Origin of the sequence: Paenibacillus sp. IHB B 3415 (assembly GCF_000802655.2) — a bacterium.
In the GTDB taxonomy this organism is placed as follows: Bacteria; Bacillota; Bacilli; order Paenibacillales; family Paenibacillaceae; genus Paenibacillus_AQ; species Paenibacillus_AQ phytohabitans.
Genome location: NZ_JUEI01000001.1, coordinates 57,672 through 115,342 on the forward strand (window position 1 = coordinate 57,672; position 57,671 = coordinate 115,342).

General features: G+C 51.6%; 48 protein-coding genes and 3 pseudogenes (2 of these 51 cut by a window edge). 45 read left to right on the forward strand and 6 right to left on the reverse strand.

Going from position 1 to position 57,671, the window contains the following annotated elements; all coding sequences use genetic code 11:
- The 5 genes from nirB to QW71_RS00270 all read left to right on the forward strand — a co-directional run.
- Nucleotides 1-1,929, forward strand: the 3' portion of a protein-coding gene (nirB, locus tag QW71_RS00250) for a nitrite reductase large subunit NirB (RefSeq protein WP_152679652.1). It extends 498 nt beyond the left edge of the window; the window shows 1,929 of its 2,427 coding nt (coding positions 499-2,427); its start codon lies off the left edge, out of view; the stop codon is at nt 1,927-1,929.
- Nucleotides 1,930-1,947: 18 nt separating this feature from the next.
- Complete coding sequence (gene nirD / locus QW71_RS00255) at nt 1,948-2,259, forward strand: nitrite reductase small subunit NirD (RefSeq protein ID WP_039291804.1); 312 nt, start codon at nt 1,948-1,950, stop codon at nt 2,257-2,259.
- A 31-nt stretch (nt 2,260-2,290) separates the two neighbouring features.
- The gene (locus QW71_RS00260) at nt 2,291-3,160 is read left to right on the forward strand and encodes a formate/nitrite transporter family protein (RefSeq protein WP_039291596.1); all 870 of its coding nucleotides are present in this window, start codon (nt 2,291-2,293) and stop codon (nt 3,158-3,160) included.
- Nucleotides 3,157-3,924, forward strand: a complete 768-nt coding sequence (gene cobA, locus QW71_RS00265; RefSeq protein WP_039291597.1) for a uroporphyrinogen-III C-methyltransferase — start codon at nt 3,157-3,159, stop codon at nt 3,922-3,924. Before QW71_RS00260 ends, cobA begins: the two co-directional genes overlap by 4 nt.
- A gap of 185 nt (nt 3,925-4,109) precedes the next feature.
- Complete coding sequence (locus QW71_RS00270) at nt 4,110-4,430, forward strand: iron-sulfur cluster biosynthesis family protein (RefSeq protein ID WP_039291599.1); 321 nt, start codon at nt 4,110-4,112, stop codon at nt 4,428-4,430.
- 72 nt (nt 4,431-4,502) lie between these two features.
- Here QW71_RS00270 and QW71_RS00275 read toward each other — a convergent pair whose 3' ends face one another.
- Nucleotides 4,503-5,261 (reverse strand): SDR family oxidoreductase, encoded by a 759-nt coding sequence (locus tag QW71_RS00275; protein WP_039291601.1) that lies wholly within the window; start codon nt 5,259-5,261, stop codon nt 4,503-4,505.
- A gap of 136 nt (nt 5,262-5,397) precedes the next feature.
- Here QW71_RS00275 and QW71_RS00280 point away from each other — a divergent pair, with 136 nt between their 5' ends.
- Nucleotides 5,398-6,783: a sedoheptulokinase gene (locus QW71_RS00280; RefSeq protein WP_047013529.1), complete on the forward strand. Its 1,386-nt coding sequence runs from the start codon at nt 5,398-5,400 to the stop codon at nt 6,781-6,783.
- A 102-nt stretch (nt 6,784-6,885) separates the two neighbouring features.
- Nucleotides 6,886-7,803 carry a class I SAM-dependent methyltransferase gene (locus tag QW71_RS00285; RefSeq protein ID WP_039291603.1) on the forward strand — a complete coding sequence of 306 codons (918 nt, stop codon included), beginning with the start codon at nt 6,886-6,888 and terminating at the stop codon, nt 7,801-7,803.
- A gap of 27 nt (nt 7,804-7,830) precedes the next feature.
- On the opposite strand, the gene QW71_RS00290 is transcribed toward QW71_RS00285, so the two are convergent.
- From QW71_RS00290 to QW71_RS41780, 3 genes and pseudogenes are all read right to left on the reverse strand, one after another.
- The gene (locus tag QW71_RS00290) at nt 7,831-8,472 is read right to left on the reverse strand and encodes an AAA family ATPase (protein WP_047013530.1); all 642 of its coding nucleotides are present in this window, start codon (nt 8,470-8,472) and stop codon (nt 7,831-7,833) included.
- On the reverse strand, nt 8,472-8,708 hold the full coding sequence (locus QW71_RS00295) for a LysR substrate-binding domain-containing protein (RefSeq protein ID WP_083442338.1): 237 nt from the start codon (nt 8,706-8,708) through the stop codon (nt 8,472-8,474). Before QW71_RS00295 ends, QW71_RS00290 begins: the two co-directional genes overlap by 1 nt.
- Nucleotides 8,709-8,716: 8 nt before the next feature.
- A pseudogene (locus QW71_RS41780) lies at nt 8,717-8,869 on the reverse strand (LysR family transcriptional regulator); the annotation flags it as partial.
- Between the two features lie 401 nt (nt 8,870-9,270).
- On the opposite strand from QW71_RS41780, the gene QW71_RS00300 reads away from it, so the two are divergent.
- The 9 genes and pseudogenes from QW71_RS00300 to QW71_RS00340 all read left to right on the forward strand — a co-directional run bounded on the left by QW71_RS00300 (nt 9,271) and on the right by QW71_RS00340 (nt 20,889).
- Nucleotides 9,271-9,750, forward strand: coding sequence for a GNAT family N-acetyltransferase (locus tag QW71_RS00300; RefSeq protein ID WP_306766013.1), 480 nt, complete (start codon nt 9,271-9,273; stop codon nt 9,748-9,750).
- A gap of 159 nt (nt 9,751-9,909) precedes the next feature.
- The gene (locus tag QW71_RS00305; protein ID WP_039291609.1) at nt 9,910-10,365 is read left to right on the forward strand and encodes a MarR family winged helix-turn-helix transcriptional regulator; all 456 of its coding nucleotides are present in this window, start codon (nt 9,910-9,912) and stop codon (nt 10,363-10,365) included.
- Between the two features lie 128 nt (nt 10,366-10,493).
- A complete protein-coding gene (locus QW71_RS00310) occupies nt 10,494-11,387 on the forward strand; it encodes a (Fe-S)-binding protein (RefSeq protein WP_083442340.1) in 894 nt (297 codons plus the stop codon).
- A gap of 422 nt (nt 11,388-11,809) precedes the next feature.
- A complete protein-coding gene (locus QW71_RS00315; RefSeq protein WP_039291610.1) occupies nt 11,810-15,682 on the forward strand; it encodes a CARDB domain-containing protein in 3,873 nt (1,290 codons plus the stop codon).
- Nucleotides 15,683-15,874: 192 nt separating this feature from the next.
- A pseudogene (locus QW71_RS42100) lies at nt 15,875-17,430 on the forward strand (peptide ABC transporter substrate-binding protein).
- A gap of 277 nt (nt 17,431-17,707) precedes the next feature.
- A pseudogene (locus QW71_RS37600) lies at nt 17,708-18,478 on the forward strand (alpha/beta hydrolase fold domain-containing protein).
- Between the two features lie 2 nt (nt 18,479-18,480).
- Nucleotides 18,481-19,392 carry a fumarylacetoacetate hydrolase family protein gene (locus QW71_RS00330; RefSeq protein ID WP_039291614.1) on the forward strand — a complete coding sequence of 304 codons (912 nt, stop codon included), beginning with the start codon at nt 18,481-18,483 and terminating at the stop codon, nt 19,390-19,392.
- Nucleotides 19,393-19,649: 257 nt separating this feature from the next.
- Nucleotides 19,650-20,423, forward strand: a complete 774-nt coding sequence (locus tag QW71_RS00335) for a flavodoxin family protein (RefSeq protein ID WP_039291616.1) — start codon at nt 19,650-19,652, stop codon at nt 20,421-20,423.
- A 46-nt stretch (nt 20,424-20,469) separates the two neighbouring features.
- Nucleotides 20,470-20,889: an FMN-binding protein gene (locus QW71_RS00340; protein ID WP_039291618.1), complete on the forward strand. Its 420-nt coding sequence runs from the start codon at nt 20,470-20,472 to the stop codon at nt 20,887-20,889.
- 59 nt (nt 20,890-20,948) lie between these two features.
- Here the strand turns inward: QW71_RS00340 and QW71_RS00345 are convergent, their stop codons facing one another.
- Together QW71_RS00345 and QW71_RS00350 are read right to left on the reverse strand one after the other, a co-directional pair.
- Complete coding sequence (locus tag QW71_RS00345) at nt 20,949-21,632, reverse strand: YitT family protein (protein WP_235441350.1); 684 nt, start codon at nt 21,630-21,632, stop codon at nt 20,949-20,951.
- Between the two features lie 350 nt (nt 21,633-21,982).
- A complete protein-coding gene (locus QW71_RS00350) occupies nt 21,983-22,966 on the reverse strand; it encodes an SHOCT domain-containing protein (RefSeq protein ID WP_039291621.1) in 984 nt (327 codons plus the stop codon).
- A gap of 225 nt (nt 22,967-23,191) precedes the next feature.
- On the opposite strand from QW71_RS00350, the gene QW71_RS00355 reads away from it, so the two are divergent.
- From QW71_RS00355 to QW71_RS00490, 29 genes are all read left to right on the forward strand, one after another.
- Nucleotides 23,192-25,852 carry a sensor histidine kinase KdpD gene (locus QW71_RS00355; protein WP_047013531.1) on the forward strand — a complete coding sequence of 887 codons (2,661 nt, stop codon included), beginning with the start codon at nt 23,192-23,194 and terminating at the stop codon, nt 25,850-25,852.
- Nucleotides 25,845-26,561, forward strand: coding sequence for a response regulator (locus QW71_RS00360; protein WP_039291624.1), 717 nt, complete (start codon nt 25,845-25,847; stop codon nt 26,559-26,561). The genes QW71_RS00355 and QW71_RS00360 overlap by 8 nt, the downstream gene beginning before the upstream one ends.
- 229 nt (nt 26,562-26,790) lie before the next feature.
- Nucleotides 26,791-27,117, forward strand: coding sequence for a hypothetical protein (locus tag QW71_RS00365; RefSeq protein ID WP_039291817.1), 327 nt, complete (start codon nt 26,791-26,793; stop codon nt 27,115-27,117).
- Nucleotides 27,118-27,342: 225 nt separating this feature from the next.
- Nucleotides 27,343-27,420, forward strand: coding sequence for a K(+)-transporting ATPase subunit F (kdpF, locus tag QW71_RS42105; protein WP_144026137.1), 78 nt, complete (start codon nt 27,343-27,345; stop codon nt 27,418-27,420).
- Nucleotides 27,421-27,704: 284 nt separating this feature from the next.
- Complete coding sequence (kdpA, locus tag QW71_RS00370; RefSeq protein ID WP_039291628.1) at nt 27,705-29,381, forward strand: potassium-transporting ATPase subunit KdpA; 1,677 nt, start codon at nt 27,705-27,707, stop codon at nt 29,379-29,381.
- Nucleotides 29,382-29,399: 18 nt separating this feature from the next.
- The gene (gene kdpB, locus QW71_RS00375; RefSeq protein WP_039291631.1) at nt 29,400-31,433 is read left to right on the forward strand and encodes a potassium-transporting ATPase subunit KdpB; all 2,034 of its coding nucleotides are present in this window, start codon (nt 29,400-29,402) and stop codon (nt 31,431-31,433) included.
- 291 nt (nt 31,434-31,724) lie between these two features.
- Nucleotides 31,725-32,348, forward strand: a complete 624-nt coding sequence (gene kdpC / locus QW71_RS00380) for a potassium-transporting ATPase subunit KdpC (protein WP_039291634.1) — start codon at nt 31,725-31,727, stop codon at nt 32,346-32,348.
- A gap of 77 nt (nt 32,349-32,425) precedes the next feature.
- Nucleotides 32,426-34,747 carry a universal stress protein gene (locus QW71_RS00385; RefSeq protein ID WP_039291637.1) on the forward strand — a complete coding sequence of 774 codons (2,322 nt, stop codon included), beginning with the start codon at nt 32,426-32,428 and terminating at the stop codon, nt 34,745-34,747.
- A 171-nt stretch (nt 34,748-34,918) separates the two neighbouring features.
- Entirely contained in the window at nt 34,919-35,860 is a 942-nt protein-coding gene (locus tag QW71_RS00390) for a ketopantoate reductase family protein (RefSeq protein WP_039291640.1), read from the forward strand.
- A gap of 558 nt (nt 35,861-36,418) precedes the next feature.
- Nucleotides 36,419-36,754 (forward strand): hypothetical protein, encoded by a 336-nt coding sequence (locus QW71_RS36745; protein WP_047013532.1) that lies wholly within the window; start codon nt 36,419-36,421, stop codon nt 36,752-36,754.
- Entirely contained in the window at nt 36,741-37,226 is a 486-nt protein-coding gene (locus tag QW71_RS00400) for a nitroreductase family protein (RefSeq protein ID WP_039291643.1), read from the forward strand. The genes QW71_RS36745 and QW71_RS00400 overlap by 14 nt, the downstream gene beginning before the upstream one ends.
- Nucleotides 37,227-37,257: 31 nt before the next feature.
- Nucleotides 37,258-39,003, forward strand: coding sequence for an ABC transporter ATP-binding protein (locus QW71_RS00405; RefSeq protein ID WP_039291645.1), 1,746 nt, complete (start codon nt 37,258-37,260; stop codon nt 39,001-39,003).
- Complete coding sequence (locus tag QW71_RS00410; RefSeq protein WP_039291648.1) at nt 38,987-40,831, forward strand: ABC transporter ATP-binding protein; 1,845 nt, start codon at nt 38,987-38,989, stop codon at nt 40,829-40,831. The genes QW71_RS00405 and QW71_RS00410 overlap by 17 nt, the downstream gene beginning before the upstream one ends.
- Nucleotides 40,832-40,980: 149 nt before the next feature.
- Nucleotides 40,981-41,661, forward strand: a complete 681-nt coding sequence (locus QW71_RS00415) for a response regulator transcription factor (RefSeq protein WP_039291650.1) — start codon at nt 40,981-40,983, stop codon at nt 41,659-41,661.
- Complete coding sequence (locus tag QW71_RS00420; protein WP_039291653.1) at nt 41,658-43,412, forward strand: cell wall metabolism sensor histidine kinase WalK; 1,755 nt, start codon at nt 41,658-41,660, stop codon at nt 43,410-43,412. The genes QW71_RS00415 and QW71_RS00420 overlap by 4 nt, the downstream gene beginning before the upstream one ends.
- Nucleotides 43,413-43,469: 57 nt before the next feature.
- Complete coding sequence (gene pssA, locus QW71_RS00425) at nt 43,470-43,994, forward strand: CDP-diacylglycerol--serine O-phosphatidyltransferase (RefSeq protein ID WP_039291655.1); 525 nt, start codon at nt 43,470-43,472, stop codon at nt 43,992-43,994.
- A gap of 6 nt (nt 43,995-44,000) precedes the next feature.
- Nucleotides 44,001-44,495, forward strand: coding sequence for a DedA family protein (locus tag QW71_RS00430; RefSeq protein ID WP_039291658.1), 495 nt, complete (start codon nt 44,001-44,003; stop codon nt 44,493-44,495).
- Between the two features lie 191 nt (nt 44,496-44,686).
- Nucleotides 44,687-47,809 carry a GNAT family N-acetyltransferase gene (locus QW71_RS00435; protein ID WP_039291661.1) on the forward strand — a complete coding sequence of 1,041 codons (3,123 nt, stop codon included), beginning with the start codon at nt 44,687-44,689 and terminating at the stop codon, nt 47,807-47,809.
- 20 nt (nt 47,810-47,829) lie between these two features.
- Nucleotides 47,830-48,711, forward strand: a complete 882-nt coding sequence (locus QW71_RS00440; protein ID WP_039291664.1) for an amidohydrolase family protein — start codon at nt 47,830-47,832, stop codon at nt 48,709-48,711.
- A 3-nt stretch (nt 48,712-48,714) separates the two neighbouring features.
- Nucleotides 48,715-49,161, forward strand: a complete 447-nt coding sequence (locus QW71_RS00445) for a cupin domain-containing protein (RefSeq protein ID WP_039291666.1) — start codon at nt 48,715-48,717, stop codon at nt 49,159-49,161.
- Nucleotides 49,162-49,324: 163 nt separating this feature from the next.
- Nucleotides 49,325-50,083, forward strand: coding sequence for an alpha/beta fold hydrolase (locus QW71_RS00450; RefSeq protein WP_083442342.1), 759 nt, complete (start codon nt 49,325-49,327; stop codon nt 50,081-50,083).
- 18 nt (nt 50,084-50,101) lie between these two features.
- The gene (locus QW71_RS00455; RefSeq protein ID WP_039291669.1) at nt 50,102-51,229 is read left to right on the forward strand and encodes an FAD-binding oxidoreductase; all 1,128 of its coding nucleotides are present in this window, start codon (nt 50,102-50,104) and stop codon (nt 51,227-51,229) included.
- 142 nt (nt 51,230-51,371) lie between these two features.
- On the forward strand, nt 51,372-52,991 hold the full coding sequence (locus QW71_RS00460; RefSeq protein WP_039291672.1) for an ABC transporter substrate-binding protein: 1,620 nt from the start codon (nt 51,372-51,374) through the stop codon (nt 52,989-52,991).
- Complete coding sequence (locus tag QW71_RS00465; protein WP_231575381.1) at nt 52,988-53,977, forward strand: ABC transporter permease; 990 nt, start codon at nt 52,988-52,990, stop codon at nt 53,975-53,977. Before QW71_RS00460 ends, QW71_RS00465 begins: the two co-directional genes overlap by 4 nt.
- Nucleotides 53,974-54,840: an ABC transporter permease gene (locus QW71_RS00470; protein ID WP_081956529.1), complete on the forward strand. Its 867-nt coding sequence runs from the start codon at nt 53,974-53,976 to the stop codon at nt 54,838-54,840. Before QW71_RS00465 ends, QW71_RS00470 begins: the two co-directional genes overlap by 4 nt.
- A complete protein-coding gene (locus QW71_RS00475; RefSeq protein WP_039291675.1) occupies nt 54,840-55,601 on the forward strand; it encodes an ABC transporter ATP-binding protein in 762 nt (253 codons plus the stop codon). Before QW71_RS00470 ends, QW71_RS00475 begins: the two co-directional genes overlap by 1 nt.
- Nucleotides 55,601-56,350 carry an ABC transporter ATP-binding protein gene (locus tag QW71_RS00480; RefSeq protein WP_039291678.1) on the forward strand — a complete coding sequence of 250 codons (750 nt, stop codon included), beginning with the start codon at nt 55,601-55,603 and terminating at the stop codon, nt 56,348-56,350. The genes QW71_RS00475 and QW71_RS00480 overlap by 1 nt, the downstream gene beginning before the upstream one ends.
- A 23-nt stretch (nt 56,351-56,373) precedes the next feature.
- Nucleotides 56,374-57,438 carry an alanine--glyoxylate aminotransferase family protein gene (locus QW71_RS00485; RefSeq protein ID WP_039291681.1) on the forward strand — a complete coding sequence of 355 codons (1,065 nt, stop codon included), beginning with the start codon at nt 56,374-56,376 and terminating at the stop codon, nt 57,436-57,438.
- Nucleotides 57,435-57,671, forward strand: the 5' portion of a protein-coding gene (locus QW71_RS00490) for an amidohydrolase family protein (RefSeq protein WP_039291683.1). The gene runs 924 nt beyond the window's last position; only the first 237 of its 1,161 coding nucleotides appear in the window; its start codon is at nt 57,435-57,437; the stop codon falls past the right edge of the window. The genes QW71_RS00485 and QW71_RS00490 overlap by 4 nt, the downstream gene beginning before the upstream one ends.

Here is a 57,671-nt window from a genome sequence, read left to right on the forward strand (position 1 = left end):
CTGCATCTGGGGATGGAAGTATCGGTAGTCCACATCCATGAATATATTATGGAGCGCCAGCTGGACGAGTCCGCCTCCGTAATGCTGCGCAAGGAACTGGAAGCTCAGGGAATGAAGTTCCTGCTGAAGAAGCAGTCCGAAGCGGTTCTTGGCAAAAAGCGGGTCAAAGGCCTTTTGTTCGCAGATGGCAGCATAGAAGACGCGGATCTGATTGTGATGGCTGTCGGCATCAAGCCGAATGTAGAGCTTGCCCGCAGCAGCGGGATTGAAGTCAACCGCGGGATTATTGTGAACGATTATATGGAGAGCAGCCTGCCCGGCATCTATGCCGTCGGGGAGTGCGCGGAACACCGGGGTATTGCCTACGGGCTTGTCGCCCCGCTATATGAACAAGGCGCTGTCCTGGCTAAAAGGCTGGCAGGTGTACCAACAGAAGGCTATGCCGGTTCGGTTACCTCTACCAAGCTGAAAGTATCCGGCGTTGATGTGTTCTCGGCTGGACAATTCACCGAACAGCCCGGCACCAAGGCGCTGCGGTTCCAGGATGAGACCGATGGTGTGTATAAAAAGCTGGTCATTCACGGTGATAAACTGATTGGAGCTGTGCTGTTCGGAGATACAGGTGACGGAGCGCAGCTGTTCTCGATGATTAAGAAGGGCGAGAATATTAAGGGGAGAGAAAAAGAGCTGCTGCTCGGAATATCTGCTGATGCGCTGGCGCCCAAAGGGAACCGGCTTGAAGGAATGGCAGATGATGAGATCATCTGCGGCTGCAATGGAGTCTCGAAAGGGGCGATTGCTGAGGCGATTACCTCCGGCGGCTGTACCAGTGTAGGGCAGATCAAAGCCTGCACCAAAGCCTCGGCTTCCTGCGGCGGCTGCAAGCCGCTGGTGGAAGGACTGCTGCAGCTATATGCCGGCGAGGCTGCCGTAACGGTCAAAGAAGGAATCTGCGGCTGCACCACACTCGGGCGTGATGAGATCGTCGCCGAAATCAAGCGGATGAAGCTGATGACCGTCAAGGAGGTCATGAATGTTCTGGAGTGGGGCAATGAAGAAGGCTGCGCCAAATGCCGGCCTTCCCTGAACTACTATCTGGGGATGCTCTATCCTGAAGAATATATTGATGAGAATGAATCGAGATTCACCAATGAGCGCTACCATGCCAATATCCAGAAGGACGGTACGTACTCCGTGGTGCCGAGAATCTACGGAGGTGTCACCTCTCCGGCAGAACTGATCAAGATTGCACAGGTTGCGGTGAAGTTCGATGTCCCGCTGGTCAAGTTCACCGGCGGACAACGGCTCGATCTGCTTGGGGTGAAGAAGGAGGACCTGCCGAAGATGTGGGAAGAGCTGGATATGCCCTCCGGCCATGCCTACGGCAAGACACTGCGGACAGTGAAAACCTGTGTCGGCTCCACCTATTGCCGGTTCGGCACGCAGGATGCCCTTGGAATGGGTATCCGGCTGGAACAGGCCTTTGAACGGCTGAACACACCGGGCAAAGTGAAGCTGGCGGTATCCGGTTGCCCGCGCAACTGTGCGGAAGCGACGATTAAGGATTTCGGTGTCGTAGCCATTGACGGCGGCTGGGAGCTGCATATCGGCGGCAACGGCGGCGTTCATGTCCGGGCCACGGAGCTGCTCTGCGTGGTGAAGACCGATGATGAGGTGATGGAGTGGGCCAGTGCGTTCCTGCAATATTACCGTGAGAATGCCGGGTGGAATGAACGGACTGCCCAGTGGGTGGAACGTGTCGGCCTTGACAGCATCAAGCAGGCGCTGGAGTCCCGCGAGGCACGATTGGCGCTGCAGGAGAGAATTCAGAAGACGCTTAGTCTCACCACCGATCCATGGAAGCAAATTGTGAATACACCGGAGCTGCGCAAAAATTTCGAACCGATCTCCTTGCCGGAGACAGTCTAAGGGGGCTTACAAATGACAATGACCAAGATGCTCATTGGTAACTTGAACGATATTGACATCAAGGGCTCGCGTAAGTTACGGGTGGGAAATACCGAGATTGCCTTGTTCCGGTTAAGCAGCGGGGAGGTGCTGGCGGTGGAGAATAAATGCCCGCATAAAGGCGGAGTTCTGTCCGAGGGGATGGTCTGTGGTTCGAAGGTGCATTGTCCGCTCCATGACTGGCGGATCGATCTTCATAGCGGTGACGTGCAGGCACCCGATACAGGGCATGTGACAACCTATGAGGTGGAGGTTGATCACACCAGCGGCAGCTTGTACCTAACGATATAATTCATCCGAGCATATAAAAGGGGGATTCCTAATGGACTATGTCAAACCAAGTGAAGTATTGACCTCAATGATTGAAGCCGGCAAGACCAAAGCGGAACTGGGCATTATGCAGCTGATTGTCCGCGGCAGTCTCGGTGGCGCCATTCTGGCCTGTGCCACAACGCTGGCCTTTACCGCCACCGCCCAGACCAAGATCCCGATGGTTGGTGCACTTCTGTTTCCTGTAGGCTTTGTGATGATCATTCTGCTTGGGCTAGAGCTGGTCACCGGCAGCTTTGCCCTGGTTCCGCTGGCTGTGCTGGAGAAGCGGACAACAATAAAACGGATGCTGGGTAATTTCTTCTGGGTTATTATCGGGCATCTGATTGGATGCGCAGTATACGCAGCTCTGTATGGACTCACAATTACGAAGATGGGGACGGATATGTCGAATCCGCTGATCCAGACATTAATTACAACCAGTGAGGCCAAAACTACAGCTTACAAGAGTATGGGGGCTGAGGGCATGACACTCGTCTTCATCAAAGCCATGCTCTGCAACTGGATGGTTACGCTGGGTGCGGTAATGGCTATGACCTCCAAGTCCACATCCGGCAAAATCTTCGCCATGTGGCTGCCGATCCTGACCTTCTTCGGGCAAGGCTTCGAGCATACGGTTGTCAACTTCTTCGTTATTCCTGCCGGAATGATGCTTGGCGCGAATGTCAGCTTCGCGGACTGGTGGATCTGGAACGGCATTCCCGTTCTGATCGGCAATTTCGCCGGAGGCCTGCTGTTCACGGGCATTCTTCTCTATCTGTCGCAAAAAAGCTTCAAACCCGGAGCCTCTTCTGAAGCCGGATTGACGCCGGGACGCGATACAGTAATCTCAGCCACAGCCGCCCTGGAGAAAAGCCTATGAAGCAGGGCAGCATATCCATTGTCGGTGCAGGCCCCGGTGATCCCGAGCTGATTACAGTCAAGGCACTGCGGCGTATTCAGAGTGCAGATGTGATTCTGTATGACCGCCTGGTGAATGAAGAGCTGCTGGGCTATGCCAAAAGCGATGTTCTGCGCATCTACTGCGGCAAAGCGCCCGGACTTCACTCGATGCCGCAGGAATCCACCCAGCAGCTGATGATCAAATATGCTGCAGCCGGATGTCATGTGGTACGCCTGAAAGGCGGAGACCCGTTTGTCTTCGGACGCGGCGGGGAGGAAGCGCTGGAAGCCGCAGCTGCGGGAATCCCATACGAGGTAATCCCCGGGATCACCTCGGCGATCGGCGCAGCAGCTTCTGCCGGCATCCCGCTGACCCATCGCGGATTGGCGGCTTCATTCGCTATCGTGACGGGCAGCCGTTGCCATGATCAGGACTCTCCGGTACGATGGGATGCACTTGCCCATAGTGTGGACACCCTTGTCATCTATATGGGAGTCAGCAAACTGGGCGAGATTTGTGATCAGCTGCTTAAGCACGGCAAAGATCCGCTGACACCTATTGCACTGATTGAGAACGGGACAACAGTGCGCGAACGGACGGTGACCGGAACACTCGGCAGTATCGGCAAACTGGCAGCGGCGATGAGAATCAGCAACCCTGCCATCATCATTATTGGCGAAGTGGTTAAGGTAAGAGAGGAACTGCTCAGCCTGGAAAAGACAGTGCGCTCACAGATCGGCTGAGAAAAAACCAATCAGGCGTTGACATGACCCGGCAGCAGCCGGATCACGTTGACGCCTGATTATATGTTATATTAATGTCAAACCCAAAGTGACTGCTGTCACAGGAGTCCGGGCAGATTACAGACTATACTTGTCACCTGATCGAATTCGCAGGCATTTTGCCCTACAAAGGAGAGAAATATCTGATGCATATACAACTAAACCCGCTCACCGAAGAACGGCTTGCGCAGAGTCTTGCCGGCCAGCCCGGGCAATTTAAAATGTTCTATGATACGGAGGATTGCGGCTGCAATGGCGTTCTGGTCATCCGGATTGTAAGCGGGCCTTCCCCGACGGATATCGTATTTCAAACCGAACCCTTCACCTTTCTGTGCGACCGGCAGCAGGAATCCCTATTCGATGAGAACATGCGACTGGAAGCAGAGGAAGGCTATCCAGCCTACAAACTGACAAGCGATTCTTCCTTGTTCGGGAGTAATATCAGGGTACAGAATGCACGCAACTGAACAACGGTATGTAATAAAGCCATCAACCGCGAATAACGGGAGATGGCCTTTGTTTAGAAGCAGGGCAGACTTTTAATAAGCAGTCCATCCGCCATCGGCCGTTACCACCGCTCCATTAATAAAGCTTGCTTCGTCTGAGCCAAGGAACAGGGCAAGCTGTGCGATTTCCTCCGGTTTGCCCGTGCGCGGATTGAGAGCCAACCCCGGCTGCGTGCGTCCCATCCCGAATTCATTAATATGCGTCATGGTAGATCCGATATTGGTCTCTACCCCGCCCGGAGCAATCGCATTGCAGCGTATGCCCTGCGGGGCATACATGAATCCGGTATTCTTGGTGAATCCGACAACGGCATGCTTGGAGGCGGTGTAAGCTGCACCTGCCCGGGCACCAAATAGTCCGCCTGCGGATGCTACGTTAATGATCACCCCTTGCTGTTTAGCCAAGAAGATAGGGAGTACTTTACGTGTAGCACGCATTACGGATGTAGTATTGACAGCAAAGATGCGGTTCCAGCTGTCATCCTCAATGTCACCTGCCGGTTCAAAGTTATCCATAATCCCCGCGTTGTTCACCAGGATATCTACGGTTCCGTAGGTTTTTACTGTAGTGTCGATCAGGTTCTGGATATCAGATTCATCAGCAACATTTGCTTTCACCGCGAGGGCTTCACCGCCGCCGGACTTAATTTCCCCGGCCACCGTCTCCGCAGCCTCCAAGTGAATATCCGCTACTACTACCTTAGCGCCTTCTTTGGCATAGAGAGCCGCAATCGCCTTGCCCATCCCGGATGCCGCTCCGGTCACTATTGCCACTTTGTTCTGAAGTCTCACATGTACGCCTCCCGCTTGAATTATACTTTGTCTGGTCTAGTATCATTTGATCCATGGGGTTTTATGCGCCTGGTTGACGCTATACTTCATGAAGGCTTACCATAGAGGCTATATGAACGGGAAGAGGATGAAGTATATGATCATGATCGGACTGGATATCGGAACCACCTCAATTTCCGGATTGCTCTACGATCTGGAGACACGAACCGTCCTGCATTCGATGACAGAGGAACAGGTAAGTAAACCCTTCAGCCCGAAACATGAATGGGAACGTCTGCAGGAGCCGGGAATCATTCTGCAGCAGGCTGAACGTATCCTTGGACTTCTGCTGTCACAGGAGCCGGAAGCTGCAGGGATCGGCCTGACCGGGCAGATGCACGGGATTGTATATATAGACCAGAGCGGCAATCCTCTGGGCCCGCTCTATACCTGGCAGGATGGGAGAGGAAATCTGCCTTGCGGGGCGGATAACAGCCTCACTTATGCGCAGAAACTAAGCGGACTTGCCGGATATCATGTAGCTCCCGGCTACGGACTAGCTACTCACTATTATAATTTGCAGCATCAGCTGGTGCCTGAGCATGCAGTCCAATTCTGCACGATTGCGGATTACATCGCGATGAGGCTGGCGAACAGCGTGGTACCTCTAATTGATGCAACACAGGCGGCCGGGATCGGAGGCTACAGCTTGCAGACGGGTGCTTTTGATATATCAGCGCTTATGCAGGCTGGAATCGATGTGGCGATATTGCCGCCGGTCGTCCCTTCAGGGACTGCAATCGGTGCTACACCACAGGGAATACCTGTGTACACCTCGCTCGGGGACAATCAGGCCAGCTTCCTGGGCAGCGTGCCGCAGCCTGACGGTTCATTGCTGCTGAACATCGGCACGGGCAGCCAGCTATCGGCCTGGCTTCCTGAATACACCCCTGCTCCATCAGCAATGGAGGTGCGCCCTTATCCGGGCGGTGGAGTACTCATGGTAGGGGCTGCGCTTAGCGGCGGCAGATCATATGCTCTGCTGGAAGGCTTCTTCCGGCAGCTGATCACAGCTTACACAGGAGAAGCACCTGCAGATATCTATTCTCTGCTGGCTCAACTGCTTACGGAAGAGCCATCTGGTGGAAAGAACACTGGCCTAAAGGTGAATACACAGTTTCTGGGTACAAGAGCTGAGCCGGGCAAGCGCGGCAGCATCGAGGGAATCACACTCGATAACTTCACACCTGCCGGACTGGCCCATGCTTTTCTCCAGGGGATGATTGATGAATTATACGGCTTCCTGAAGGATCTGGAGCAGCAGGGGGCGAAGGGGTTCACCCGCCTCATAGGTTCCGGTAATGCATTGCGGAGTAATCCGGTGCTGTGCGCCAAGGCTGAAGCAGCATTCGGAGTACCGCTCACAGACGGTGCGCAAACTGAAGAGGCTGCTGTAGGAGCAGCGCTCTGTGCAGCTGTCGGCAGCGGGATGATCTCCAGTTTCAGGGAAGCTGGTGCTTTTCTTGGAGAATTTTATCATTGACAAAATATATTATTTATGCTATAATTTACATATTAATAGTTTGTGTATATAATAAGATTCTCCGGCCGGGGGAATCTTATTTTTTTATGGGAGGATACACGTTTGAAGCAGAATGAGTCCAGTTTGACTTCCAAAGTAGCAGCGTTTGGCCGAGCCTATCACAGTAAATATGACACACCCAAGATTTTCGATGATTATTTGGCCCAAGACTTGATTTCACCGCAGGAGTTTTCAGACATCCGCAAGAATATGGTGCAGGGCATCTCTTTTTTCAACATAGATATTGCAAATCAACATCAGGATGATCCCGACGCTATTCTGAAATGGATTACACATGTACAGCTGTCTCCGACACCGCTCGCGCGTGCTGCTTACTGTGAGGCCCTATTGCTGCATGAGCTAACCTTAGGACTGAAGCAGTATGTCATCCTTGGAGCCGGACTTGATACCTTTGGCTACCGTCATCCTGAATTGAAAGACCAACTGGAGATATTTGAAGTGGACTATCCGGCTACACAGGAGTTCAAGAAGCAGAGGCTCAGTGACGCCGGGTTGGAAGTTCCGGTCAATCTTCATTTTGTACCTATGGATTTCACCAGCAAATTCTCTTCTTCCAATCTGATTGGGCAGGGGTTTGATCCACAAGCCAAGACCTTCTTCAGCCTGCTGGGTGTGTCCTACTACCTGACGAAAGAGGAGAACGCCAGCCTGATTACTGAATCGTTCGCTGGTCTCCCGGCAGGAAGCTCTATCGTGCTGGATTATGCGGATGAGCGGCTTTTTGAAGAGAAGGGACTGTCCGGCCGGGTGGAAAAGATGGTACAGATGGCTGCCGTCAGCGGTGAGCCGATGAAATCCTGTTTCGCTTATCATGAACTGGAACAGCTGCTAGAGCAAGCAGGCCTGCTGATTTATGAGCACTTGTCCCCGGCGGAGATCAATGACAGGTTCTTCAGCAACCGGAGTGATGCTTTGACCGCTTTTGAGACGATTCATTATATTCATGCGATAAAAAAATAATAATTATCCAAATTACAAAGGAACCTCTCAGTCTATTATTATAGGCGGGAGGTTCTTTTCAATAAGAAATGCGGAGGAAGATGGTCTCCCGTAAATAAAAGCTTCCACAGCCGCAGCAGCAACGTTCCTGTCCGGATGTGAATTATCGATCTGTGCCACACGTGAAGCCGGAAGCGGCCATGCAACGGTGCGGTTGCCCAGGGAAGCGCTGAACTCATCCCAGTGTGCGAACTTCCAGGCGTCCAGAGGGGATTGTCTGCCCTCAAGCCGTTCACGGAACGCTGCCGCATCAGGAAGACTGACCATTACAACTTTGACCTCGACCTCCTCCAGTGTACGTCCGATGCGCGACAATTCACGCCCGATCCACTCCGGGTCGGCCGCTTCCTTGGTGAAGGGACCCACGACGAATATATCGCTTTGCAGTCCGATATTGTCCAGCGCAGCATCCATCGTAATCCGGTATCCCAGGTCACGGCATAAGCTTTTATATTCATCCGAATCCCTGTCATCGGGGTCCAGTCCATGCATAGTCATGATCGCGGTAGCTGCCGGACGCAGCAGAATATCCATATCGAATACAGAGGCCGGGCGCCGGGCTGCTATGGTTTTGGCGAGTGTTGTTTTGCCGGCCCCGCCCGGACCGAGGAAAAATACAAGTTTGTTCATTAGACTCTCTCCTTGAAATGTGCAGCATTCTTGCAGCTCGCGGATGAACCGCTTGGTCGCTGAACACATGTATTATCTTTGCGGAACACAACACCTATCCGGCGTGTCGGCGAAGGATTAATAATCGGAAGCACCCGTACTGAATCCTTCTGCAGATGCTCCATTAAGCTGCGGGGCAGAACCGTACAGCCCATGCCGCTCTCCACCATATGGACAAGTGCCTCTATCGTGGTCATCTCCAGAAAAGGCGATAAAAGATATTTTGGCTGTGATGCTTGAGTATTTTGCCCGCTTCGGTCAATGCAATCTTCTTGCCGATCCGGTCGAACATCGGGGTGCCAGCCTCATACTCCGGATTCCGGATCTGCTGGCTAAGCGAAGGCTGCGAAATCCGGATTGGGATTGGCTGAAACTATGATAATGATAGCCTATTCTGAATAGAAAAAGCACCTGCCATTCTCTAAAATAAGAGTTGTCAGAAACAACAAAACCTAGAAAAGAGGAATTACAATGGCAAAAGCGGTGTTTTTTCATGCAGGCTGGAGTGAAATCCGTACCGGCACTTGTTCTGGATGGATGGGTCTATCCTATTAATTTCTGAGCCGGCATGGAGGATGTCAAAAAGTAATCAAAGTATAATCTTTTAGATATAGAGCTGCAAATACATCCTATTCCACAGGTATGAAGGGGTGTGTTTGCGGCTTTTTTGCGAGTTGATGGAGTAGGAAGTCTGCTGTTATGATAAAGTGTATAGGATAACGGGACATAGCCCGGAAGAATGGCGGGAGGCTTAACAGAATGATGAATATCAGATACATAGAGCGCAGAGATAATGCGGCCATTGAAGGGATTATCCGGGAATGTCTGATTGAATTCGGGGGCAACCGTGAAGGTCTTGCCTGGGCTGATGACAGCATGCATGACCTATACACCTATTATAATAGTGCTGCGAACAGGGCTTACTGGATTGTTGAAGAAGATGGAGAGGTGCTTGGCGGATGCGGGATTGCACCTTTTGATGAGGAGAACGGGATCTGTGAGCTGCAGAAAATGTATCTGTCATCCGCCATCCGCGGCCAAGGAGCTGCTGCAGATCTATTAGGGACGGCACTGGAATTCGCCAGGCAGCATTACAGCAGATGTTATCTGGAGACGCTGCAGACCATGCAGGCCGCAGGCCGTTTCTATGTCAAACACGGTTTCGGGCTGCTGGATGCTCCGCTTGCCGGCTCAGAGCATTATGCCTGCGACGCCTGGTATATCAAAGATTTGTCTTAGAAATTCAAACCATTGTATCCACAATCCTTCCTTGAAGATTCAGGGAGGATTATTTTCATTTTTCAAATTACGCTTCCTTGTGATAAATGACTCTGACAAAAGCTCTCCATTTTGAAATAGTGTATGTACACGATAAATAGAACAGGAGGAGAATAATCTATGACAACAGCCGGTGACCCTTCTTCTTCACCCAATATCCGCGTTTCTAGTGTCTGCAGCTGTATTAATCTGCGGAGGGCTTCCACAGCAGTCACAGGAATATATGACGGATTTCTGTCTCCAAGCGGTTTAAATATCAGCCAGTTTTCTTTACTGAAGCATATTTACTCCCTCGGACCGGCAAGTGTCAGCGATCTGGCGCTTGAGATGAGACTGGACCGGACCACTATTGTCCGCAATCTCAAGGCACTGGAACAGATTGGCTATGTGGAGGATATTTCTCCGCAGGGAAGCCGGAACCGCCTGCTGATCCTGACTGAGAGCGGGAAAGTGAAATATATAGCTGCCGGGAACCAATGGGAGCAGGCGCAGAGTTTTTTGCAGGAGGCATTGGGCGATGAAGATATGAAAGTACTTACTACCCTTTTATCCAAAGTGGAGAAACTGATGGCCTAAGCATAACCTCGACTCTTGGTTCATCAATCTTTACGCAGTAATGACGCAACAGCAGTTGCTTATCGCCATTTCGTGTATATACACGATAATTCCGGACAGAAAGAGTCACTCAAGAGGAGGGGAAGACCATGCACCCAGACAGTGCTGCAATTAATGAAAGAGCGGAAGATAAACAGAAGCAGCTCATTATTGAAGTGATGAAAGCCTTTGTTAAGGAGAGCCCATTAAACTGGTCAGATGTACTTCAGGGACCTTATTATGATGAGCCTATCATTCAATTTGCCTCAGCTGACGATCCGTTGTTTGAGGAGTATAAAAGCATTATTGGTCCCGGCCATGCAACGCCAAAAGAGGTAATAGAGCGTTCATTCGGTTCAGGGACCTACAATGGCGGTTCGGTGATCAGTATAGTGCTGCCCATTCATGAATCCATCAGGAAGGCCAACCGTCAGCAGAAGGACAGAGCTTCACGGGAGTGGGCCCTGCTGCGTACGTTCGGGGATGAATATTTCTTGAAGGCGGCCCGCATTTATCTGACGGATTATTTAAAAAACCTTGGTCGCCTTGCGGCTGCGCCGCTGGATACGGATTGGTACGGTATCACCAGTACAGAAACGGGTCCAATCTCCAATTGGTCAGAACGTCATGTTGCTTATGCTGCCGGGCTGGGCACCTTCAGTCTTAATGATGGATTCATTTCGGAGAAGGGAATTGCCATTCGACTGCTGTCGGTAGTAACGGATTTGCAGTTACCGTCTGATCCAAGATCCGCGGCTACTCATACGGGAAATTGTTTGTTATGCAGCAAAGGGAACTGTGGCGTCTGCATTACCCGCTGCCCGGTGCAGGCGATCAGCACAAACGGCCATGACAAAATCGCCTGCATGAAATTTGTGTATGGCCAGGGTTCACGGGAGTGGGCGGCCCAGAGTGGTGGAGAGGCTACATCAGGAGCTGGCTGCGGATTATGCCAGACCAAGGTGCCCTGTGAGAGCAGAAATCCGATGCGAAATGCTAAGTAAAGATGAATTCTGTCACAATCCCTTCTATTCATAACCCGCCTTCAATGCGTTATACCGCGAGGGACCGTAATAGATATGAACGAAGCACTTCCCTGGCGGAGGTGCTTTTTTGTCTATTCAGGATGTTTCGGGCTGACCCGCTGCTGCAAATCATCACGATCATTGAATCGCCTATCTTTTCCGTAGAATTAGCTATTATAGATTGCACTGCGTTAAAACTATAATGATTGTGTATTGCAGTGAGAGGGGGCTGGGCAGAACTATCGCAAGCCGGTTGAGTAGAGGCAATATCAGTAGAGTGGCACCTACACGTTGGAAGCGAATGATGGATTGGTACGGATATTAATTTTTGTAATCGCTATCATTCTAGTACTTCAGAAAATTCTATGTGCCGTTCTAACATCAGATTAAGGAGGATTATAATGCGCAACAAGTATGTCGTATGGTCGCTTGTAGTAACGCTGCTAATCTCAACTCTGTTTATGGCCGCCGGACCGCTGACACATTCGTCTGCTGCGGGCGGACAGAATCTGACACTTAACAAAACCATCACTTCCAGCGGCCAATCTCAGACGTATACGCCTGACAACGTCAAGGACAGCAACCAGAACACCTATTGGGAAAGCACAAATGATGCTTTTCCCCAGTGGATTCAGGTTGACCTGGGTGCGCTTACCGGTATTGACCAGCTCGTGCTGAAGATTCCTGCAGGCTGGGAGACACGCACGCAGACGCTGGCCGTACAAGGGAGTACGAACGGTTCCACATTTACAGATATCGTGGCTTCGGCAGCTTATGTATTTAATCCATCGGCTGGGGGCAACAGTGTCACGATTAACTTTGCAGCAGCCAGTACGCGTTATGTGCGCCTGCTCGTAACCGCGAACACCGGATGGCCGGCAGCCCAGTTCTCTGAGCTTGAAATTTACGGCTCCAGCAGTCCAACAGCCACGCCTGCAGTCACTCCTGCTGCAACCCCGGTTCCGGCCGGTACCTATGAAGCAGAATCTGCCGCACTCTCTGGCGGGGCGAAAGTGAATACTGATCATGCGGGTTACTCCGGTACGGGATTTGTTGACGGTTATCTGACCCAAGGACCGGCAACCACCTTCACGGTGAACGCGGCCGCAGCGGGTTCGCGGAATGTTACGCTGAAGTACGCCAATGCGAGCGGAAGCGATAAGACCCTCAGCATCTATGTTAACGGAGTCAAAATTCGCCAGTCCACCTTGCCTAATCTGGCGAACTGGGATACCTGGAGCACGAAGGCCGAGCTCCTGACGCTGAACTCCGGCAGTAATACCATCACCTACAAATATGATGCAGGTGATACGGGTAACGTCAATCTGGATCAGATTGTTGTAGCGGCAGCAGTGACCGCCACGCCGACACCTTCACCTACAACAGCTCCAACACCAACACCGGTACCTACGGCTACGGTGGCACCGACCTCCACACCGGTTCCAACGCCAACGGCTTCCCCTGGAGGGAACATCGCCATTGGTAAGGCAATCAGCGCATCCTCCAGCACACAGAATTTCGTTGCCGGTAATGCCAACGACAACAATACGGCTACTTACTGGGAAGGAAGCGGTAATCCAAGTTCGCTCACGCTTGATCTCGGCGCCAATCATAACATCACTTCGATTGTACTGAAGCTGAACCCGGCCACGGAATGGGGGACACGGACTCAGAATATTCAAGTACTAGGACATAATCAGAGCACGACAGCCTTCAGCAATCTGGTCTCCGCTCAGGCGTATACGTTCAATCCAGCCAGCGGAAATACGGTGACGATTCCCGTTACGGCAACCGTCAAGCGTGTCCAGATCAATATTGCTTCTAATTCAGGTGCCCCTGCGGGACAGATAGCCGAGTTCCAGGTATATGGAACACCTGCGCCGAACCCGGACCTGACGATTACAGGCATGTCATGGACTCCGGCTTCTCCCGTTGAAACGAATGAGATTACATTGAATGCCACCGTGAAGAATAGCGGCAGTGCCGCTGCAGCGGCCACGACAGTCAATTTCTATCTGAACAACGAGCTGGCAGGCGCGGCCCCGGTAGCAGCTCTTGCAGCGGGTGCTTCGGCAACCGTGTCATTGAATGCCGGTACCCGAACAGCCGCCACCTACCCGCTCAGTGCAAAGGTAGATGAGCCTAATCTGATCATTGAACAGAATGACAGCAACAACAGCTACAGCAGTCCTTCATCACTTGTTGTTGCTCCTGTATCAAGCTCTGACCTTGTAGGTACGACATCCTGGACACCGGGCAATCCGGTAGCTGGTAATAGCGTATCCTTTGCAGTCAATCTCAAGAATCAGGGCACCATTGCTTCCGCAGGAGGTGCGCATGGAATCACTGTAGTATTGAAGAACTCAGCTGGCTCCACCGTGCAGACATTCACCGGATCCTACAGCGGAGCGATTGCTGCCGGTGCTTCAGTGAATGTCTCCATCCCGGGAACATGGAGCGCAGTCAACGGCAATTATACCGTCACCACAACAATCGCTGCAGATGCGAATGAAGTTACGACCAAGCAGGTCAACAATGTAAATACCGTCAATCTGGTTGTATATGCTCTGCGCGGAGCAAGCGTGCCCTATGCCCGCTATGATACGCAGGATGCGACGCGCGGCGGTTCTGCCGTACTAAAATCTGCTCCGAACTTTGATCAGACGCTGATCGCGTCAGAAGCATCGGGCCAGAGTTATGTAGCGCTTCCTTCGAATGGCTCTTATGCCCAATGGACCGTCCGTTCAGGTCAAGGCGGTGCAGGGGTTACGATGAGATTCACCATGCCGGATTCGGCAGACGGTATGGGTCTTACCGGAGCGCTGGATGTATTCGTAAACGGCACCAAAGCCAAAACCATCCCGCTTACTTCATATTATGCGTGGCAGTATTTCTCCGGCGACCAGCCCGGTGATGCACCAAGTGCCGGACGTCCGCTGTTCCGCTTCGATGAAGTGCACTGGAAAATGGATACACCGCTCCAGCCCGGCGACACGATCCGTATTCAGAAGAGTAACGGGGACAGCCTCGAATATGGCGTAGACTTCCTGGAAATCGAGCCAGTACCGGCAGCTATTGCCCGTCCGGCCAACTCGGTATCGGTTACTGATTACGGTGCAGTTGCGGGTGATGGACAGGATGATCTTGCTGCTTTCAACAGTGCAGTAACAGCAGCAGTCGCAGGCGGCAAATCGCTCTATATTCCTTCCGGAACCTTCAACCTGAGCAGCATGTGGGTCATTGGCTCTGTCAGCAATATGATCAATAACTTTACGGTTACAGGTGCTGGTTACTGGCATACCAACCTGCAGTTCACCAATCCTAATGCTGCGGGCGGCGGGATCTCGCTCCGCATCCTGGGTAAGCTGGATTTCAGCAATGTCTACATGAACTCCAATCTCAGATCACGTTATAACCAGAATGCCATCTACAAAGGAATGATGGATAATTTCGGCAACAATTCAGTCATTCATGATGTCTGGATTGAGCATTTTGAATGCGGCATGTGGGTAGGCGATTATGCACGGACACCGGCAATCTTCGCGAACAATCTGCTTGTGGAGAATAGCCGTATCCGTAACAACCTGGCTGACGGCATTAACTACTCTCAAGGTACCAGCAACTCGACCGTCCGCAACAACAATGTGCGCAATAACGGAGACGATGGTCTGGCCGTGTGGCCGAGCAACACTTTTGGTGCTCCGGATGGGGTGAATAATACCTTCTCGTACAATACAATCGAGAATAACTGGCGTGCCGGCGGGATTGCCTTCTTCGGAGGCAGCGGCCACAAAGCGGATCATAACTACATTATCGACACGGTAGGCGGTTCCGGCATCCGACTGAATACGACCTTCCCGGGTGCGCATTTCAACAACAACACGGGCATTCTTTTCTCGGATACCACGATTATTAACAGCGGCACCAGCCGTGACTTGTATGACGGGGAACGCGGCGCGATCGATCTCGAAGCTTCGAGTGACCCGATCAAGAACGTAACGTTCACTAACATCGATATCATCAACACTCAGCGCGATGCGATCCAGTTCGGATACGGAGGCGGATTCTCCAATATCGTATTCAACAACATCAACATTAACGGCACTGGGCTCGATGGGGTAACGACCTCACGCTTCTCCGGCGCCCATAAGGGAGCTGCGATCTACACGTATACCGGCAATGGCTCGGCTACATTCAATAACCTGACTACCAGCAATATTGCTTATCCAAGCCTGTATTATATTCAGACCGGCTTTGGGCTGCTGATACAGTAGACAGGGATAGTAAAGGGAGGGGCTCAAGCGGGCTCCTCTTATTTTACATGGAATATAATTATTGATCTTCGTTAATTTCGACAGCGTAATATCTGCCCTCCATGCTATCCTATTACTAATACATAATGGCTTTACAAAGGGGAAACGTTGATGAAAAGGTTGCTTTATATCATTTTGGCAGTTGGTTTAATGATGAGTGTAACGCTCACGGGAGGGACGGGCAGTTCATCTGCTGCACAAGCTAATAAGGTATTGCGTATTGGTCTGGGAAGTCTTCCAGATGTCCTTGACCCGGCAGTAATTGCAGATGACAGTTCAGTTACGGTTGTTAAGGGGTTGTTTGAAGGACTGGTCCGCCTGAATGCTGCTGGCCAGGCTGTGCCGGCAATCGCTAAATCATGGACCCTTTCGAATGATGGCCTAACCTATACCTTCACCCTTTGTTCGAATGCGAAATGGAGCAATGGGCAGCAGGTGCTGGCCTCGGACTTTGAGTATGCCTGGAAGCGTGCGCTCGCTCCGGAAGCTAAGCATGTCTACGCTTTTAATATGTACATGATTAATAATGCGCAGAACTACAACGAGGGAATTCTCAAGGATGCTGCCAAAATCGGCGTAAAGGCGTTGAATAAAACTACTCTTCAGGTCACATTAAAGGAGAAGACCTCCTATTTCATCCAGCTGGTTGCGGAGAGCATCTATCTGCCGGTGTACCCGAAGACCGCAAAGGCCAACAGCCAATGGGCAACAGATATTAAATCTATGGTGACCAATGGTCCCTTTAAGCTGAAGCAGTGGTCCAAGAAATTGTTTTAGGCAAAAATCCGGATTATTATGCGGCCAAAGAAATCAAGCTGTCTGAGGTACGCCTGCTGCTGCCAAAAGCCGGAACAGCAAATCCGACGGCTGCTTTCGTCAATAAAGAGGTGGATTGGGTTGGAGGCGGAGGACAAGAGCTTCTGGATTCATCTTCTTTAGATTACAGAACCTCCAAGCTTACTTATGAAGCGCCTTATGCATCTAATTATTACTATCAATTCAATCTGAATAAGGCTCCTTTCAAGAATCTGAAAATACGTAAGGCATTGGCTATGGCTGTTGACCGTGAAGGTCTGCGTTACGGTACTCCTGCATTTGGAGTTGTTCCCCCAAGCATTCACGGAGCGAAGCTGAATTTCAGGTCAGAGGTCTCCGACAAAGCCTATTTTAAAGAAGATGCTGCAAAGGCGAAGGCGCTGCTGGAAGAAGGGCTGCGTGAAGAAGGCTTGACTACCCTTCCAGGCTTTACAATTATTATGAATGATGAGGGCAACCATGATTCCATAGCAGAATCTGTCATTTCGGATTGGAAAGAGAAGCTTGGCATTCAGGCAAGTATTGAGGTGCAGAGCTGGCCGGAGCTGATGGATAACCGGGTGAATCAGAATTTCTCGGTGGCTAGAGCTGGTTGGGGCGCTGATTTCAATGATCCAGCATCTATGCTGGAGCTGTTCACCTCCTGGAGTCCGGATAATGATTCAGGCTGGAGCGATGAATGGTATGACGCTTATATAAAGGAAGCCCGGCAAACGGCAGATCCTGTTATACGCATGCAAATCTATACGAAAGCTGAAAAAATGCTTATCGACCAAATGGTGATTCTCCCGCTGTTTTATTGTGTTTCCGGTGTACTGCATAATCCTTCAATCCAAAATGTATACGTCGACTATGACGGCTCTATAGCTTTTACAAGAGGGTTTTGGATGTGAATCTATACAGGAGCTCGGTATCTTACCGCAGCTCCTTTTTTGCACCTAAAGCATAGGCAAGACAAGGTATGAATAGAAGTGGTAAAATTTACTCAACTGATTCAAGAGGAGGCAAATGATGATGCGGATTGAACCCAGAGAGCTCAGCTACAAAGCATTCCCTGCATCGGAAGCGACAGCGGTGGGGATGAAAGTACTGCCTATGAATCCTGACGCAGTCTATTGCACGGTGCTGCACAATCATACCTATTGCGAGAGGGACGGTCGGCCCCTGCATATGCATCTGATATTACCCTCACAGCATGAACGTCCGGATGCAACCTGGCCGCTGCTGGTGTTTGTGCAAGGTTCGGCATGGAGACAGCAGCATCTGGATGCGAATCTCGCACCGCTGTCCTGGATATCCAGACAAGGCTATGCTGTTGCAATCGTGGAATACCGCCCGTCAGACATAGCGCCGTTCCCCGCGCAGATCCAGGATGCCAAGACAGCTATACGGTATCACCGGAAGAATGCCGGGTAGTTTAATATTGATCCGGAGCAAATCGTAATTTGGGGAGACTCCTCCGGCGGTCATACGGCGGTGATGACGGGGATAACTCCGCATGACAAGACGCTCGATACGGATGTGTACGACGGATTTTCCTGCGAAGTGAAGGGAATCATCGACTACTACGGTCCTGCAGATATTACGCGGATGAATGAGGCGCACTCTACGATGGACCATGCCGGAGCAGATTCTCCCGAAGGCCTGTTGATCGGAGGTCTGAATGTACTGGAGAATCCGGAGCAGGCGGAACCAACCATTATTATGAATCATATTTCGCAGGAAGTGGACATTCCGCCTATCCTAATGATCCATGGCAATAAGGATCGTCTGGTTCCTTTTGAGCAAAGTGTGCTGCTGTACAACGACCTGAAGCAAAAGGGCAAGGATGTTGAGTTCTACAAAATAGAGGGAGCCGATCATGGCGGCCCGGACTTCTGGTCCGATGATGTGCTCGGTATTGTCCAAGCTTTTATTACAAGACTATACGGGGCGGTCTAGATATGAAACTACTATCCTATATTCAAGAAGGCGTTACCCGCGTTGGAGTACACACGGAAGCCGGCATACTGGATGTTGAACATGCTTTGACAGCATCAGGTTACCTGAAAGGGACAAGCTTCGTAACACTGCAGGATGTGATTGCCGGAGGTCCGGAAGTGCTATCGCACCTTAACGAACTTGCCCGGCAGGCAGTAAGGGGATTAACTGTGCCAGAATCAGATTCTGTAGTTCTGCTCGACGAATCCACGCTGGAGCTTGCCCCCTGTGTTCACAGTCCCGGCAAAATTATCTGTGTCGGACTCAATTACCGCAAGCACGCAGAAGAAACGAATGCTCCTATACCGCAGACGCCAATTCTGTTCAGCAAATTCAATAATGCGCTGGCAGCTCATCTGGAGCCGGTACCGCTGCCTGCTGTCTCACAGAAAGTGGACTATGAGGCTGAGCTTGTAATCGTGATGGGCCGGACGGCCCGGAATGTCTCCAGGGAGGAAGCCTATAAGTACGTTTATGGATACTGCTGTGGCAATGACCTGTCCGCCCGCGATCTGCAGATGCGGACCCAGCAGTGGCTCCTGGGCAAAACCTGTGATAAATTCGCTCCGGTCGGCCCTTATCTTGTAACTGCTGATGAAGTGGGGGACCCGAACCAGCTAGCGATTTCGTGTACCGTCAACGGTGAGCTTCGCCAGTCGTCCAATACAGCCGATATGATCTTTAAATGCGATGAGATTATCAGCTATATTTCGCAGCATTTCACACTGGAGCCGGGAGATATTATTATGACAGGCACTCCGGAGGGGGTTATGCTGGGTTATCCGCTAGAACAGCAGGTGTATCTGCAAGCCGGGGACAGCGTAACCGTTGAGATTGAGAGGCTGGGACGGTTGACAAATACGATGACAATTTAGTATGGACTAATCTTCCGGTTGAATACTATACGGGTATGATGTGGTCATAAGCGGATGCCGCTTGTGGCCTCTTTAACATGCCGGAAGGGACAGAATAAAAATGTAGCTGGTCTTCACTAATCGTTCAAGATCAAGCTGCATCCGGCCAGACAACGGGGCATATCTATGTTATTATATGAATGAATAAAATAATATTCATTCACAAGCGCAATTCCGAAATATAAGTATGATCTCATCACTACTCTGGAGGGACAGTCATGAAGAAAGTCACCGCAATCATTGGTAATCAGCAAAAGCATGCCACGTACAAGGCAGTCTGCGAATTTGAAGCTCAGCTAAGGACATACGGGGAGATTGAGTTTGAGTACATTTTCCTGAAGGATTACAGGCTTGAATTCTGCCGGGGCTGTAAGGTCTGCTTCAGTAAAGGCGAAGAATTTTGCCCGCTCAAAGATGACCGGGATGTGCTGATCGGGAAGATGGAGCGCTCCGACGGCGTTATTATGTCCACTCCGAATTATGCATTCCATGTATCGGCATCAATGAAGAATCTGCTGGACCGGCTGGCTTATGTATTCCATCGGCCGCAGTTCTTCGGCAAGACTTATACAGCGGTCGTCAACCAGGGCATTCACGGCGGTAAGGGTATCGTCAAATATCTAAGCAGCATGGGGGAGAATCTGGGCTTCCAGGTGACCCCAGGCTGTGTGCTTCATACGATGGAGCCGATAACACAAGCTGCCGGGGAGAAAAATTCACAGGAAATCCGCAAGGCCGCCGCCAGATTCTACAAAGGGCTTATGCGTTCGTCACCTCTGGTGCCCACGTTGTTCAGACTGATGCTGTTCCGCTTGTCCCGGACCAGTATTCATAACATGCTGGATGACAAGTCCAAAGATTACCGTCATTACAAGGACAACGGCTGGTTTGAGTCGGCTTATTATTATAAAGTTCCTCTGGGCCTCTTCAAAAGACTGGCCGGACGCCTATTTGATCGGATCGGTCGAAGAATGGCTAAGAACGCCAAATAATGAATGAATATAATAGTATTCATTCACATAAAATGGGGGGATTGAAGTGAAACCAAAGTGGAAACGCAACCTGCTCATTATGTGCATTTCTGTAATTATTATTGTATTGGTTGGACTTGCTGCAGGCTGGGCGTTCACGGAGAAAGAGCGGCGTGAAGCCCGGAATGTTCAAATCGGTGAAGTGGATTTCAAACAGCTGCATGCAGGCAATTATGTGGGTGAATACGCAGGCGGGATGTATAAATGGAGGGCGAATAAGGTTCAGGTAACTATTGCAGCGCAGAAAGTAACAGCGATTAAGCTACTGGAGCACGCGGAGAATCAGCCTGCGGCTTCTACGGAGGAGCTGTTCGGCAGAGTGATCCAGGCTCAATCGCTGCAGGTAGACAGTATCAGCGGCGCTACGCTTACGAGCAAGGCTTATCTCAAAGCGATAGAAGATGCACTTGATCAAGCACAGCGGTAACAAGCATTAACCAATGCTCGGGATCGCTGACTTGGCTGAGGCTGCTTCAATAATGTCAATTAAGAAGCTTCCGCCGCCGGGACGATACGGGTTTGGGCCGGGGCTTTGGCCGGAGCAGCGATGCGGCTTTTGAACAAATGAATCATGAAGGACAGGATGACAATCGAAAGAACGGAGTAGATCCCCTTGAACAGCCCGATGGAGTAGAACGACCCGGCGATGATCAGACCGTCAAGCACGAACATAACTTTTCCCGGATTCCAGCCGAACTTTTTATGGAAAATTAGAGCCAGGATATTGCTCCCGCCCAGCGACGAGCCGTTCAGGAACAAGTAGGACATCCCGAGACCCATGACAGAGCCGCCGATTGCTGCTCCGAACCAGCCCTGAAGTACGAATTCAGGCAAGCGGGCAGCTGCAGCCGACATCAGGCTTAAAGAAGAGACAGCGAACAGCGTGGATACGGTGAATTTCCAGCCCATTTTGAACAGGGACAGCACGTAAAAGGGGATGTTGACCAGAAGATACGTAATGGAGAAAGAAGTACCCAGCCAATAGGATAAACTGAGTGACAAGCCCACGGTTCCACCGGTGATGATCTCGGAATGCTTGAGGATAAGTACACCAATGCTCACGATAAGTGTGCCCAGCAGCACCTTGAGGATTTGCAGTATTCCTTGTTGTAATCTCCGGTTGGCCCGGATTTTTCTTGGCTCAGTGAATTCCAGTTGAATTGTATTCATGTCAGGTTTACTCACTCCATCTCTATATTGAATCATTGTTATGATTATAAAGGGAGTTCGGAAATCCGGCAAAAACATGCATTGCTGCGCGTCCGCTTGTACGCGAATCTACTTTAAAAGGATAAAGTACCGCTTGATACATTTGGTTTTTCAGTTTTTTTATATTGAGCTGGTAGTGCAGTCTTGTCGCCAATTCTTGAAACAGAGGCTGTCATTAAACAAAAATATACATGTTATATTTGCTAACTTATGTTTCTTCCTAAATCAGAGCACTATGAATTTTACTCACAAAAAAGAGCTATACCTCTTGCCACAGCAGAGGTCATAGCTCTTCAAGATCACGCGAGAAATCAGCTGTTCAGCAGCTCGGATTTCTTACGGTCGAATTCCTCTTGCGTAATTGCGCCCATATCCAGCAGCTGCTTGAATTTCAGCAGTTCATCCGCGGCACTAAATTTCTCCGGTCTTGCAGCAGCTGTTGTTGCCGGCTCTGGCTTCGAATCAAACCCTAAGTCAAAAAACTCGCCTTCAATTACATTAATCTCCGAATCTGCAACCGCACGCTGCACCTTATCCCTGTCCTGCGCCAGCTGAGCTTCCGAATAATGATCGCAAGCATCGTACAAAGCTTCCCGCAGGCGGTGCCCCATAGGCTTCATGGAGAAATAGGTCATCCCCCCGGAGAGAAGTCCACCCAGAACAGGTATGAACTTGGATGCGCCTTGGGCGAAGGTTTTCTTGGTGATTTTAATCCCGATATAAGAAGAGATTTTCTTCAGCAGCGGGTAATACATCGTTTGGGCCAAGTCTTGCCGGGTCTGCTCATTCAGCAGCTGCCGGGAATTAGGTGCGTTCAGAATGCGCAGCATCGGAGCAGAGCCGGCCACTCCGAACATAACTCCCAGATATAATGTAAGCTCACGGCTAACCTGCTCCGAATCCGGGGTGTTGCCTTGCCACAGATCCGCGCCTCCATACAGGTAGGCTAATTCCTGGGACAAGCGCATGGCTACGCCAAAAAACTGCAGGGTGTCTGCCGGAATGGTCGCCGCCATGGCTAATCCGCCCGGAAGGCCGGCTGCTGTGGAAGCTGCTGTACTTAAGATAGTACGCTTTTCAATTAGCGTCTTGGCTAGTTTGTCAATGACCGATAGGCTGATCCCGGCCTCAAGCGGTCCCCGCTCCTGAATGGTACTCATATTTCCATAAGTATCATATTTGGCAAACTGCTGTGCAAGGAATTCACTCCGGTCTACTTGTACCCCGGGAAGCTTCACTGCACCAGCCAAAATCATCTCCATTGTCCCTTGTCCGGATTGCTGTTCGTTTGTCATCTCAGATCTCCTTAGAATCAGTATGTTGAAATTTGCTACTCTACAATATTCGGCACCGCCTGCGGATCACCTCCTAAATGCTGCCATCCATCCCCTTATCTTAATGCAATCTTAATGCCACAGCCAATTCCATAATGTCATGCTGATTGTGCACATGATATACTGACGCTATCATAAAGAGTACGAACGCACGGCATGATGCCCATATAGGAAGGAACCATTCGAATGGCAGGATACACACCGGCTGAGAAGCAGCGGGGCAGGCTGAAAATATTTTTCGGATACGCACCCGGGGCAGGCAAGACCTGTGCTATGCTCAATGCCGCCCATGAAGACCAAAAGGAAGGTCTTCAGGTGGCCGCAGGCTTTATCGAGTCTCATAACAGAGCAGATACAGCGGAGCTGCTGTCAGGGCTTGAGCTTCTTCCACCGCTGGAAATATCTATTCACGGGGAAAGGGTCCGGGAGTTTGACATTGACCTCGCGATCCGCAGAAGGCCGGAGCTGATCCTGGTCGATGATCTCGCCCACACCAATGCTCCGGGAGGCCGCCACAAAAGAAGATATCAGGATGTGGAGGAGCTACTGCGGGCTGGAATTAACGTATACACCACGGTAAATGTTGAACATATAGAGAGTCTGACCGATGTCGTGACCTCCATTACGGGTATTCCTGTGCTGGAGCGTATTCCGGACAGCGTATTTGACCGTGCGGATCTGGTGGAGTTTGTTGATGTCGGACCCGGCGATCTGATAGACCGTTTAAATAAAGGCCGGATATATCCGGATGAACAGCTTCAGCAGAGGCATGCCGGTTTGTTCATCCCCGAAAAACTGCTTGCCCTGCGGGAAATTGCTCTGCGGTATACAGCTGACCAGCTGAACAGGATTGCCGTACAGCTCGGGGAGAAGGCGGCCAGTGCTACCTTTTATACGAAGGATCATATACTGGTCTGCCTGTCCTCGGCACTCTCCAGCAAGAAGGTGATCCGCACTGCGGCCAGAATGGCCGACGCCCTGCATGGAACGTTCACGGCGCTGTATGTGGAAACGTCGAGGACGAAAGAATTAACCGCCAAGAACAAGGCAGAGCTACGTGAGAATCTGAGACTGGCAGAGCAGCTCGGGGCACAGGTCGCGACAGTATATGGGGAGGATGTTCCCGGACAAATTGCCGAATACGCCAAAACAAGCCGGGTCTCCAAGATCGTTCTGGGACGTTCGCAGCACAAAACCCGCTGGCCGGCCAAATCTAACATTGTCGACAAGCTGACGGCGTCCGCTCCGAATATTGATATTTACATTATTCCGGATAATGGGCCTTCCTTGTACAAAAAGTTCCCGCAATATGCCAAATCTCCGCTTCTGACGCTGGCTGATACAGGCAAAACTATAGGCATCCTGGCGGTTTGTACTTTAATCGGGTTGTGGTTCAAGCATCTCGGCTTCAGTGAAGCTAATATCATTACTGTATATATTCTTGGTGTTCTGCTGGATGCGATGGTTACGAAAGGGCGGCTGTACAGCGGGGTTACTTCGATTTTAAGTGTGCTTGTCTTTAATTATTTCTTTACTGCGCCTTTTTTCTCTCTGCAGGCTTATGATTCCGGTTACCCGGTGACTTTTCTGGTGATGTTCTCAGCCTCGTTCATTACGAGCACATTGACTTTGCGGGTGAAGGAGCAAGCCAGGGAGTCGGCGCAAAAGGCTTACCGTACCGAAGTTCTGCTCGAGACAAGCCGGAAGCTGCAGCAGGCCAAGGATACTCCGGCAATCATCAACGAAACGGCACTGCAGATGGTCAAGCTGCTGGACCGGAGCATTATTGTCTATGAGGTAGTGGAGGGGGAGCTTGCCGAACCGCTGATTTTTGCCAAGGAGGAAGCTGCTGTTGATCCCCAGAGCTATATCTTCGATGATGAACGCAAGGTTGCGGAGTGGGTGCTGCAGAATAATAAACGGGCAGGAGCTTCTACAGATACGTTCTCGGCAGCTCATTGTCTGTATCATGCGGTGCGCGGAGGGGATACGGTCTTTGCGGTGGCGGGCATCGTAATGGAGCAGGAGGAACCGCTGGAGGTTTTTGAGAAAAGCCTGATGATTGCCATGCTGGGTGAATGTGCCCTTGCCCTGGAGAAAGATAAGCTGAATGAAAAGCAAAAGGAAATCTCTCTGCAAATCCAGCAGGAACAGCTGCGTACCAATCTGCTGCGGGGCATTTCACATGATCTGCGCACACCGCTTACGAGTATTTCCGGCAATGCGGGCATACTGATCGGCAACTCGATGGTCCTGAATGAAGAGCAGAAGAAGGAACTGTATAACGATATCTACGATGATTCCATGTGGCTGATCAATCTGGTGGAGAATCTGCTGTCCATTACCCGGATCGATAACGGCGCCCTTCACCTGAATTTTCAGGCGGAGCTGCTGGAGGAAGTGATGGCCGAAGCGCTGCTGCATGTAAACCGCAATAAGGATGAGCATCATATTGAGATCCGGCTGGAGGATGAGCTGCTCATGGCCAGAATGGATTCACGGCTGATTATTCAGGTCATCATCAATCTGGTGGATAACGCGATCAAATATACTCAGTCCGGGTCACATATAACGGTATCCGCCAGACGCGAGGCGGGCTGGGTTGTGGTGGAGGTCGCTGATGATGGCCCCGGCATTTCAGCTGAAGCCAAAGCCAAGGTGTTCGAGATGTTCTACACGGCAGACAACGTGCGCGGCGACGGCAGGCGCGGATTAGGCCTAGGGCTGGCACTCTGCAAGTCGATTATCCACGCCCATGGCGGCAATATTGAATTACGAGATCACGCACCGCAGGGGACGGTATTCAGCTTCACCCTGCAGGCAGAAGAGGTGAACGTCCATGAATAAACCTTTGATACTTGTGGTAGAGGATGACAAACCTATCCGCAAGCTGATTACGACAACACTGGAGACCCAAGGCTATAAATATCATACGGCGGAGACAGGGGAAGCTTCGATTCTGGAGGCTGTGTCCAGTCAGCCGGATATCATGATTCTGGATTTGGGGCTGCCCGATATGGACGGTGTCGATATTATCCGGAAGGTCCGGGCCTGGTCCAATATTCCGATTATTGTGGTCAGTGCGCGCAGTGAAGACCGGGACAAGATTGAAGCGCTCGACGCGGGGGCAGATGATTATCTGACCAAGCCGTTTAGCGTGGAGGAGCTGCTGGCCAGGCTGCGGGTCAGTCTGCGCCGGATCCGGGGGGACAGCGAGAAGCTGATGAAGGATTCGTCTGTTTTTACCAACGGGAATTTGCGGATCGATTACTCGGCAGGCTGTGTCTGGCTGGAGGATGAAGAAATCCATCTGACGCCGATAGAATATAAGCTGCTGTGCCTGCTGGCCAAGAATGTGGGTAAGGTATTGACCCATAATTACATCCTGCATGAAATCTGGGGCAGCCATACGTATGATATTCCGGCACTGCGTGTATTTATGGCTACGCTCCGGAAGAAGATCGAGAGTACACCCTCACAGCCGAAGATTATCCAGACACATATTGGTGTCGGTTACCGGATGCTCCAGGCGGGAGACGACAGCAAGGTGATCTGAACCGGCTGGCGGAATTCTCACAGCTCCGGTTCAAAATAACATCCTTAACCATGTCCTTAACGGACATGGTTATTTGTCGTTCCAGCTATGGAGGCGGCTAACTGGAGCGGTTGTGCTACCGGCATTTTAACGAAATCTTAATTCGCTGAAGCAAACCCTAATCCTGAACTAATGGCGGGAGTGGTACGCTGAACCGGAAGTGATACACAGGAGAAAGAAGGCAATGTTCATGGATATGATGTTTAGAAATATCGGTCTGCTCACGGTCATAACAACATTACTGGTGCTGATCAAAAAGAGATACGACTGGATCGGCCTGCAGCAGGAAGGCTGCTATGAGAACTGTGATGTATATAAAGCAGCGGACCGGTTCGCTAATGGAGCGTCTCCAGAGGAGGTCAGGGCGATTCTCGCAGACAGCTTCGAGTTCGATCCGAAGGGGACGGAACAGATTCTTGCCCGGGCGCTGCCCCGCAGAATGGAACCGGACGGGGGCCATCAGGCTTTTATCCAGGCGGTCAATCAGGTGCTGGGTGAGGATATTTACCGCCCTTAATGTCATCTTAATACGCCTGCTGAAACCCTAACCCTGAACTAACGGGAGAAATGGTACGCTAGACCGGAAGTTACAAGAGAGAGAATCTTTATAAATTCGGATGAGGAGTGGCAGAGACATGATGGATGTGTATATGACGGTGGCTTTGGCAGCGGTATTCGCTTTGTTCTACGTATTTGTGCAATGGTGCGGTCATGTGGTAGATGAACAAGGGGGGAATGAGTGATGGCGGTAGTCCTTGCGGCAACGTTACTCCTGTTTCTGTATCTGGTTTATGCTTTGATTCATCCGGAGAAATTTTAAAAAGGGGGCTGTAAAAGCTGAAAGAGAATCTAAACTTATGGATTAGCCATGACTGCGGTGAACATTTGGACTTCCGGCCGCTGTTGTCATCAGATTTCTTGATTTATACCGCTGATCGCGGTGGAAATCCGCTGACAAAGGCGGTCGCTAACGCTCCTACAGTTCCAAATTTCCCCTCCGTCACTTTACCCATATAGGTAAATTCAAAATTCAGCTTGTACAGGAAAGAGGAAGCAGAAGAGACAAAGGCAAGATGCTATTTTTTATATTGAGGAGGGTCATCCGTGGGTATTGTGCAAATTGTAGCAGTCATTCTAATTCTGGTGCTGCTGGTGAAACCGGCAGGAACTTATCTATATCATGTATTCTCGGGAGAACCGAACCGGACAGACCGGATATTCGGCGGGACGGAGAGAGGCATTTACCGTCTGATCGGGCTGAAGCAGCGGGGTGGGATGTCCTGGAAGAAATATGCGGTCAGTTTTATTGTAACGAATATTGCACTGGTAACATTCAGTTACATTCTTCTGCGGCTGCAGAAGGGGCTTCCGCTCAACCCGGGCGGAATTGGCAATATGGAAGAGACGCTCACCTTCAATACAGTAATCAGCTTCATCACCAACACGAATCTCCAGCATTACAGCGGGGAGACAGGCGTGTCCTACTTCTCGCAGATGGCAGTAATGACAATGCTGATGTTCACTTCGGCGGCCAGCGGATTCTCGGTAGCTGTCGCTTTTGTCAGAGGGATTACAGGCCGCAGCTCGGTGGGGAACTTCTTCGAAGACTTCGTCAAAGCGCATATCCGGGTCTTCATTCCGCTCGCACTGCTTGTAACAATGGCGCTTGTTGCGCTTCATGTGCCGCAGACACTGAAACCTGCACTTGAGGTTACGACGCTCGAAGGTCAGAGCCAGCAGATTGCGATCGGGCCGATTGCCTCACTGGAGTCCATCAAGCATATCGGTACGAACGGCGGGGGCTTCTTCGGCGCAAACTCGGCGCATCCTTTTGAGAATCCCAGCCCGCTGAGCAATGTGCTGGAGATTCTCTCCATGTGGCTGCTGCCCGCTTCCCTGCCGTATATGTACGGGAAGTTTGCCAAGAACAAACGCCAGGGCTGGATGATTTTCAGTGCGATGATGACGTTGTTCGTCGTGCTGCTGGGACTGAATTATGCCGCTGAAAGTGCGGGTAATCCGGCGGTTAACGCGATGGGAATTGATGCCTCGCAAGGCAGCATGGAAGGGAAAGAGGTGCGGTTCGGAATTGCGCAGTCTGCTCTGTTCACGACAGTTACAACGGCGGCCACAACCGGCAGTGTGAATAATATGCATGATACGCTGACGCCGCTCGGCAGCATTACACCTCTAACGCTGATGATGTTGAATAACGTGTTTGGGGGCAAGGGCGTCGGGCTGGTCAATATGCTGATGTATGCAATACTCGGCGTCTTCCTATGCGGGCTGATGGTCGGCCGGACGCCGGAATTCCTCGGGCGGAAGATTGAGGCGAGGGAAATGAAGCTGATTGCCATTGCCATTCTGATTCATCCGCTGATTATTCTGGTGCCGACTGCCGCTGCTTTTCTGACCGACCTTGGTCAAGGTAGCATCAGCAACCCCGGATTCCACGGAATGACCCAGGTCCTGTATGAATATGTCTCCTCTGCCGCCAATAACGGCTCGGGCTTTGAAGGATTGGCGGATAATACTTCCTTCTGGAATATAACGACCGGTATCGTCATGCTGCTGGGACGCTATGTTTCGATTATCGCCATGCTGGCAGTCGCAGGCTCCCTGCTGCGCAAGAAGCCGGTGCCGGAGACGATTGGTACCTTCCGTACGGATAACGGACTGTTCACCGGAATACTGATTGGTACGGTGCTGATTATCGGCGCGCTGACCTTCTTGCCGGTCATTGTCCTCGGTCCAATTGCAGAATATTTGACTTTACGGTAGGGAGAGGGAGAGAAGAGAATGAGTACTGTACAAAGAAAAAAACTGCTGACAGGTCCTATCCTTCTAAGTGCGGCCAAGGACAGTGTAGTGAAGCTTAATCCGGTTACGTTAATGAAGAATCCGGTCATGTTCGTGGTTGAGGTCGGCACGGTAATCGTACTGCTTATGGTGCTGGCACCAGGCTACTTCAATGCTGAGCATTCGGTAGGTTTTAATATTTCGGTATTCTTCATCCTGCTGTTCACGGTGCTGTTCGCTAACTTCGCCGAAGCACTGGCTGAGGGGCGCGGCAAAGCGCAAGCCGATTCGCTGAAAAAAACGAAGCAGGACATTACAGCCAATAAGCTGGCTGGATCAGCGATCAAGCAGGTTCCGGCCTCCGAGCTGCGCAAAGGCGACGTTGTTCTCGTCAGTCAGGGGGAAATGATTCCCGGTGACGGTGAGGTGATTGAAGGCTTGGCCTCTGTGGATGAATCGGCGATCACCGGGGAATCGGCGCCGGTCATTAAGGAAGCCGGTGGTGACTTCGGCTCAGTTACTGGCGGCACCCGTGTAGTCAGCGATCAGATCAAGGTGAGGATTACTAGTGATCCGGGCGAATCCTTCCTGGACCGGATGATCTCGCTGGTCGAAGGGGCCAAACGCCAGAAGACACCGAATGAAATTGCCCTGAACACGCTGCTGATCAGCTTGACGATTATATTCCTGATCGTTGTAGTTACGCTGCGTCCTATAGCCGGTTATATCGGCGTTCAGCTGGAGATACCGGTGATGATCGCTCTGCTGGTCTGCCTGATCCCGACTACGATCGGCGGACTGCTGTCAGCCATCGGGATTGCCGGGATGGACCGTGTTACCCAGTTCAATGTGCTGGCAATGTCCGGTAAAGCGGTGGAAGCCGCCGGGGATATCAACACAATGATCCTTGATAAAACCGGGACGATCACCTTCGGCAACCGGATGGCGAGCGAATTCGTCCCGGTGGGCGGAGAATCAGGAACTGAGCTGGCCGCCTGGGCGGCGGTCAGCTCGCTGAAGGATGAGACACCGGAAGGGCGCTCCGTACTGGAGCTGGCCAAGAAGCTGGAGCTCAGCTATGACGGCAGTTTTGCCGAAGGCGGAGCATTCGTCGAGTTCAAGGCTGAGACCCGGATGAGCGGTATCGATCTGCGCGACGGACGCCTGGTGCGTAAGGGAGCCGTAGATTCCGTGAAGAAATGGGTGTTGTCCCAGGGCGGTGTAGTACCAGCCGATCTGGACAGCAACTCGGATGCGATTGCCCGGTTAGGCGGCACACCGCTAGCGGTAGCAGTAGATAACCGGATCTACGGGCTGATCTACCTGAAAGACACGGTTAAACCCGGCATGAAGGAACGCTTCGATGAACTGCGCAGCATGGGGATCAAGACGATCATGTGCACAGGCGATAATCCGCTGACGGCGGCTACCATTGCCCGTGAAGCCGGAGTCGATGACTTCATTGCCGAGAGTACACCGGAGGACAAAATCGCGGTCATCCGCCGCGAACAGAATGAAGGCAAGCTGGTAGCAATGACCGGTGATGGAACCAACGATGCACCTGCACTGGCACAAGCCGATGTGGGGCTGGCAATGAACAGCGGCACGACCGCTGCCAAGGAAGCCGCGAACATGGTCGATCTGGATTCTGATCCCTCCAAGATCATTGAGGTTGTAGCGATCGGGAAGCAGCTGCTTATGACCCGTGGGGCGCTGACTACCTTCAGTATCGCTAACGACATTGCCAAGTATTTTGCGATTATCCCGGCGATGTTCACACTGGCGATTCCGGAGATGGAGGCCCTCAATGTGATGGGACTCGGCTCCCCAAGCTCTGCCATTATCTCGGCGCTGATCTTCAACGCTATTATAATCCCGCTGCTGATTCCGCTGGCTATGCGCGGTGTCTCCTATAAGCCGATGAGCTCTACGAAGCTGCTCGCACGGAATATTGTCATCTACGGGCTTGGCGGCGTCGTTGTTCCGTTCGCGGGGATCAAGCTGATTGATATGATCGTAAGGATTTGGATTTAGTGAACGATAGAAATGGCATTGATACAATATATGATGATAGTAACGGAGGGGGATTTTGGAACTGTAGGAGCGAATGCGTACGCCTGAAAGCTTTCCATAGGAAAGCTCACTCCGGAAGCATAAGCAGTCACCGGATTTCCACTGCGAACAGCAGTACAGATCAAGAAATCTGGGGACAACAGCGGCCGGAAGTCCAAATATTCACCGGAGTTACGACCAACATCTAATTGGGACAATCTCAATTTCAAGTATACAAGCACACGATTGAATTCTTAAGGAGGCAATACCATCATGGCCAATTCCACTAAAGAGACTGCCGAAGAGCAGCAGTCACCTTCAAAAGCTGCCTATATCTTCACAATTATACGGCTAAGCGCAGTATTCATTGTACTCTGCGGAATCATTTATCCGCTGGCGTCTACCGCTCTCGCCCAAGTGTTAATGCCTTCGCAGGCCAACGGGAGCCTGCTGAAGAATTCAGCGGGGCAGGTGGTCGGTTCCACACTGATCGGGCAAAATTTCACAGATCAGGCGTTGTTCCAGAGTCGTGTATCCAGCATTGAGTATAAGGCTGAAGCCTCGGGTTCGAACAACTATGGACCGTCAAATCCTGATATGCTGCAGCGCACAAGCGATTCAATCACCCAGTGGAAGCTGGATAATCCCGGTGTACCCGTTAGTGAGCTGCCTATTGATCTGGTCACGAACTCCGGTTCAGGTCTCGATCCGCATATTTCACCGGCAGCGGCGATTGTGCAGATTCCCAGAATCAGCAATCTGAGCGGAATTCCTCCAGAAACACTTACAGCCTTGGTGTCTGAGTATACCGAAGGCCGGGATCTGGGACTATTCGGTGAAAAGCGTGTCAATGTACTGAAGCTGAATCTGGCATTAACGGAACTCAAAGCGAAGTAATACCGGTCTGAACCCTGCCCGTAAGCTATACGGACAGGGTCATTTCCGGTTAGTGCCGCAGGAAAGGAGGTTAACTTATGGCACCATATAAACGCAAGTCACCGGAGGAAATCCTCTATTCCATCTATCAGCTGCAGCGGGGGCGGCTGAAGATTATTATCGGCTCGGTCAGCGGATCGGGCAAAACCTACCATATGCTGGAGGAAGGCAAGCTGCTGAAGCATCAGGGCATCGACGTAGTGATCAGCGCGGTATCAACCATGGGCCGGGCGGAAACCGTTCAGCAGCTTGGCGATTTGGAACGGGTTCCCAGCATCCACTGGTGGAAGGACGGGAAGGAAGAGAAGGATCTTCCGCTGGAAGCATTGCTGAAGCGTAATCCCGAGGTGCTGCTGGTCGATGGCCTGGCGCACCGCAACCGTGAAGACGCCCGGTTCCCGACACGGCTGGAGGACATCCGTTATCTGATGGATCAGGGGATCAGCGTGATTACTACCATTAATGTCTATGAGCTTGCCGGTATGGGTGAGAAAATCTATGAGATGACCGGTATCCGTGCAGAAGATACCGTACCGCTGAACACACTGGAATTCGCGGATGAGGTACGGCTGATCGATGTCTCTCCGGAAACGATACTGAAGCGGATGGAGGAAGGGGTGCTTGGAGTAGGGGCACATCCGGCCCTCTCCCGCCGGGGGAATCTTGGCGTGCTCCGCGAGCTGTCTCTGCGGCTGATGGCGGAAGGGGTCAATGATTCGCTGGAGAAACACCGGGAAGCCGAGGGGCTGATCGGACCTTCCGGTGCAACGGAGCGGATTCTTGTATCTGCGCAGTATCACTGGAATGGGTCACTCTATATCCGGAGGGGACAGCAAATTGCCAAACGGCTGAACGGTGACCTGATTATTGTTACATTTCTCGTGCGCGGCCGCCCGCTGACCAAAGATCAGCAGGTATTCAAGCGTTCCATTCTCAAGCTGACGGAACGGATCAATGCCCGGTTTGAAGAGTTAGAGGTGCTCCGCCTACGGCTGCTTCCTTCGCTGCTCGTGCGTTATGCAATTCAGAATAATGTCACACGGATAGTCATGGGCCATTCGCAGAAAAGCCGCTGGCAGGAGAAGTGGCATGGCTCCATCGCCAGCCGTGTCCTGCGGCGGACGCGGAACATCGATGTGTTCCTGATGGCTGACCGGGCCGAACGGGACGGTGAACGGATTCTGCCGGTCCGCTCAGCTCCCAAGGGAACAGAGGAGCCATTCCACCGCTTAACCAGCCAGGAGCTGGAGCAGCGGATTGAGAAGATCCGCCGCGGAACCTTCAAGGTCTATATCGGCGCAGCCCCGGGCGTGGGCAAAACCTACAAAATGCTGCAGGAAGGCAATCTGCTGCTGAACAGAGGGATTGATGTTGTAGTCGGTCTGCTGGAAACTCACGGCAGGCTGGAAACGAAGGGGCAGGTGGGGGGATTAACGACGATCCCCAGAGCACAGATTCACTACCAGTCTGCTGAACTTACGGAGATGGATACGGAGGCGATCCTTGCCCGGCATCCCGAGGTGGTGCTGGTGGATGAGCTTGCCCATACCAATGTTCCCGGAAGCCAGACCAAGAAACGTTATGAGGATGTAATCAGGCTGCTGGAGAACGGGATCTCCGTCATTACCACAGTCAATGTGCAGCATCTGGAGAGCTTGAATGATGCCGTGGAACAGTTAACGGGAGTCCGTGTCCGCGAGACTGTGCCGGATGCGATCCTGCGCATGGCGAGCGAGGTGGAGCTCATCGATGTTACCCCGCAGATGCTGCAGCAGCGGATGCGGGAAGGAAAGATATACGCTGCCGAGAAGGTCAGTCAGGCACTGGAGTCTTTCTTCCGGATCGGCAATCTGATCGCGCTGCGTGAGCTGGCTCTGCGCGAAATTGCCGATGATGTGGATGAACGCCTGGAAGCGTGGGACCGCGAGCCCTCCCTCCGGGGTCCCTGGAGCAGACGGGAAGTGATCTTCGTCTGTGTGGACACCGGCTCGCAGGCCGAACGGTTAATCCGTCGCGGCTTCCGCATAGCGCACCGCCTTAAGGCCGAGTGGCATGTGCATTATGTTCATTGTACCCGCCTACGGACAATAGATGAGCAGAAGCGGCTTGATACGCTGAAGCATCTGACGGAGCGGCTGGGCGGCGTCATGGATATTACCGAGGCCGTCAGCCGCAAGCATCTGCATAAGCATCTGCTGCAGCGGATGAATGAAATGCAGACTACACAGCTGATCATCGGCCAGTCACGCAGACCTCTATGGCGTGCGTTGTTCAAAGAAAGCTTCGTCCATTACCTGCTCCGGCATGCCCGGCATATGGATATGCTGATCGTCGCGGTTCACACCCCGATTGTGGAATGAAGAAGATCCGCTGGGACTGGGCCCAAGCTTATTAATAGACAATCACCTGCCCTATGTTCATAAATGTACAGACATGCCCGCATTGGCAATTGCGCAACATCCCCTCTGCTGATAATCTAATGAACAGATGTTCATAAAAGAACAAATGTTTGAAGATGAGAGGGGATTAATATGCGGATATTAGTTATTGGAGCAGGTGTACTCGGCAGTTATTTGGCACATGTGCTGGTGCGGGGCGGCAATGACGTAACGGTGCTCGCCCGGGCGAAGAGAGCGGCCCAGCTGCAGCAGGACGGGCTGGTGATCCGGCATTATTTTCAGCGTAAAACGACTGTAGATCAGGTGAAGGTCATTTCTGAACTGCGGACGGATGATATCTATGATCTGATCTTCGTGGTGATGAAGTACAATGACTTCCCGGCGGTGCTGCCGATTCTGGCGGACAACCTGAGCACCAATATTGTTCTGGTCGGCAATAACGGAGATACTCATGGCATGCAGCGTTTCTTCAAGGAGAACAGCCGGACTCCACAGAATATAGTGTTCGGGTTTCAGCTTAGCGGAGGGATCCGGGAGAAGAACGGCCGTGTGATCAGCATTCGTATGGGTGTTCAAATGGTGCTGGGCAGCCTGGAAGGGGAGGTTCCCTTCAAGTCCGAGCTTGCGCAGGCCTTCCGGCAGACGAAATACAAGCTTGATTATCCGGAGGATATCAACGCATGGCTGCTGAGCCATATTGTTCCAATTGTAGCTATCACTTCTGTCAGTTATCTTCATAACGGCGACTTGGCAAAAGCAACAAAGGATAACGCCCGCTGGAAACAAGCCGTTGCGTTGATAGATGAAGGATTCAGTGTGCTTGACAAGCTTGGCATTAAGACGAATCCGGCAGCACTCGTAAATGGGGTTAAGCGGCATCCAACGATTCTCTACCAAGGAATGAAGTTTGTTCATAAATTGCCTTTCATGAAGCTGGTCGATGGCTCCTTCAGCGAGATTTCTGCACTCTATCAAGCGTTTGAGCCCCTTAAACAGCAAGCGGGTCTGCCCACTCCGGCCTGGGATGATTTCAAGCAGCAAACATTCACCAAATATGCCCTGGAGCAGAAATGACGAACAAATTTGTAACGGATACCTTATAATTGCACTAACCAGAAACAACTCGTGAAGAGACCGCTGCTGCGGAACTTTATGAGTTGTTTTTGTTGATTAGGAAATTATGATATTCGTCAGTTGTAGTCAAAATACTTCCGCAAAGGTAACCGGACCAAATGTATATGAAAAATCGAATACAATGAGCTGCTTTGAGGATAACCAGGCCAAATGTATGCGGAAAATCGAACACAATGAGCTACTTTAAAGGTAAACAGACCAAATGTATGCGGAAAACCAAACACAATGAGCTGCTGTGAAGGTAATCAGGCCAAATGTATATGAAAAATCGAATATATCTTGCGCCCCAGGAGTAGTCTGGATGGAGCAATGTGAGAGGTAGCCTTAAAATCTGCATAAGCTGCACAGATGCATGAGCTCCAGCTTGATTTCCAGCTTGATTCACCGGTTAAGGTGATTTTCTGCTTATGCAGCTTGACACTTCCCTAAATAAGGGTATACATTTGTATACAAGTAATATTCGTATACATATGTATACATCGGAAGGAGGAGAGTATCATGCGCGAAGGAAAACATGAACATAAAGGGCACAAAGAGCACAGAGAAAACTGTGGCCATCCCCATGACGACGGCAAGAGGAATTTTCAAAGCGCCCAAACCTTTCGCCGCGGCCGGGCGATTGCTTTTCTGGACCGGCTCCATGTCAAACGCTCTACCTTAATGCAGCAGCTGGACCAGCCGGAATTCGAAGCTATCAGACAGGTGATCAGCGGTGAGCTGAAAGCAACGGATGGAATCATCCAGGAATTCATCCAGGCGTTCGAGCTGCGTGAAGTTCTGGCAGAACAAGAGAATATAGCTGAAGGAGTGGACATAAACGATGACAATCATTGATACGATCCAGACCCGCAGAACAATTAAAGCCTTCAAACCGGAGCCAATCCAGGAGAACGATCTGAACTCTTGGCTGGAGGCTGCGAGCTATGCCCCGAATCACCGGATGAACGAGCCCTGGGAGCTGCTGTTTATTGGACCCGAGACAAGAGCAGCTCTGAACCATAAGACAGATTTCGGCGGAGCTCCATTGTTAATTGGCATTCTCTCCAAGCCAGCCGCCAGCCAGATGGAACGCGATGAGAACGTTATGGCGGTCTCCTGCTATATCCAGAATTTCATGCTGGCTGCCCATGAAGCAGGTGCAGGTGTGTTCTGGTCGTCCCTGGGCGCTTCGGTCCGGGGCCGTGAGATTCTAGGCGTGCCGCAGGAGTATGATGTGATTGCTGTACTCGCTGTGGGCTATCCGGCGGAAATCCCTGCTGCCAAGCAGAGAACGCCAATCGCTGATAAAATCACATACTTGCCGTAAACGGACGACTGATGAGATGAAGGTGACCTGAATGTGGAAACTCAGGGGGTTCATGAAGCCGTACGTACTCTGGTGCGTGCTCGCCCCGCTGTTAATGGTAGTTGAGGTAGTTATGGACCTGCTGCAGCCGGCACTGATGGCCAGCATCGTGGACAAGGGCCTGATGATGAATGATCTGCCGTATATTATTTCGACAGGCGGGATCATGCTTGGGGTTGCAATCATAGGTATGGTCGGCGGTGTAGGCTGTACTGTTTTTTCAAGTATCGCTTCACAGAATTTCGGAAATGATCTGCGGATCAAGCTGTTTGAGCATATCCAGACCTTCTCTAACCGGAATCTGGACCGGTTGAAGACCGGATCGCTGATCACCCGTTTAACGAATGATGTGGTGCAGCTGCAGACTTTCATGCAGATGATATTACGGATGTTTGTACGATCTCCACTGCTGCTGATCGGCAGTCTGGTGATGGCGATCCGGATCAGCCCGTCGCTGGCGCTAATCCTGCTGGCTGCGGTGCCGCTGCTGTTCATTCTGCTATACGTACTGATCCGTCTATCTTTTCCTTTGTTTGCTAGAATGCAGGAGAAGCTGGATGGGGTAAGCAATGTGCTGCAGGAGAACCTGTCCGGCATCCGCGTGATCAAAGCTTTTGTCCGCGCGGGACATGAGCAGAAGCGGTTCGATGCCGCTAACACAGACTATACCAATACTGGAATTAGAGCCATTCGCCTAATGGCGCTCAACATGCCGCTGATGATGCTTATCCTGAACGCAAGTATTATTGCCGTCCTCTGGTTCGGCGGGCTGCAGAACTGGAGCGGGAAGCTGCCGGTGGGTGAACTGATCGCATTCATTAACTATGTAACCCAGCTGCTGATGTCCATGATGATGCTAAGCAATATGCTCGCGTTCGTATCTCGGGCTAAGGTGTCAGGAGACCGGGTGAATGAAGTGTTCGCAACCACAAGCGAGATTACAGAAGCTCCTTCGGCGAATAGTGATGTAATTACGCATGGACGGATCGAATTCAACCATGTCTCGTTCGCCTATAACCGGGCAGATGAGAATCTTGTGCTGGAAGATATCAGCTTTGTTGCGAACCCCGGCGAGACAGTTGCTATTCTGGGGGCTACCGGTGCCGGCAAATCGACTCTGGTCAGCCTGATTCCACGGTTCTACGAGGTGTTGTCCGGAGCTATTGCCATTGACGGAACAGACATCCGGCAGATTGGTATTGATCATCTGCGCAGCCGGATCGGCTTCGTAATGCAGCAGTCGCTGCTGTTCAGCGGCAGCATCAGGGACAATATCCGCTACGGCCGTCCGGAAGCAACAGAGGCAGAGGTAGAGCAGGCAGCTATAGCCGCCGAAGCACATGGATTTATCAATACGCTGCCGCAAGGCTATGATACCTTGCTCGGGCAGCGCGGCGTTAATCTGTCCGGCGGACAGAAGCAGCGGCTTTCCATCGCGCGTGCGTTGCTGATTCAGCCCGCGGTTCTGATTATGGATGACAGCACCAGCGCGCTGGATGCGGTAACGGATGCGCGGATTCGTCTGCTTTTGAAGACTCAGCTACGGAACTGCACCATAGTTATGATTGCCCAGCGTGTATCGTCAATCATCGATGCGGACCGGATCCTGATCCTGGAGAATGGCCGGATTGCTGCCCAGGGCACCCATAAAGAACTGATGACAGGCAGCGAGATTTACCGGGATATCCAGGATTCGCAGCTGAAGGGAGAGGAGGAGCCTTATGTCCAGTCATCCTAATCAGACACAGACCCCCGTTCGCCCAGGCGGGTTCGGAGGGGGGCCTCCCGGCGGCCGCGGAGCTGTGGTGCCGAAGGTTCGCGCGAAGAACCGCATGGCTACGATCAAGCGTATCTGGTCCTATCTGAACCGTCAGCGTACGGGACTCATTATGGTCTATATATTTACAATACTTAACGCCGTAGTAGCACTAATCGGGCCTTACCTGCTCGGAAAAGCGATAGACTCGGCAATCATTCCCCATGATTATGGGCTGCTCGTCCGGTTCTGCACCATGCTGGGCGGCGTTTACCTGCTCGGCAGCGCCGTCTCCTGGGTGCAGGCCTATGTAATGACTTCCGTGTCACAGAGAACGGTGTTCGAGCTGCGGCGTGATCTGTTCGCTAAATATCAGGAGCTGCCTATAGGCTTCTTCGATACGCGTGCCAATGGCGAGCTGATGAGCCGGGCAACCAATGACATCGACAACGTGTCGAACTCATTGAATCAAAGTGTTACCCAGCTGCTGAACAGTCTCATCACATTAAGCGGTTCGCTGGTCATTATGCTGATGCTGAACGTTCCGCTGACGGTTATCGCTTTGGTGACGATCCCGCTGGTCCTGCTGGCCAGCCGTAAGATTACAGGCTTGAGCCGGATCTATTTCAAGAACCAGCAGCAGCATCTGGGTGAACTCAACGGCTTCATTGAAGAAGCGATCAGCGGTCAGAAGGTGATTAAGCAGTACCGCAGAGAAGAAGCTGAAACGGCAAGGTTCCGCGGAATGAGTGGTGAACTCAACAAGGTCAGCATTAAGGCACAGATTGTATCCGGGCTGGTCGGTCCGGTCATGAACCTGATTAACAACCTGGATTTCGCGCTGATTGCCAGTGTGGGCGGATGGATGGCATTTAAAGGGCTGGCTACGGTCGGGGTTATTGTCAGTATGCTGAACTACGCCAAGCAGTTCAGCCGGCCGATATCCGAGCTTGCGAACCAGTACAATCTGATCCAGTCGGCAATTGCCGGAGCGGAGCGTGTATTTGAAGTGATGGATATGCCTTCGGAGTACATCGGCGAGCAGCCGCAAGAGCTGCCCCGGGTACACGGGGAAGTGATTTTCCGTGATGTCGTCTTCGGCTATCAGGCGGATGCTCCGATTCTGAGCGGTGTAAGCTTCGAAGCGAAGCCTGGCGAGAAGATCGCACTCGTCGGCCCGACCGGGGCGGGGAAGACTACTATTGTTAACCTGCTGACCCGCTTCTACGAAATTAACAGCGGGGAGCTGCTGATCGACGGACGAGATATCCGCGAACTGAACAAAAATGAGCTGCGCAGCCAGTTAGGTATGGTACTGCAGGACGCGCATGTATTCTCTGGAACGATTCGTGAGAATATCCGGTTCGGCCGCCTGGACGCTACCGACCGTGAGGTTGAAGAGGCCGCAAGCCTGGCTAACGTCAGCGGGTTCATCGCAAGATTGCCGCAAGGATATGATACGATGCTGGGCACGGACGGAACGACACTCAGCCACGGCCAGCGCCAGCTGCTGACGATTGCCCGTGCCATCCTTGCCGATCCGGCTATCCTTATTCTCGATGAGGCAACCAGCAGTGTGGATACCCGGACTGAAATGCATATCCAGCAGGCGATGCGGACCCTGATGAAGGACCGGACCAGCTTCGTGATTGCCCACAGGCTCAGTACGATTCAGGATGCGGACCGGATTCTCGTCATCCAGGGCGGTCAGATCGCCGAGCAGGGCAGCCACGAGCAGCTGCTTGCCTTTAAAGGTGTGTATCATGAGCTGTATAACAGCCAGTTCAAGCATGCGGTTCAGGCAGGGTAAGGCAGCAACAGTACATTTGAATAGTTACTTTTCAGGAGGGCAGCGCAATGCGCTGCTTCTTTTTTTGGGGAAATTTGAATCAGGGCACATAAAGGACATAACACTCGACTATGCTGAGTGGTATAAACGGGCGGAAAGCGGGGACTACATTGAAGAAAAAATTGCTGCTCGTCGAGGATGAGCTGCGTATCCGTGAACTGGTATCTGATTATTTCATCCAGAACGGCTGGGAAGTGCGCGAAGCCGACAACGGACAGGATGCGCTTCTCTGGTTCGATTCACTTCTGCCGGATCTGCTGATTCTGGATATCATGATGCCCAAGATGAATGGATTTGAGGTATGCCGGGAAATCCGCAAGCAATCAGCGATCCCCATTATTCTGCTGACCGCCAAGTCTGCAGATGACGACAAAATATATGGCTTTGAATTAGGTGCAGATGATTATGTAACCAAGCCCTTCAGTCCTAAAGTACTGGTGGCCCGGGCAAATGCGCTGATGAAACGGGCTCAAGGCACACATCTGCCTGATTCGGGCATTGTGAAGTTTGGGTCGGCGATCTTCAACACGCTGGCACACCGTCTGGAGGTAGAGGATGCAGAAGTCGAGCTTACCCCGAAGGAATATGATCTCTTATGGCTGCTGATCCGGAACAAGGGGATTGTGATTTCCCGGGATACGATCCTCAGCCGGGTGTGGGGAATTGAATTTGAGGGAGACTCCCGTGTCGTGGATAGCCATATCAAGAAACTGCGCAGCAAGCTGGGTTATGAGTCCCGCTATATCCGTACGGTCATCGGTACAGGGTACAGGTTTGAGGTTGAGGAATGAGAAGACGCGGAATTACCTTTAAGCTGTTTGTGATGACTGTGATCTTTTTTGTATGTTTTTACGGGATGGTGATCTTGAGCCAGCTGCTGTTCTTTGACAGCTTCTACCAGAGCCAGAAGGAGAACAGGGTGGAGAAGCATCTCAAGAGCTTCGGGACGGGCTATACGGAAGAATCCTGGGGGCGAAGCCGTACTTCCCGCGAACTGGTTCGCTTCATGCTGCGCAATAAGACTCAAATGGTCATTCTGAAGCTGGATGGCCGAATGAAGTCTGAGGATCCGTTCCGGATGAAGGTGATGGATGGAGAGGGCAAGATTCAGGTGATTCCGATGTCCCTGTTCATGAACGAGTACGGGGATCCGCTTAGGGCAGCTAATCTGAAGGAAAATGATCAAGTCACCGTCCAGGGAGAACGTCTTGAGGAAGACAATGACCCCGGAAATCTGATCTATCCGCTCACGATTACGAAGCAAGGCGGACCGCAGATAGGTGAGGAGCCCGTAGACGGGATGAGCACTATTTCCGGGACAATCACTGAACTTGTATTACCGGATCTGAAAGTCTGGAATCCGCGGCAGGGCATCCTCTTCGAGGCCTTGGAGGACTGGTTTCCTCTGACTCTTGATCAGAATGAAGAACTCCGTAATCTGAACATACTGAAAGAGGAGTGGACCGCTCCCTGGAGCGGCATCCGGAATTCAGTCATCATTCTTCCGGTCAAGCAGGCGGACGGGGAGATTGAACTCTTATTCACGGTCACCTCCCTGCAGGATGTTAAGGATTCGAATGTAGCGCTGCGCTGGTTCTTTTTATATCTGGGGATCGGCGGGTTTGTTCTGATACTGGTCCTGTCGCTGTTCTATTCCAAGATGGTTACCCGTCCGCTGATTAAGCTCAATAATATCGCCAAACGGATGGTGTCGCTGGATTTCACAGGTCATTCTTCGATCCGTCAAAAGGATGAGCTGGGCAGCTTGTCCAAAAGCATGTTCACTTTGTCGCAAAGTCTGGATGCTGCACTGGGCGAGCTTCGTGAGGCGAATCAGCAGCTGGTTGAGGACATGGAGCAGAAGAAGAAAATGGAGCAGATGCAGCAGGACTTTTTTGCGAGCGCCTCTCACGAATTGAAGACTCCGCTCAGTATTATCAAGGGATTCGCCGAAGGTCTGGAGGATGGGGTAAGCGCCGGCAAACAGGATCATTATATCAAGGTCATTATCGAGGAAGCCGACAAAATGGAGTTTCTCGTCAAAGATATGCTCGATTTAGCCAAGCTGGAGTCCGGAACCATCAAACTCCGTAAAAGCTCCTTTATGCTGAGTGAAATGACTGAGAAGGTGACGGACAAGCTGATACATTCACTCGGTGACAAGCAGCTGAATGTGGTTATTATTCCTGCGAACGAGCGGCCGCTTTATGCCGATGCGTCCTGGATTGAGCAGGTAATCAGCAACCTGCTGACCAATGCGATCAGACATGCGGAGCATGGCAGTACAATAACCGTTGCTGTGGAGAGTCAAGAGAAATCACTCTCATTCAACATACACAATAAGGGTGAGAACATCCCCGAAGATCAGCTGGAGCAGATCTGGGAGCGCTTCTACCGGGCGGAGGCTTCACGCAGCCGTCTGACGGGGGGAACCGGACTCGGGCTTTCGATTACGAAGCAGATATTGGATATGCACGGCTGCCGGTATGCAGTGATAAACACAACGGACGGCGTCTGTTTTAGTGTGACCTTTGAAGGCTGAACGGATTCATTACAACCTGTCAAGAATTCTTATATTTCGAGAAAGGAGTGAAACAGCATGAAATGGAACTGGCTGCCTTCAATGTGCACACTGGGAAACCTGGGACTTGGATCAGTTTCCTTGCTTTTCACCATTCAAGAACGTTATAATCTCGCCTTATTAATGATATTGCTCGCGGCAATATGTGATGTCATGGACGGATTGCTGGCAAGAATGCTCCATTGTACCAGCGATTTCGGCAAACAACTGGACTCTCTGGCAGATATTATTTCCTTTGGGCTTGCTCCTACCTTCCTCATATTGTTGTACAGGCTGGAGAACATGCAGTGGCTTGGACCTGTTGCTGCGATTGCGTTCCTGATCTGCGGGGCGCTGCGCCTGGCCAGATTTAATCTGTCTGCGCCTTCAAAGGGGTTCACGGGGATGCCGATTACGGCTGCAGGCGTTATTTTATCAATGATTGCATTGGTGGATGAACGGATGAAGCCGGAGCTGGTCGTCGCCGTAATGGGGCTGCTGTCACTGCTCATGGTAAGCCGGATTCCATTCCCGTCGTTCAAAAAATTCGTCAACAGGAAGTGATGCCTTATGCCCTGGATCATGGAGATGATCTCGCAATACGGATATATAGCTATATTTGCACTGCTCGCGCTGGGACTTCTTGGCCTCCCCGTTCCCGATGAGCTGCTGATGCTGTTCGTGGGCTATCTATCTTCTACCATGGTGCTGAATTTCTCAGTTTCGGTGCTGGTGTGCTTCATCGGCTCAATAACAGGTATGCTGATCAGCTATACGATCGGTCTGAGACTCGGGCAGCCGGTGGTAGACAAATACGGGAAATGGATAGGGCTTACGCCGAAGCGGTTCGCGAGTGTGAAACGATGGTTCTTCCGGTTCGGAAACTGGACGGTCTTCATCGCTTATTTCGTCCCGGGCCTTAGACATGTTACCAGCTATATCTCCGGAATCAGTGCAATGTCTTTCAGGAAATATCTGGTTGTCACCGTTGCCGGTGCATTTATCTGGTCGCTCCTGTTTGTTTCTATCGGGTATCTGGTGGGTGCAAGGTTATCCTTTGCATAGCTATTTCATAGTTTTGCAATGACCGGAGCGGGCAGGGTATGATGATAGCTATAGGTAATAATCTTTTATAATCAAAGAAGATATTACTATGGTTAAACCTTCTATTATATACTGTAAAAAACATCCACTTATTGCCGTGTGTGCATTGCATTAGGTGAGAAGCTATAGTGATCTGAGGAGGGAATACCGTAATGCCGGAAACACAAGAAATAGTTATTGAAGAATACGTGCCTGCCAAACATGCCGCGTCCATTGCCGAGATGTGGAATCGGAGCTTTGAGAGCTGGGGCGGGGACAATGCTTACCGGACAGAGGAAAGTGTACTCCGTGAACACGAGAACAGCACGCTGCTCAAGGTATTTCTGGCCGTTGCGGGCGGAGAGGTTATCGGATATTGCAGCTTTTCCCACTACAAAGAGGATACAGGCGCGCTTTATATTCCACTGCTCAATGTCAGACCGGATTTCCATGGACGTAAGGTTGGCAAGAGACTGGTGAGACAAGCTGTCGAGGAGACCATCCGGCTTGGCTGGCCCCGGCTCGATTTGTACACCTGGGCGGGGAACGTCAAGGCGGTTCCTACCTATAAGAAAAGCGGTTTTTTCTGGGAAAAACGCGACGACACCACCCACCTGATGAATTTTATCCCTTCAGTGCTGCAGACCGGAGCGGTGAAGTCTTATTTCGGGAAGATCGACTGGTATAACGACAGCATCCGCGAAATCAACGTTCAGCCTGACGGCCAGGGGGATAACGGATTTGACTATTTTACATATGAATGGCTGAAAGACGGCCTGCAGCTGAAAATGCAGTATGAGCGGAGCGGCCGCGGCCTGCGCCTGATTGAGACGGAGGATTACCGGATACAGGCAACGATTCCTGAACGGCATGAGCTGCCTTTCGGAGCCCGATACCCCATTGTCTATGAAGCTGTGAATAAAAGCGGAAAGCCTTTGGCTCTGGAGATTAAGGGCATAAGCAATCCGCAAATCAGCTTTGAGCTGAACAGGGCGCAGGAAATTGAATCCGAGGCACGGATCGAAGGCAGCTTCTTCATCCATCCGGCAGAAGAGGAACAGAGTATCTATCAGACCCATCCGGTTGTTGAGGCTGAACTGCTCATTAATGGCCTGCCCGCCGTATTCAAAATTGGGGTTGAACCCAAGTTCCCGGTCAAAGTACAGCTGCAGCTACCGGACAGAATAGCTTATATAGGCGAAGAGCTTGAGATTGATGTGATTGTCGAAAATGAATACAACGCAGATACGGTGTTCGCCTTCGACCTGCCTGATGATGCTATACTCGCTTTCGGGCAGTCTGCACTTAAATTCGAAGTTCAGGCAAAGGGCCGGAGAACGGTTGCTGTACAAGCGCGGCTGCAAGCCTACGGTATTTGGCATCACAATGTGAAGATCCTTAATGGGGGCAGCAGTCCGGAGGAGGCCGCTTCATTAATTCTCCAGCAGGAGATGAGCCTTGTCTTCCCTGGGGCAGATGCTGTCTTTGGCGGCAAAACGGAGAAGGAATGGATCATCAGCAGCGGAAGATATTCGGCAGTCCTGGAGAAATCCGGCAATACGCTGAAGCTATATGACGGCCGTAAGAATGTCGTTAGCCTGCCTTATCCGAAGTTCGGTCTGCCTTATACCAATGAGTTCAAGAAGGTATCGCCTGTTGAAGTGCAGTATGATACAGATGATGGAGCCATTGTGCTTGAAGCCGTCTATGAACTGACAGCAAGAAAGGGCATGCTGCTGACCATGGTGGTGAAACTGAACAGCAATGGGCTCATCTCCCGGCACTTCAGGATTCATAACCCGCTGGACACGGATCAGGAGGAAGAATTGGTCCTCAAGGACAGCTTCGAGTTCAGCCTTAGGGGAGGCGTTATTCCTTATAACGGCAAGTATCTGGATTTGAAATCAGGTGCAGAGGCTTCCAGCCCGGACTACTGGGATGTACAGAAGTTTACAGAGAACTGGATGTTCGCTTCCCATGGAGCAATCTCGCGGGGGATCAGCTGGCCGGCAGAATTAGAGCTTATCCAGGAGTCGTGGCTCCATGCAGTTGAGCATTCGCTGGGCCGGATTCCGGCTGGAGGCAAGCTGGAGACAGGTCCGCTGCGGATTGCGCTGGGCACCTGGAACACCTGGCAGGATTTCCGTTCGTTCGCACTGCAATGCAGCAACACACGCGATCTGAGTTCTGCACAACAACTGGAAGTGAAGCTTAATCAGGGTAACCCGTTCATCAGCGGTCCGCTTATACTCTCCATTCTGGAGCAGAAGAAAAGTTATTTGGATGGCGAGATCACTGTTTCTTCTCGTGCAGGCAGCATTGAGGAGACATCGATTACGGTACAAGGTGAACACAAGCTCTCGGAAATCAGCCTTCCGCTGACCCGTTCATCAGGTTCTGAGCCCGATCTCCTTACGCTGCAGCTGGATATGGATATTTATGAGAGCTCAAGAGCTTTCCTTGTCTTTCCTGTGTCGGATCAGGTTATCCGCCGTCAGACTCTGGAGATTGAGCAGTCCCAGGTGCTTGCCGTAGACAACGGAATTTTGCGGATACAGGCCAGCAGCAATTTTGCTCCGGGATTATTCTCGCTGGAGTATCAAGGCCAGGAGTGGCTGGATTCCTCTTTTCCACAGCCCATAGCTAAATCCTGGTGGAATCCCTGGGTGGGTGGAATTTTAACTTCGATCAATGACATGTCATTACGCAGCTTCATGGAGGAGCCGCGGACCGCTGAGTTCGCTGAGCTCACAGACGATAAGGGTAACCTCTGGTCGGGCATACGCATGAGCGTTACCATTCAGCAGAATGATAAATACAGAGGGCTTAGCCTGCATCAGTATTTCATGATGCTTCCGGGTGTACCTGTGCTTGCCTCTACCGTACACATTGAACAGAACACAGGCATGCCGTTATATCCGCTCGAGCTTGAAACCTCGTCCCATTACCGTGCGGCCGCCGATCTTAAGGACAGCAGAGGGTATCTAAAGAACAGCAGTGGTGAAGAGCTTGTGTATAAGGCAGGAAGAGTCCAGCTGGGAGTTAGAAGTACTAACGGAATCCTTCAAGTGGGCTCCACAGAACGTAAACAGCGCCTGACTCTAGTTACTGCACCGGATCTTACTTCTACAGTCTTGATGGCCAACACTCATGCGGCACTGTCTTATGCCATAGACCCGCTGTATCTTCAAGACGGGGAAAAGCGGTTCAGCAAGCCACAATTCTATCTTATCTCGGATCTGAAGATTCCAGAGCAGGCCTACGCCGATTTGCTGGCAATCCGGTTCAACAAATGAGCTGAAGAAAGGAAGCACCCATGAAAATCATTGACGCACATGTGCATTATTCGAATATTGATACCTTTCACGAGACAGCCCGGACTTTAGCGCATATCGATTATACCGGCAAAGGACTCCTGGAGGAGTTCCGCCGCTCCGGTGTTGTCGCCGGAGTCGGTATGGGCGTAACGGAGACGGCCGCCGGTGCTTTTCCGGATTCCGAAGCGCTTAATCCCATGCTGCTTGATCTTAGCGGGACACTTCCTGACAATTTGTTTACCTGTGTCGGAATTAATCCGCTGACCCTCCATCTGGACGGGCAGCTGGTGGCGCTGGAACAATCGCTGCAACAGAAGGATGTCGTTGGAATCAAGCTCTATGCCGGCTATTACCACTTCAATGTGGGGGATGAGATCTACGATCCGGTCTACAAGCTGGCCTCTGCTTACGGACTGCCGGTCGTTATTCATGGAGGGCTAACTTACTCTGACCGGGGACTGTTGAAATATTCGCATCCTCTGTCTATGGAAGAGACGTTCCTGAAGCACCGGGATATTACCTTTATGCTCTGCCATCTGGGCGATCCCTTGGTTATGGACACAGCGGCGCTTTTGGAGAAGAATCCGAATCTCTATACCGACCTGTCCGGCTGGATCGTCGGAGACCAGGCCAAGGTGGACCGTCTGCTGACCGAGCAGACCTACACCGATCATTTCCGCCGGGCGATTGTATTCGCCGAGAAATATGACCGGCTCGTCTTCGGTACCGACTGGCCGCTGGTTCCGCTGGATGCCTACATTACATTCGTGAAGCATCTGATCCCGGAAGCACACTGGGAGGATGTCTTCTATAATAATGCGCTCCGCGTGTTCCCTAAGCTGGAGGAGCGGATTAGAGAACTAGATTTGGCGGAGGAGTAAACGATGCACAGAATCTCTGACGAAGATGCTTATAAGTATGGCATTGAAACCAGACATGATCTTATGGATAGCGGTGAGCGCAGATTCAGATTAATCTGCTCAGCGGACGGAAGCTCCTATTGCCGGACGGTAGCCTCTGAGAAAGGTGCCTGGCAGAGCAGTCATTATCATAAGTCCGTATCTGAGATCTACGTCGTGCAGTCCGGCTGGATGGTGTATGCGGAACTGAAAGACGAAGATTTCAAGCTTCGCGTATTACGGGAAGGAGAGACTGTCTCGTTTGCGCCTTTCGTGCATCATAATATTTATTTGTCCTCTGAGGCAGTCATCCATACGATTAAATACGGCAAATCAGAGGACAATGACTGGCACGCCTCCCCGGAGCTGGATAGTCTGACACAACACCTCTCTTCGGAAGCACTTTTATCCATGTCAGACTTAGAACAGTGATCCTCCTTTAACCGGGGAATTACTGTTCTTTTTGTTTTTTGCGTGAAATGGGTTGGGGCCAGGGTTTACTCCCGCCTGATGCTTGATGAGGCAACCTGTGCTAAGCTGTTAAGGGTCAGACTTGCCGAAATATAATTATTCCTGCAGATGGAGGGTTAGTATCATGCCTCATGTTAAAGTTAAAGATCTGGAATTGTTTTATGAAAAAATGGGTACCGGAGAGCCAGTTATATTTCTGCACAGCAGTTATTCGCGCGGGTTATTGGCCTTTTCTAGTCAAATTCTGGATTTCCAAAATAAGTACACCTGTTATTTCCCTGATTTCCGGGGCCATGGCAGAACCAGGTGTGAAAGTCTCGAATGGTCTACGCCTCAGCTGGCGGATGATATCGCAGCCTTCATGGATTGCATGAGTATTGAAAAAGCGCATCTGATCGGCTACAGCATGGGTGCAAATGTCGGACTGTACCTCGCAGTAAATGATCCGGCAAGAGTTGCTACGCTAACTACAATTGGAACCGGAGGATTCTGTGATCCGGCTGGTGCTGAAGACTTTGAGCCGGAGCGTCTGCTGGAGCTTGGGCAACAGGGCATCATCCGTCAGATGAAAGAGAGGCATGAAGAAGCGCATCAAGGGAATTGGCAGGAATTCATGCGGCAATCTGCTAATGACTGGCGTAGATACCCGGACCTGAGCGAAGCACAGTTAAGCAGTATCGGCTGTCCGGTTCTAATCATTGCAGGAGAGCACGATACATACGCTGCAGCGGATAAGATCATTCAGCTAGTCTCGCTGATCAAAGGATCACAATGCCTGATCGTCCCCGGTGCCGGCCACCGGCCGCATATGGGAAGAGAACAGCCGGTGCTGGTGAACGATACGATCCTTGAATTTCTTGCGAAGAATTCTAACCTCAAGTGAAAGGGCTGTACATATCTTATGAAGAAAGTCATCGTAATTGGAGCAGGGATTCTCGGGGCGTCTACAGCCTACCAGCTGACAAAAATGGGGGCAGAGGTGCTGATTGTCGACCGTAAAGATCAAGGACAAGCCACGGATGCTGCCGCAGGCATCATCTGTCCCTGGCTGTCCCAGCGGCGCAATCAGACCTGGTACCGGCTGGCAAAGGCTGGTGCACGATATTATCCTCAGCTGATCGCGGAATTAGAGCATGGAGGCGAAACCCATACGGGCTATGCCCGGGTAGGTGCGCTTAGTATTCATACGGATGCGGGCAAGCTGGACAAAATAGAAGAGCGGGCGCGTCTGCGGCTGGCGGATGCACCGGAAATCGGAGAAATTACGCGGCTTACGGCTGAAGAAACCCGTGAACGGTTCCCGCTGCTTGCTGAAGGTTATGCCTCTGTTCATATCAGCGGGGCTGCCCGGGTAGATGGACGCGCCCTGCGGGATGCGTTACTTCACGCTGCGCAGCAGCAGGGTGCCACCAGAATTACCGGAGATGCGGTGCTTCAATATGAGCCAGGCCGGGTGACCGGGGTTATTGTAGGTGCGGAGTGTTACCCGGCGGATGAAGTTATTGTGTGCGCAGGCGCCTGGGCGAACCCGCTGCTCCAGCCGCTTGGCATTGACTTCAAAGTCAGCTACCAAAAAGGGCAAATCATGCACTTGCAGGTTTCCGGTCATCAGGATACGGAAGCATGGCCGGTAGTCATCCCGCCGAGTGATCAATATCTGCTCGCTTTTGACCAGCAGCATATTGTAATCGGGGCAACTCATGAGAATGATGTAAAAGGATATAATACCAGAGTGACCGCAGGCGGCATGCAGGAGATTCTGAATAAGGGGCTGGAAGTGGCACCTGAACTGGCAAACAGCACTTTTGGTGAAGTGAGGGTAGGGTTCCGCCCGTTTACACCAGGCTTCCTCCCGGTCTTAGGTGCTGTCCCTGAATGGAAGGGGCTTCTCGCAGCCAATGGACTGGGAGCTTCAGGACTCACAATGGGCCCGTTTATCGGCAGCCAGCTGGCGAAGCTGGCACTAGGCAGAGAGACCGATATGGATATTAGCGCTTATGACCTCCAGGCAGCGACGGAGAGCAGATGATTACGAATTCATTTCCTGCAATGGAAGGATTAGATTCAATTCTGCCGCTCAATTGAACTTTTGTTTGACAGAAGAAGATGTGTAATCCATAATACAATCCATACTAAACATATATGATTTATATAGGAAGGGTGGATCACACGTGACCAAGTTAAATGCAAAATTTAGAAAAACGATTGGAATGGGGACACTGACAGTAATGTTTGTAATGCTGCTGGCAGGCTGCTCCGGTTCCAACAACAATGCGGACACCAGTAATGGCGCTCAGGAAAGTGCGAGTCCAGCCGCAACGGAAAGCACAAGCACAGCAGAACCTGCTGCAGGAGGTGCTTTTACCTATGGCCGGCCGGCTTCAGTAACCTCGTTTGATCTGCATAACCAGATCACGTCGAATAATGCGTTTGCGATTGATAAAGTGTTTGAATCACTGGTCGCTTTTGACAGCAAGGGTGAAATTAAGGACTTTCTTGCCCAGTCTCACACGATCAGCGAAGATGGCTTAACGTATACCTTCGTGTTGCGTGACGGTCTGAAATTCTCGAACGGAACGCCAGTCACAGCTGAGGATGCCGTGTTCTCCCTGAACCGTCATTTGACGGTTGAAGGTCCGCTGGCCATCTCCGCGACGGTCGAATCCTTCAAGGCACAGGATGACAAGACACTGGTAATTAAGCTAAAAGAACCCTACACACCGTTCATCTCTGAGCTGTCGAACTTCTCCAACGGTATCATCCCGAATAACTTCGGCGGCGTCAGCGAAGAAGAGTTCTTCAAGAAACCGGTAGGCACGGGCCCTTTCGTAGTTGAAACCTGGGACCCTGCTGGTGATGTTACCTTCACCAAGAACACAAACTACTGGCAGGAAGGCAAGCCTTATATCGATAAGCTTGTCTATAAACTCATTGAAGACGACAGCCAGGCGATCAACCAGCTGAAGGCAGGAGAAGTGGATGCAGTAGAAGCGCTGTCCCTTCAGAATGCAGGTGAGATTAAGGACGGCACAGACACTACTGTCGTAACAAACGGCAGCTGGGTGACGGAGCAATTGTTCTTCAACACGCTGGATGAGCATTTCTCCGATGTGCATGTGCGCCGTGCACTGGCGCTGGCGCTGGACCGTGACGGTCTGACTAAAGCATTAACCTTCGGATATGCACAGACCGCCAATTCTTTGCTGCCGACAACGATTCCATACAACGCCAATGATACCCTTAAGTCATTGAACTTCGATGCCGCCGCAGCCAAGGAAGAGCTTGCCAAATCTGCATTCCCTAACGGATTCTCAACCAAGCTGCTTATCGCTTCCGGCAACAGCACAAGAGCCCAGGAAGCACAGATTATTCAGGCAGCAGGCCAGGCCATCGGAATCAAGATTGAGATCGAATCCGTTGAACTGGCTACCTTCCGTGAACGCTTCTTCGCCTATGATTTCGCGGCGATGCTGAACAGTGGTCAAGCCGACTCTCCGGAAGCGAACTCGATCCTGGCGTTCCAGACCGACCCGGAAGGCTTCAGCAAATCGTACTGGACGCATTACACGAACGATAATGTAACCAAGCTGCTGTATGAGGGTCAAAAAACAGCAGACGGCGATGCCCGCGCAGCCATCTACACCGAGCTGCTGCAGACGCTTGCAGATGAAGTGCCTTACATTCCTCTCTACTACCCGGATATCCTGATTGGTGCCCGTTCTTCGGTGGATGGACTGGTAGTTCTGCCTAACGGCAGTATCCGTCTGGAAGATGTGCGCGTAAGCAAATGATGAATTCCAGGCAAACCTTAACCGGTGCGCAAGGAAACAATGGTTCTTACAAGTGGCTGGGGATAGCACTTGTAAGAGCCTTAATTGTTATCTTCTGCGTAATGACGGCAGTCTTTTTCCTCATACGTATTGTACCCGGCGATCCTGCCAAAATGATTCTCGGAGAATACAGTACGCCCGAAGCGCTAAAGAATATGCATCACACCCTGGGGCTGGATCTCCCGCTATGGGAACAATTCATCCGGTTTATGAAGACCTTGTTCACGCAAGGGGATACCGGCAACTCCATTATTATGGGCACCTCGGCACGAGAGCTGATTATGCAGCGGGCTCCTGTAACTTTGCTGCTTATCCTGATTGCCTGTGTGCTTGCAATTATTACTGCACTTCTGCTTGCTACTGCTGCAGCCACACATAAGGATAAACTGCTGGATCACCTGATCCGCATCTTTCCTGCGATCACTCTCGGTATGCCAATCTTCTGGGTTGGCATCCTTTTGATTCTGCTCTTTAGTGTCCGGCTGGGCTGGTTCCCTGTCGGAGGAGTAGGTGAAGGCTTCACAGGGACGCTGCGAAGCCTGGCGCTGCCGGCGATAACGGTTGCTTTTTCACAGATTCCTACACTGGTCCGCTCGCTCAGGGCGCAAATGCTGGAGGTACTCGAATCCGACTTTGTCGTCACGCTGAGAGCAGCGGGTATACCCTCCAGAGTTATTCTGTTTAAGCATGTCCTGCGCAACTCTGCGCTGCCGACACTGATGCTGCTGGGAGTTAACATCTCTTATCTCATCGGGGGTACGCTAGTCGTCGAGCAGGTATTCGGCATCAAAGGGATCGGCAGCCTGCTGTTCACTTCAATTTCGAATCGGGATTTCCCTGTCATCCAAGGAATAGCCCTTTATTGCGCGCTATCTGTAGTGATCATCAGTCTGCTGATTGAAATCATCTCCTGGTGGCTGGATCCCAGAACGAAGGGGAAACAATGACAACTACAACGCCAGATATACAATTGCCAGAGGGCAAGAAGCAAGTAAACGGGCTGAGACGGATATGGAATACCCCATCCCTGCTGATCGGAATCATTATGTTTGCAGTGCTCATTCTGCTGGCTCTGTTCATCCCTTACTTAAGTCCGTATCATCCGACGGAGCAGAACTTGAGCGCCTTCCTGCAGCCGCCGTCTTCCACCCACTGGCTGGGTACCGATCAGCTGGGGCGTGATTTGTTTACCAGACTGATCTATGCAGCGCGGACGGATCTGACTATCATGGTTCTGGCCGAGATCATTCCGTTCTGTACCGGTGTCTTACTGGGAATGCTGTCAGGGTATTACGGCAAGTGGACCGATAGAATTATTGCACTGATTACAGATACATTTATCGCTTTCCCGTTCTATCTGATCGTAATTATTGTGGCCTTCGCCAGCGGTGCCGGGGAGCGGGGGATTTATATCACCTTCATTCTCGTGGGCTGGATTGTATTCGCCCGTGTGGTCAGAGGTCTTAGCGCATCCTTCCGGGAACAGGAATGGGTGGCTTCTGCCCAGACCCTGGGACTGCCCGGCAGCCGCATTATTCTGCGCCATCTCCTGCCTAATGTATTGCCGCAAGCCGTTGTTGTGCTGATGACGGATATGGTCGGACTGCTTGTAGCCATTGTTACGCTGGGTTATCTGGGTATCGGTATCGCACCGCCTACACCGGACTGGGGGACAATGATCTCAGACGGACAACCCTTCATTACCACCGCCTGGTGGCTGTCAGCAGTTCCGGGATTCGCCGTGGTATATACGGGGATAGCGTTGTCTCTGTTAGGGGATGGCCTGGCCGATATTTGGAGGAAAAAATAATGTCAACTGAGCCTGTGCTTGAAGTAGAATCACTGACACTTGCAGCCAAGTCGAAAGAAATTCTCGTCAATAATATCAGCTTCTCGCTTGCACGCGGGGAGAGTCTCGGGCTGGTAGGGGAATCGGGCTCCGGCAAGTCGCTTACACTGCGGGCAATCCTTGGTCTCCTTCCTCGTGGTGTGGAGCAGACCGGAGGGGCCGTACGGAGTAAGGTAAGCAGTGCCATGGTATTCCAGGACCCGAGAGGGGCGCTGGACCCGCTCTGTCCGGTTGTGAAGCAGCTGGCAGAAGTCGTGTATTACAGACAACAGGTCAGCCGGAGAGCTGCACGGACGATTGCTTTGGAACTGCTTGAAAGACTGGGTCTTCCGGATTCTTTGAGAAAAAAGGACCGCTATCCCAGCCAGCTGTCAGGCGGCCAGTGTCAGCGTGTTGTTATCGCATTGGCTCTTGCCTGTAAGCCCGGCATTCTGCTCTGCGATGAGCCGACAACCGCCCTGGACGTCACCGTTCAGCGGCAGATCATCGACACGATCACCAGTCTGCAGAGTGAACTCGGTTTCGCAATGGTCTTCGTCACCCATAATCTGGCGATTGCCGCTAACCTCTGCTCCAGATTGTATGTCATGAAGCAGGGGCAGATTGTCGAGCATGGTGAGACGCTTAGTCTATTGCAGCATCCGGCTGATCCCTATACACAGATGCTGATCGATTCGGTGCTTTCGTTGCCGGAGCTTGAGCTTGAAGGGAGCGGACTATAATGGATTTAGCTTTGCAGGTGCGGGATTTAACGGTCCGTTACGGCGGATTTACCGCGCTCGACCATATTCAGCTGGATTTGGAGCAGCATACGACGCTGGGACTTGTCGGAGAGTCCGGTTCAGGAAAGTCTACGCTGGCGCGGGTCATTGCCGGGCTGATCGCTCCGGATGAGGGGCAGATTCTGCTGGATTCCCAGGAATTGCGCAAGAAGAGAAGCAGGGAGCAGCATAAAAAGATCCAGATGATCTTTCAGAATCCGGATGCCTCGCTGAATCCCAAGCATACTATCCGGCAGATTCTGTCTGAAGCCCTGCTGTTTCACCGGATTGTCCACCGTTCCCAAGTGGAGACAAGAAGCAAAGAGCTCCTTAGCCGGGTGCAGCTGGAAGCCAGGTCGCTGGACAAATATCCGCATGAATTCTCCGGCGGCCAGCGCCAGCGGATTGCCATTGCACGCGCTCTAAGTGTGGAGCCGAGTCTGCTGATCGCCGATGAGCCGACAAGTGCACTCGATGTATCCGTGCAGCGTAGCGTGTTGGAGCTGTTCCACACGCTCAAGGCTGAGCTTAATCTTACCGTGTTATTCATTTCTCACGATCTCGGGGTTATTCATGCGGTCAGCGATACCGTTGCCGTCATGCGGCAGGGGAAGCTGGTAGAGATCAATACCAAGGATCAATTCTTCATCCGTCCGGAGCATGAATATAGCCGCGAGCTGTTATCTGCGGTTCCGAAGATGCCACAATGAAATAATTACATCAGGAGGTCTATATGAACCGAGAACCACAAGGATTTGTCCCGCTGTCCCTGTCTGAGTTCAATACATTAACAGGACAGCTCTCTGATCTCTTATCCACCCAGTATCCTCCAGTGATCATTCCGGGGGAAGCCATATTGGGCATTGAAGCGGTAGCTGCAGGAATTGCTGCACCCGGCCGGACCATTCTAAATGTAGTGACTGGCCCTTACGGCAGTTTGTTTGGACAATGGCTGGAGCGCGGCGGAGCGACGGTGATCGAAGTGAAAGTTTCCTTCGATGAAGTCATTACTGTGGAGGAGGTGGCGTCTGCGGTTGAACGGTTCCATCCGGTTGCTATTTCTTTCGTACAGGCAGAAGTGGTTACAGGCGGCTCTAACCCTGCGAAGGAAATCTTCGGGCTTGCACGCCAGCATAATCTCATTACGGTAACAGATTCCGTATCAGCAGTAGGCGGAGAGGCTCTGTTAGTCGATGAGTGGTCCGTGGACTTTGCCGTGATGGGTGCGCAAAAAGCACTCGCCGGACCTAACGGCGTCAGCGCAGTCAGTATTTCACCACGCGGCTGGGCCTTCCTGGAGTCGAATGAAAGAGCGCCCCGCAATTCCATTCTATCCTTGCTCGATCTGAAGCCGGCACCGGACGGCACGCCGCCGCTTCGCGTCCCGCCGAATATTCCAACACTGGAGGCCAGAGCTCTGATCGCAGCCTTGACTACTGTTGCCGATGAGGGACTGGTTCAAGTGATTAAGCGCCATGAACTTGCAGCAGCTTCTGCCATAGCGGGGATCAAAGCTCTGGGACTTGAACCCTGGCAGAAGAACAGCCGGCAATATTCCACATTGACGACCACTGTTCGGGTGAACGGGGAGCAGAAGCTGCTGATCAAGCAGCCTATCGGCATCGTGGCTCCCGGAGACGGCGAATTATCCGGCCAGTTGCTGCGGATTAACCATTTCGGGGCAAATGCCAACCGGGAAGGTGTTGAAGGCGCAGTGCGGACGCTTGCCGGATTACTGAAGCAGGATGCAGAGCAGGCAGTACAAGCTGTCCGTCAGGTTTGGGGTGAAGCCCTATGATTCTCAAGCATCCGCAATTCCAGGCGTACAGCGGTATCCATATCGCAGGTATCGAAGGCAAACCGTTTGATATTGAAATTCAGAATGGCCGGTTCACTTCTGTTAAGGAAGCAGAACCACGCCATGTACAGGCGGAACAACCTCAGCAGAAGCTATGGATCAGTCCGGGTATCATTGATCTGCATACGCACCTGGCCTGGACCGATTTCGATCATGCCGACCAGCTGAACCGG

Excerpts from the sequence above, each read along its gene's own strand:
- nirD (WP_039291804.1), top strand. The coding sequence starts at position 1,948 with ATGACCAAGATGCTCATTGGTAACTTGAACGATATTGACATCAAGGGC.
- QW71_RS00260 (WP_039291596.1), top strand. The coding sequence starts at position 2,291 with ATGGACTATGTCAAACCAAGTGAAGTATTGACCTCAATGATTGAAGCC.
- cobA (WP_039291597.1), top strand. The coding sequence starts at position 3,157 with ATGAAGCAGGGCAGCATATCCATTGTCGGTGCAGGCCCCGGTGATCCC.
- QW71_RS00270 (WP_039291599.1), top strand. The coding sequence starts at position 4,110 with ATGCATATACAACTAAACCCGCTCACCGAAGAACGGCTTGCGCAGAGT.
- QW71_RS00280 (WP_047013529.1), top strand. The coding sequence starts at position 5,398 with ATGATCATGATCGGACTGGATATCGGAACCACCTCAATTTCCGGATTG.
- QW71_RS00290 (WP_047013530.1), bottom strand. The coding sequence starts at position 8,472 with ATGAACAAACTTGTATTTTTCCTCGGTCCGGGCGGGGCCGGCAAAACA.
- QW71_RS00295 (WP_083442338.1), bottom strand. The coding sequence starts at position 8,708 with ATGACCACGATAGAGGCACTTGTCCATATGGTGGAGAGCGGCATGGGC.
- QW71_RS00300 (WP_306766013.1), top strand. The coding sequence starts at position 9,271 with ATGATGAATATCAGATACATAGAGCGCAGAGATAATGCGGCCATTGAA.
- QW71_RS00305 (WP_039291609.1), top strand. The coding sequence starts at position 9,910 with ATGACAACAGCCGGTGACCCTTCTTCTTCACCCAATATCCGCGTTTCT.
- QW71_RS00310 (WP_083442340.1), top strand. The coding sequence starts at position 10,494 with ATGCACCCAGACAGTGCTGCAATTAATGAAAGAGCGGAAGATAAACAG.
- QW71_RS00315 (WP_039291610.1), top strand. The coding sequence starts at position 11,810 with ATGCGCAACAAGTATGTCGTATGGTCGCTTGTAGTAACGCTGCTAATC.
- QW71_RS00330 (WP_039291614.1), top strand. The coding sequence starts at position 18,481 with ATGAAACTACTATCCTATATTCAAGAAGGCGTTACCCGCGTTGGAGTA.
- QW71_RS00335 (WP_039291616.1), top strand. The coding sequence starts at position 19,650 with ATGAAGAAAGTCACCGCAATCATTGGTAATCAGCAAAAGCATGCCACG.
- QW71_RS00345 (WP_235441350.1), bottom strand. The coding sequence starts at position 21,632 with ATGAATACAATTCAACTGGAATTCACTGAGCCAAGAAAAATCCGGGCC.
- QW71_RS00350 (WP_039291621.1), bottom strand. The coding sequence starts at position 22,966 with ATGACAAACGAACAGCAATCCGGACAAGGGACAATGGAGATGATTTTG.
- QW71_RS00355 (WP_047013531.1), top strand. The coding sequence starts at position 23,192 with ATGGCAGGATACACACCGGCTGAGAAGCAGCGGGGCAGGCTGAAAATA.
- QW71_RS00360 (WP_039291624.1), top strand. The coding sequence starts at position 25,845 with ATGAATAAACCTTTGATACTTGTGGTAGAGGATGACAAACCTATCCGC.
- QW71_RS00365 (WP_039291817.1), top strand. The coding sequence starts at position 26,791 with ATGGATATGATGTTTAGAAATATCGGTCTGCTCACGGTCATAACAACA.
- kdpF (WP_144026137.1), top strand. The coding sequence starts at position 27,343 with ATGGCGGTAGTCCTTGCGGCAACGTTACTCCTGTTTCTGTATCTGGTT.
- kdpB (WP_039291631.1), top strand. The coding sequence starts at position 29,400 with ATGAGTACTGTACAAAGAAAAAAACTGCTGACAGGTCCTATCCTTCTA.
- kdpC (WP_039291634.1), top strand. The coding sequence starts at position 31,725 with ATGGCCAATTCCACTAAAGAGACTGCCGAAGAGCAGCAGTCACCTTCA.
- QW71_RS00385 (WP_039291637.1), top strand. The coding sequence starts at position 32,426 with ATGGCACCATATAAACGCAAGTCACCGGAGGAAATCCTCTATTCCATC.
- QW71_RS00390 (WP_039291640.1), top strand. The coding sequence starts at position 34,919 with ATGCGGATATTAGTTATTGGAGCAGGTGTACTCGGCAGTTATTTGGCA.
- QW71_RS36745 (WP_047013532.1), top strand. The coding sequence starts at position 36,419 with ATGCGCGAAGGAAAACATGAACATAAAGGGCACAAAGAGCACAGAGAA.
- QW71_RS00400 (WP_039291643.1), top strand. The coding sequence starts at position 36,741 with ATGACAATCATTGATACGATCCAGACCCGCAGAACAATTAAAGCCTTC.
- QW71_RS00405 (WP_039291645.1), top strand. The coding sequence starts at position 37,258 with ATGTGGAAACTCAGGGGGTTCATGAAGCCGTACGTACTCTGGTGCGTG.
- QW71_RS00410 (WP_039291648.1), top strand. The coding sequence starts at position 38,987 with ATGTCCAGTCATCCTAATCAGACACAGACCCCCGTTCGCCCAGGCGGG.
- QW71_RS00420 (WP_039291653.1), top strand. The coding sequence starts at position 41,658 with ATGAGAAGACGCGGAATTACCTTTAAGCTGTTTGTGATGACTGTGATC.
- pssA (WP_039291655.1), top strand. The coding sequence starts at position 43,470 with ATGAAATGGAACTGGCTGCCTTCAATGTGCACACTGGGAAACCTGGGA.
- QW71_RS00430 (WP_039291658.1), top strand. The coding sequence starts at position 44,001 with ATGCCCTGGATCATGGAGATGATCTCGCAATACGGATATATAGCTATA.
- QW71_RS00435 (WP_039291661.1), top strand. The coding sequence starts at position 44,687 with ATGCCGGAAACACAAGAAATAGTTATTGAAGAATACGTGCCTGCCAAA.
- QW71_RS00440 (WP_039291664.1), top strand. The coding sequence starts at position 47,830 with ATGAAAATCATTGACGCACATGTGCATTATTCGAATATTGATACCTTT.
- QW71_RS00445 (WP_039291666.1), top strand. The coding sequence starts at position 48,715 with ATGCACAGAATCTCTGACGAAGATGCTTATAAGTATGGCATTGAAACC.
- QW71_RS00450 (WP_083442342.1), top strand. The coding sequence starts at position 49,325 with ATGCCTCATGTTAAAGTTAAAGATCTGGAATTGTTTTATGAAAAAATG.
- QW71_RS00455 (WP_039291669.1), top strand. The coding sequence starts at position 50,102 with ATGAAGAAAGTCATCGTAATTGGAGCAGGGATTCTCGGGGCGTCTACA.
- QW71_RS00465 (WP_231575381.1), top strand. The coding sequence starts at position 52,988 with ATGATGAATTCCAGGCAAACCTTAACCGGTGCGCAAGGAAACAATGGT.
- QW71_RS00470 (WP_081956529.1), top strand. The coding sequence starts at position 53,974 with ATGACAACTACAACGCCAGATATACAATTGCCAGAGGGCAAGAAGCAA.
- QW71_RS00475 (WP_039291675.1), top strand. The coding sequence starts at position 54,840 with ATGTCAACTGAGCCTGTGCTTGAAGTAGAATCACTGACACTTGCAGCC.
- QW71_RS00480 (WP_039291678.1), top strand. The coding sequence starts at position 55,601 with ATGGATTTAGCTTTGCAGGTGCGGGATTTAACGGTCCGTTACGGCGGA.
- QW71_RS00485 (WP_039291681.1), top strand. The coding sequence starts at position 56,374 with ATGAACCGAGAACCACAAGGATTTGTCCCGCTGTCCCTGTCTGAGTTC.